Annotated in this window: 50 protein-coding genes and 1 pseudogene (2 of these 51 cut by a window edge); 23 read left to right on the top strand and 28 right to left on the bottom strand. The window is 43.4% G+C overall.

What is annotated here, in order from left to right; all coding sequences use genetic code 11:
* The 5 genes from SJY28_RS09630 to SJY28_RS09610 all read right to left on the bottom strand — a co-directional run.
* A protein-coding gene (locus tag SJY28_RS09630) for a biotin-dependent carboxyltransferase family protein (protein ID WP_379544274.1) crosses the window boundary here: on the bottom strand, positions 1-107 show its 5' portion. Its footprint begins 817 nt before the window's first position; only the first 107 of its 924 coding nucleotides appear in the window; the start codon lies at positions 105-107; its stop codon lies off the left edge, out of view.
* A 52-nt stretch (positions 108-159) separates the two neighbouring features.
* A complete protein-coding gene (gene pxpB / locus SJY28_RS09625) occupies positions 160-813 on the bottom strand; it encodes a 5-oxoprolinase subunit PxpB (protein WP_379544273.1) in 654 nt (217 codons plus the stop codon).
* Positions 814-1017: 204 nt separating this feature from the next.
* On the bottom strand, positions 1018-2364 hold the full coding sequence (gene accC / locus SJY28_RS09620; RefSeq protein WP_379544272.1) for an acetyl-CoA carboxylase biotin carboxylase subunit: 1347 nt from the start codon (positions 2362-2364) through the stop codon (positions 1018-1020).
* A gap of 79 nt (positions 2365-2443) precedes the next feature.
* Complete coding sequence (accB, locus tag SJY28_RS09615; protein ID WP_201566487.1) at positions 2444-2956, bottom strand: acetyl-CoA carboxylase biotin carboxyl carrier protein; 513 nt, start codon at positions 2954-2956, stop codon at positions 2444-2446.
* Between the two features lie 182 nt (positions 2957-3138).
* Positions 3139-3930 carry a putative hydro-lyase gene (locus tag SJY28_RS09610; RefSeq protein WP_379544271.1) on the bottom strand — a complete coding sequence of 264 codons (792 nt, stop codon included), beginning with the start codon at positions 3928-3930 and terminating at the stop codon, positions 3139-3141.
* Positions 3931-4153: 223 nt separating this feature from the next.
* Between SJY28_RS09610 and SJY28_RS09605 the strand changes: the two genes are divergently transcribed.
* Positions 4154-4927 carry an IclR family transcriptional regulator gene (locus SJY28_RS09605; protein ID WP_379544270.1) on the top strand — a complete coding sequence of 258 codons (774 nt, stop codon included), beginning with the start codon at positions 4154-4156 and terminating at the stop codon, positions 4925-4927.
* Positions 4928-5024: 97 nt separating this feature from the next.
* Here SJY28_RS09605 and SJY28_RS09600 read toward each other — a convergent pair whose 3' ends face one another.
* Entirely contained in the window at positions 5025-5936 is a 912-nt protein-coding gene (locus SJY28_RS09600; RefSeq protein ID WP_379544269.1) for a LysR family transcriptional regulator, read from the bottom strand.
* A 464-nt stretch (positions 5937-6400) separates the two neighbouring features.
* Here SJY28_RS09600 and SJY28_RS09595 point away from each other — a divergent pair, with 464 nt between their 5' ends.
* The 5 genes from SJY28_RS09595 (at position 6401) to SJY28_RS09575 (ending at position 11115) form a co-directional block, all read left to right on the top strand.
* A complete protein-coding gene (locus tag SJY28_RS09595) occupies positions 6401-7078 on the top strand; it encodes a glutathione S-transferase family protein (protein ID WP_379544268.1) in 678 nt (225 codons plus the stop codon).
* Between the two features lie 127 nt (positions 7079-7205).
* The gene (locus SJY28_RS09590; protein ID WP_379544267.1) at positions 7206-8333 is read left to right on the top strand and encodes a zinc-binding dehydrogenase; all 1128 of its coding nucleotides are present in this window, start codon (positions 7206-7208) and stop codon (positions 8331-8333) included.
* Between the two features lie 331 nt (positions 8334-8664).
* Complete coding sequence (locus SJY28_RS09585) at positions 8665-9165, top strand: META domain-containing protein (RefSeq protein ID WP_379544266.1); 501 nt, start codon at positions 8665-8667, stop codon at positions 9163-9165.
* Between the two features lie 173 nt (positions 9166-9338).
* Complete coding sequence (locus tag SJY28_RS09580; RefSeq protein ID WP_379544265.1) at positions 9339-10016, top strand: DUF4377 domain-containing protein; 678 nt, start codon at positions 9339-9341, stop codon at positions 10014-10016.
* A gap of 178 nt (positions 10017-10194) precedes the next feature.
* Positions 10195-11115 (top strand): homocysteine S-methyltransferase family protein, encoded by a 921-nt coding sequence (locus SJY28_RS09575; RefSeq protein WP_379544264.1) that lies wholly within the window; start codon positions 10195-10197, stop codon positions 11113-11115.
* A 225-nt stretch (positions 11116-11340) separates the two neighbouring features.
* Here the strand turns inward: SJY28_RS09575 and SJY28_RS09570 are convergent, their stop codons facing one another.
* Complete coding sequence (locus SJY28_RS09570; RefSeq protein WP_341610643.1) at positions 11341-12219, bottom strand: DMT family transporter; 879 nt, start codon at positions 12217-12219, stop codon at positions 11341-11343.
* Between the two features lie 112 nt (positions 12220-12331).
* Positions 12332-13048 carry an SDR family oxidoreductase gene (locus SJY28_RS09565; RefSeq protein ID WP_379544263.1) on the bottom strand — a complete coding sequence of 239 codons (717 nt, stop codon included), beginning with the start codon at positions 13046-13048 and terminating at the stop codon, positions 12332-12334.
* A 112-nt stretch (positions 13049-13160) separates the two neighbouring features.
* Here SJY28_RS09565 and SJY28_RS09560 point away from each other — a divergent pair, with 112 nt between their 5' ends.
* The 5 genes from SJY28_RS09560 to SJY28_RS09540 all read left to right on the top strand — a co-directional run bounded on the left by SJY28_RS09560 (position 13161) and on the right by SJY28_RS09540 (position 19866).
* Entirely contained in the window at positions 13161-14036 is an 876-nt protein-coding gene (locus SJY28_RS09560; RefSeq protein WP_379544262.1) for a LysR substrate-binding domain-containing protein, read from the top strand.
* A 480-nt stretch (positions 14037-14516) separates the two neighbouring features.
* On the top strand, positions 14517-16028 hold the full coding sequence (locus SJY28_RS09555; RefSeq protein ID WP_379544261.1) for a glycosyltransferase family 2 protein: 1512 nt from the start codon (positions 14517-14519) through the stop codon (positions 16026-16028).
* A 190-nt stretch (positions 16029-16218) separates the two neighbouring features.
* Entirely contained in the window at positions 16219-17523 is a 1305-nt protein-coding gene (locus SJY28_RS09550) for a glycosyltransferase (RefSeq protein ID WP_379544260.1), read from the top strand.
* Positions 17523-18824 (top strand): hypothetical protein, encoded by a 1302-nt coding sequence (locus SJY28_RS09545; protein ID WP_379544259.1) that lies wholly within the window; start codon positions 17523-17525, stop codon positions 18822-18824. The genes SJY28_RS09550 and SJY28_RS09545 overlap by 1 nt, the downstream gene beginning before the upstream one ends.
* A 46-nt stretch (positions 18825-18870) precedes the next feature.
* A complete protein-coding gene (locus SJY28_RS09540; protein WP_379544258.1) occupies positions 18871-19866 on the top strand; it encodes a glycosyltransferase family 2 protein in 996 nt (331 codons plus the stop codon).
* A 37-nt stretch (positions 19867-19903) separates the two neighbouring features.
* Here SJY28_RS09540 and SJY28_RS09535 read toward each other — a convergent pair whose 3' ends face one another.
* The 7 genes from SJY28_RS09535 to SJY28_RS09505 form a co-directional block, all read right to left on the bottom strand.
* Complete coding sequence (locus tag SJY28_RS09535; protein ID WP_379544257.1) at positions 19904-20731, bottom strand: hypothetical protein; 828 nt, start codon at positions 20729-20731, stop codon at positions 19904-19906.
* A 135-nt stretch (positions 20732-20866) separates the two neighbouring features.
* Positions 20867-21901, bottom strand: coding sequence for a hypothetical protein (locus SJY28_RS09530; RefSeq protein WP_379544256.1), 1035 nt, complete (start codon positions 21899-21901; stop codon positions 20867-20869).
* Between the two features lie 164 nt (positions 21902-22065).
* Positions 22066-22545, bottom strand: a complete 480-nt coding sequence (locus SJY28_RS09525) for an acyl-CoA thioesterase (protein WP_379544255.1) — start codon at positions 22543-22545, stop codon at positions 22066-22068.
* A 167-nt stretch (positions 22546-22712) separates the two neighbouring features.
* Positions 22713-24401: a fatty acid--CoA ligase gene (locus SJY28_RS09520; protein WP_379544254.1), complete on the bottom strand. Its 1689-nt coding sequence runs from the start codon at positions 24399-24401 to the stop codon at positions 22713-22715.
* A 169-nt stretch (positions 24402-24570) separates the two neighbouring features.
* Entirely contained in the window at positions 24571-25773 is a 1203-nt protein-coding gene (locus SJY28_RS09515) for a 3-oxoadipyl-CoA thiolase (protein WP_379544253.1), read from the bottom strand.
* Positions 25774-25845: 72 nt separating this feature from the next.
* Positions 25846-27411 carry a 3-hydroxyacyl-CoA dehydrogenase gene (locus SJY28_RS09510; protein ID WP_379544252.1) on the bottom strand — a complete coding sequence of 522 codons (1566 nt, stop codon included), beginning with the start codon at positions 27409-27411 and terminating at the stop codon, positions 25846-25848.
* 147 nt (positions 27412-27558) lie between these two features.
* Positions 27559-28335, bottom strand: coding sequence for an enoyl-CoA hydratase (locus SJY28_RS09505; RefSeq protein ID WP_379544251.1), 777 nt, complete (start codon positions 28333-28335; stop codon positions 27559-27561).
* A 329-nt stretch (positions 28336-28664) separates the two neighbouring features.
* On the opposite strand from SJY28_RS09505, the gene SJY28_RS09500 reads away from it, so the two are divergent.
* The 4 genes from SJY28_RS09500 (at position 28665) to SJY28_RS09485 (ending at position 33507) form a co-directional block, all read left to right on the top strand.
* Positions 28665-29819, top strand: a complete 1155-nt coding sequence (locus SJY28_RS09500; RefSeq protein ID WP_101204502.1) for an acyl-CoA dehydrogenase family protein — start codon at positions 28665-28667, stop codon at positions 29817-29819.
* Positions 29820-29980: 161 nt separating this feature from the next.
* A complete protein-coding gene (locus tag SJY28_RS09495) occupies positions 29981-31213 on the top strand; it encodes an MFS transporter (protein ID WP_220455972.1) in 1233 nt (410 codons plus the stop codon).
* Positions 31214-31433: 220 nt separating this feature from the next.
* Positions 31434-32279, top strand: coding sequence for an IclR family transcriptional regulator (locus SJY28_RS09490; protein ID WP_379544250.1), 846 nt, complete (start codon positions 31434-31436; stop codon positions 32277-32279).
* A 133-nt stretch (positions 32280-32412) separates the two neighbouring features.
* Positions 32413-33507 carry an NADH:flavin oxidoreductase/NADH oxidase gene (locus SJY28_RS09485; RefSeq protein ID WP_379544249.1) on the top strand — a complete coding sequence of 365 codons (1095 nt, stop codon included), beginning with the start codon at positions 32413-32415 and terminating at the stop codon, positions 33505-33507.
* Positions 33508-33713: 206 nt separating this feature from the next.
* On the opposite strand, the gene SJY28_RS09480 is transcribed toward SJY28_RS09485, so the two are convergent.
* Complete coding sequence (locus SJY28_RS09480) at positions 33714-34193, bottom strand: hypothetical protein (protein ID WP_379544248.1); 480 nt, start codon at positions 34191-34193, stop codon at positions 33714-33716.
* 180 nt (positions 34194-34373) lie between these two features.
* On the opposite strand from SJY28_RS09480, the gene SJY28_RS09475 reads away from it, so the two are divergent.
* Positions 34374-34967: a DUF6037 family protein gene (locus SJY28_RS09475; RefSeq protein WP_379544247.1), complete on the top strand. Its 594-nt coding sequence runs from the start codon at positions 34374-34376 to the stop codon at positions 34965-34967.
* A 293-nt stretch (positions 34968-35260) separates the two neighbouring features.
* Here the strand turns inward: SJY28_RS09475 and SJY28_RS09470 are convergent, their stop codons facing one another.
* Complete coding sequence (locus SJY28_RS09470; protein WP_379544972.1) at positions 35261-35539, bottom strand: OsmC family protein; 279 nt, start codon at positions 35537-35539, stop codon at positions 35261-35263.
* A 163-nt stretch (positions 35540-35702) separates the two neighbouring features.
* Here SJY28_RS09470 and SJY28_RS09465 point away from each other — a divergent pair.
* A pseudogene (locus tag SJY28_RS09465) lies at positions 35703-35864 on the top strand (C4-dicarboxylate ABC transporter substrate-binding protein); the annotation flags it as partial.
* Between the two features lie 538 nt (positions 35865-36402).
* The gene (locus tag SJY28_RS09460; protein ID WP_379544246.1) at positions 36403-36702 is read left to right on the top strand and encodes a hypothetical protein; all 300 of its coding nucleotides are present in this window, start codon (positions 36403-36405) and stop codon (positions 36700-36702) included.
* Between the two features lie 47 nt (positions 36703-36749).
* Here the strand turns inward: SJY28_RS09460 and SJY28_RS09455 are convergent, their stop codons facing one another.
* Both SJY28_RS09455 and SJY28_RS09450 read right to left on the bottom strand, forming a co-directional pair.
* Positions 36750-37397 (bottom strand): glutathione S-transferase, encoded by a 648-nt coding sequence (locus tag SJY28_RS09455; protein WP_379544245.1) that lies wholly within the window; start codon positions 37395-37397, stop codon positions 36750-36752.
* A 103-nt stretch (positions 37398-37500) separates the two neighbouring features.
* Complete coding sequence (locus SJY28_RS09450) at positions 37501-38949, bottom strand: phosphatase PAP2 family protein (protein WP_379544970.1); 1449 nt, start codon at positions 38947-38949, stop codon at positions 37501-37503.
* Between the two features lie 352 nt (positions 38950-39301).
* On the opposite strand from SJY28_RS09450, the gene SJY28_RS09445 reads away from it, so the two are divergent.
* Positions 39302-40318: a bile acid:sodium symporter family protein gene (locus SJY28_RS09445; RefSeq protein WP_201566509.1), complete on the top strand. Its 1017-nt coding sequence runs from the start codon at positions 39302-39304 to the stop codon at positions 40316-40318.
* A 279-nt stretch (positions 40319-40597) separates the two neighbouring features.
* Here SJY28_RS09445 and SJY28_RS09440 read toward each other — a convergent pair whose 3' ends face one another.
* From SJY28_RS09440 to SJY28_RS09425, 4 genes are read right to left on the bottom strand one after another with little or no spacing between them, the layout of a single operon-like run.
* On the bottom strand, positions 40598-41401 hold the full coding sequence (locus SJY28_RS09440; RefSeq protein WP_296210416.1) for an SDR family oxidoreductase: 804 nt from the start codon (positions 41399-41401) through the stop codon (positions 40598-40600).
* A gap of 17 nt (positions 41402-41418) precedes the next feature.
* Positions 41419-42381, bottom strand: coding sequence for an SDR family oxidoreductase (locus SJY28_RS09435; protein ID WP_379544244.1), 963 nt, complete (start codon positions 42379-42381; stop codon positions 41419-41421).
* Positions 42374-43261 carry a bile acid:sodium symporter family protein gene (locus tag SJY28_RS09430; RefSeq protein WP_379544243.1) on the bottom strand — a complete coding sequence of 296 codons (888 nt, stop codon included), beginning with the start codon at positions 43259-43261 and terminating at the stop codon, positions 42374-42376. Before SJY28_RS09430 ends, SJY28_RS09435 begins: the two co-directional genes overlap by 8 nt.
* Complete coding sequence (locus SJY28_RS09425; protein WP_379544242.1) at positions 43258-44574, bottom strand: flavin-containing monooxygenase; 1317 nt, start codon at positions 44572-44574, stop codon at positions 43258-43260. Before SJY28_RS09425 ends, SJY28_RS09430 begins: the two co-directional genes overlap by 4 nt.
* A gap of 396 nt (positions 44575-44970) precedes the next feature.
* Here SJY28_RS09425 and SJY28_RS09420 point away from each other — a divergent pair, with 396 nt between their 5' ends.
* Positions 44971-47289, top strand: a complete 2319-nt coding sequence (locus tag SJY28_RS09420; RefSeq protein WP_379544241.1) for a TonB-dependent receptor — start codon at positions 44971-44973, stop codon at positions 47287-47289.
* Between the two features lie 86 nt (positions 47290-47375).
* A complete protein-coding gene (locus SJY28_RS09415) occupies positions 47376-49139 on the top strand; it encodes a multidrug ABC transporter permease/ATP-binding protein (RefSeq protein WP_379544240.1) in 1764 nt (587 codons plus the stop codon).
* A 169-nt stretch (positions 49140-49308) separates the two neighbouring features.
* On the opposite strand, the gene SJY28_RS09410 is transcribed toward SJY28_RS09415, so the two are convergent.
* Entirely contained in the window at positions 49309-50814 is a 1506-nt protein-coding gene (locus tag SJY28_RS09410; protein ID WP_379544239.1) for a PepSY-associated TM helix domain-containing protein, read from the bottom strand.
* A 433-nt stretch (positions 50815-51247) separates the two neighbouring features.
* On the opposite strand from SJY28_RS09410, the gene SJY28_RS09405 reads away from it, so the two are divergent.
* Both SJY28_RS09405 and SJY28_RS09400 read left to right on the top strand, forming a co-directional pair.
* Positions 51248-53428, top strand: a complete 2181-nt coding sequence (locus SJY28_RS09405; RefSeq protein ID WP_379544238.1) for a TonB-dependent siderophore receptor — start codon at positions 51248-51250, stop codon at positions 53426-53428.
* Between the two features lie 66 nt (positions 53429-53494).
* On the top strand, positions 53495-54241 hold the full coding sequence (locus tag SJY28_RS09400; protein ID WP_379544237.1) for a siderophore-interacting protein: 747 nt from the start codon (positions 53495-53497) through the stop codon (positions 54239-54241).
* A 68-nt stretch (positions 54242-54309) separates the two neighbouring features.
* On the opposite strand, the gene SJY28_RS09395 is transcribed toward SJY28_RS09400, so the two are convergent.
* The 4 genes from SJY28_RS09395 to hppD all read right to left on the bottom strand — a co-directional run.
* The gene (locus SJY28_RS09395) at positions 54310-55719 is read right to left on the bottom strand and encodes a Na+/H+ antiporter NhaC family protein (protein WP_379544236.1); all 1410 of its coding nucleotides are present in this window, start codon (positions 55717-55719) and stop codon (positions 54310-54312) included.
* An 83-nt stretch (positions 55720-55802) separates the two neighbouring features.
* The gene (locus SJY28_RS09390) at positions 55803-56144 is read right to left on the bottom strand and encodes a 4a-hydroxytetrahydrobiopterin dehydratase (protein WP_379544235.1); all 342 of its coding nucleotides are present in this window, start codon (positions 56142-56144) and stop codon (positions 55803-55805) included.
* A 149-nt stretch (positions 56145-56293) separates the two neighbouring features.
* Positions 56294-57241, bottom strand: coding sequence for a phenylalanine 4-monooxygenase (gene phhA / locus SJY28_RS09385; protein WP_379544234.1), 948 nt, complete (start codon positions 57239-57241; stop codon positions 56294-56296).
* 131 nt (positions 57242-57372) lie between these two features.
* Positions 57373-57671, bottom strand: partial view of a 4-hydroxyphenylpyruvate dioxygenase gene (gene hppD / locus SJY28_RS09380; protein WP_057759888.1) — the 3' portion only. Its footprint extends 802 nt past the window's final position; only the last 299 of its 1101 coding nucleotides appear in the window; the start codon falls outside the window, past its right edge — the gene reads right to left on this strand; the stop codon is at positions 57373-57375.

Here is a 57671-nt window from a genome sequence, read left to right as displayed (position 1 = left end):
AGCGCCCAGCTGTCCATCACGCCATTTCTACCCACACCCATACTGCGGTAACCCAGTCGTCCTGAATCTTGAATACTAGCAAGGGCACTTGCAGTTAAAATTTTCATTGATACCACCTGTTTATTTGTCTTTTTGATTCATGCATCTTTTATTTATCGCTTATTGATGAATATCAATCGCTTTAAATGTCAAAGTATCGCCTGCGTTAAGCAACGTCGGAGAGGTTTTGGTTAAATCAAATAAAGCAGTATCCGTCTGGCCGAGTAACTGCCAACCGCCTGGAGACTCAAAAGGATAAACCCCTGTCTGCTCGCCGCCTATACCCACTGAGCCTGCGGGTACTTGAGTTCTAGGGATAGCGTGTCTTGGGAAATACAGCGACTCAGACAAGCCGCCAAGATAAGGAAATCCTGGCTGAAAACCGATAAAGTAAACGGTATAAGTGGCTTTAGTATGTAGCTCGACAACGGCTTCAACTGAGAGATTTAGCTCATTCGCCATGGCCGCTAGATCGGGGCCATATTTTCCACCGTAATGCACTGGTATCTCGACGTGCTTGCCATGGATGGTTTTTGAAGGGATATCATTGAGCAGATCTGACAGCCTATTTTTAAAGGTAGTAAGCTCAGCCCAAGTTAATGGCACGATGAATACACTGAGCGTATTCATACCAATCACCACTTCGATGACTTCTGGCATTTTCTGGATACTGTCTGATAAAGCCCAGCATTTTTGTTGTTTTTCTAAGGTGATCGGTTTAGGGAAAAACAACGCGAGATTGGTTTCACTGCATAGTTGCCATTGTAGTTCCATTAGCACGCACTCCATTACTTTGTATTCGCTATAGTCAAATCCCCTATAAATTTGATACGGTATCAGGCTCGCTTAGTCTACGACTTGTAGTACTTTCACTCGCCTTCCTTGTATCCAAATTATATTGAATCAACTACATTTTGATTCTGACGCTTCTGACGCTAATGTCAGATTTGGTTTTCATTTTTGCAGGCAAGACTTGACTTATATATTGTCTTGTATCCACTGTTCCAGATAATGAATGCTCATTTGACCTTCACAAAACACCTCATCTTCAAAGAGACGTTGATGCAGACCAATATTGGTATCAATACCGGTGATTTGCACTTCTGATAATGCCGCACGCATTTTTTCTATCGCTTTTTCTCTTGAACGATCTTGTACACATATCTTGGCAATCAAACTGTCATAAGATGGCGGCACGGTGTAGTTCGATTCAGCATGACTATCCACTCTGATACCAAATCCTGCCGGCATGTGGCAGTAGTCTATGCGTCCAGCATTTGGTAGAAATGTCTGCGCGTTTTCGGCATTGATACGGCACTCAAAAGCGTGTCCGGTAATGGCGATATCACTTTGCTTGTATGCTAGCGTGAGCCCTGCAGCTACTCTGATTTGCTCTTGCACAATATCCACGCCCGTCACCATCTCAGTGATGGTGTGCTCAACTTGCACACGAGTATTCATCTCGATAAAGAAGAATTCGCCGTTTTCATATAGAAACTCAAACGTGCCTGCGCCTCTATACTGCATTTGCTCGCAAGCTGTGACACAGGCTTGACCGATTTTCTGGCGCTGCTCTTCAGTAATACCAGGTGCTGGCGCTTCTTCAATGACTTTTTGATGACGACGCTGCATAGAGCAATCACGCTCGCCTAAATAAATCGCATTACCGTGAGTATCAGACATGACTTGCACTTCGATATGACGCGGTGCTTGTAGGTATTTTTCAAGATAGACAATGGAACTACCAAAATTGGCTTTGGCTTCAGTTTGTGTCATAGAGATAGCGGATAGTAAGTCGGCTTCTTTTTCGACCACACGCATCCCACGACCGCCGCCGCCGCTTGCCGCCTTGATAATGACTGGATAACCGACCTCATTGGCAATCTTGATAACTTGCTCTGAATCAGCAGGCAATGCGCCATTCGATCCAGGTACACAAGGCACGCCAGCCATCGTCATTTGTTTTTTGGCTTCAACTTTGTCGCCCATGTTTCTGATATTGTCAGCCGTTGGACCAATAAACGTGAGACCTGAACCTTCAATCAAGGCCGCAAAATCAGCGTTTTCAGACAAAAAGCCATAGCCTGGATGGATAGCTTGTGCGTTGGTAAGCTTTGCAGCGGACACGATCGCTCGTTGGTTAAGATAACTGTGTGTGGCATTGGCAGGCCCGATGCATACTGCTTCATCGGCTAGGCGCACGGGTAACGAGTCTTTGTCTGATTCAGAATGGGCAATGACGGACTTAATACCTAGCTGTTTGCAAGCTCGGATAATACGTAGCGCAATCTCGCCACGATTGGCAATTAAGATTTTTGTGAACATGTTTATTCCCTTAAAAATATAGTGTCAAATACAGTGTTTGTGCAGCGTCTATACAATATTGAGTAGCTATTGAGTGGCTTTAACTGTTTGGCTCTATAACAAATAAGGGCTGGGCATACTCTACGACATCACCTTCATCAACCAAAATCTCTTTAAGCGTACACGCAGTTTCTGCTTTGACCTCATACATCATTTTCATGGCTTCAATGATGCATAGTGTCTGCCCTACTTCTACCTTATCTCCTACCTGAAAAAACACTTCTGCTGTCGGCTCAGAGCGAAGATAAAACGTACCTAGCATAGGCGCTATCACTTGGGATTTCTCCACCTCTGTAGTCACAGTTTCATCACTACGATCACTGTCTACATTGGTATTATTATCCGTACTATTTTGAGTAGTTTCGATTTGAGGCTCTGAATGAGACGCCCTTGGGTTGCGAGTATTAGCGATATGATTGCCGCTACTTTGGTTGTCGTCAGACTGGCAAACGATAGAAATACGTGCATCACCATCAGTGACTTCTAAAGATTTTATATCGGCGCATTCTGCAAGTTTGATCAGTTTTTCAAGATCCGTGAAATTGATATTCATATGATTGGCTATTCCGTTAGAGTGAAAGTGAACAATTATTTTTTATAAAAAATTCGTACCTAGTGATGTATGTAAAGTGTGATTGTTGAACGATATGTGACAATTTATTGATTGGCTTATTGAAATAATAGTTTGAAATTAATTATCTCTATGCGTATTAAAAGTGCTGTTGTCATCAGAAATTATAGAACTGCCAAGTCTTCATCTCTTGGGTCGCAGATAAACATATGTCCTGGTGAATGCGTTATCATCAGCTCTGGCTTACTAGTCATAGCGATACTTTGCGGCGTCACACCGCAAGCCCAAAATACAGGGACTTCGCCTTCTTTTATGATGGATGCATCACCAAAATCAGGCGCATGAATGTCGGTTATACCGATGACACTAGGGTCTCCGATATGAATAGGCGCGCCGTGGACTTGCGGAAATCGAGAGGTGGCTTGGACGGCTCTGGTGATTAATGGATAAGGTATTGGCCGCATGCTAACCACCATTTTCCCATGAAACTGTCCTGCAGGCTCAGTCTCTATGTTTGTGATATACATTGGCACATTGTGATTGTCTTCGATATGTCTGATAGGAATAGACGCATTTAGCATGGCAGACTCAAAGGAAAAACTGCATCCTAAAAGAAAGCAGACCAAATCCTCTCTCCAGTAGTCTTTTAGATCTGACACTTCAGCCACTAATTCGCCAAATTTGTATATCCGATACTTTGGGACATCAGATCTCAAGTCTGCGCCTTTTGCCATGAGACGTGGCTCTGAGCTACCGACATCTGTTACATCTAAAATAGGACAAGACTTTGGGTTTCTTTGTGCAAACAATAAAAAATCATAGGCCAAATTTTTGGGCACTATGACTAGGTTTGCTTGTATATGACCTTTACACATGCCGGAAGTCGGCTTGTTAAGTTCATTTTTACTGATTAACGCTCTGACCTCTGTCGGCGTCATATTTGCTAAATCTAACATTATTACAACCTCTTACGCTTTATTATTTTTAGCAGATAAAAGTTTATGATTTGTTTTATATTGGTATGGCTATTTATAACTTTATTTCATATACCGAGAACTATGATTATCGTTATGTAACTTATCAGAACAACTTCGATATGACAAGATATGAATACAGAAATATGTGATGAATATGATGAGTGATCTTCTTGAACGCACAGTTAAGGATGCAAATTGAACTATGAATAATGTCAAAAAAAAGGGCTCAAGCGTCGAGCGAGTTTTGCAAATCGTAGAAGTATTGGCCAAATCTGCTAAGCCTATGGGCGTTATTGATTTAGCAGAAACATTGGACATCCCTGTACCTAGTATGTACCGATTGTTAAATCAGCTACAACCGCTTCAATTTGTCCAATTAGATTTGCATGGAAAAGTAACCTGCGGAAAAAGAACGCATGACCTAGCTTTAGACCTGTGGAAAAACAGTCCTTTTAAAGCGGAAAGGTTGGCGATATTACAACAGCTTTCTGCCAAAATTGGTGAGTCGGTAGGGATTGCGGTGCTGCAAGACTTAGAAGTGGTGTATATCGATCGTGTGATATCTGACTGGCCTGTCCAAATACAGTTACCTACCGGAACCAATATACCTATCTGGGCCTGTGCCAGTGGTAAATTATTGTTGACGCAGTTGGCAGATAATAAGTGCGAGCGTATTGTAGAAAAACTATCGATACAGGCGCTCACGACCCATACTCAGACTGACAAAAAACAACTCATGACGTCCATTGCTGAAGTACGTAAGACACAGATAGGGACAGATAATGAAGAGTTTATTCCTGGTATGGTCGCCTGTGCCGTCCCGATTCCGAATGGTGAACAGCCCGCATTTGCTACGGTATTTACTCATAGTCCTACTGTCAGAAAATCTTTGGATGAGCTACTGAGCTATGTGCCTGTCATGCAAGAAGCTGCCAATGAGCTATCTGTTATTTTCAATCAGGAATATAATGAGTAGCATGTCATAACATGCTATAACGTTTGCATGTCAAGCCTCTTAGGTGTTGATACGAATATGAATGTATTGAGGTTGTAGATAGCACACTTCCATTACATCAACGCTCACTTGCTACTTTTATCCTCTCAACCAAGAAATCGACGGCGGCTTTTACCTTAGGCACTAGATAGCGCTGCTTTTGATACAGCAGATATACGGCCATATCAGCGTGCTGCGTGATTGCTAATGGATGCTCAAATTTAATCTCTTGCAATGCGCCTGACTCAAGATATGAGGATAGTGCCCAGCGAGTGGACATCAAAACCCCTTCACCATTACAAGCCTTTTTGGCAAGCCATGGTCCATTGTTTGAGATCGCAACTGCTGGCCCTGAGACATCATGCCACTGATCATCTACATGGCATAACCAAGGCGTTGGCCCATTTGGCGCTTTAAAATACAGGCCTTTATGTTCCTTTAATTCCATCACATGATTAGGTGCACCATGCATCTCTAAATAACTGGGCGACGCAACCGGAATAAACCCATTGTCCATGAGCCTAATGGCAAGCACTCGCTCATTTGGTGCATAACCACCGCGAATCGCAATATCGACATCGTCACGTCCCAATGCGGATAATTCATCACTGAGACTGACATCTAGCACAATCTCTGGATACAACTCACCAAACTCATCCAACAGTGGTAGCAGTATTTTTTCACCAAAACCCACCATAGAGCTGATGCGTAAGCGCCCCATTGGTGTCGTTTGATAACTGCGTACTGTTTCTTTGCTTTGCTCGAGCTGATCCAATACTTGCTGCATATCGTCATAATAGACCTGCCCTACTTCGGTCAATTTAACAATTCGGGTCGAGCGCTTTAACAGTGTTGCGCCCAAACTCTTTTCTAAATCAGATACTCGTCTCGATAGTGAGGATGGCGGCACTTTGAATGCATTTGCGGCCTTAGTAAAACTGCCCGTTTCTACGACTTTGCTAAAATACTTGATGGCACGTAATTGATCCAACTGATTTCTCCATTTAGATGAATATTTGAGCATTTTCGCTTTATTATTGTCTTAAAAGCAATAGTGATTCACGTTATTCCTTATATATAACCACATTAAAACCAGTAATAATGTGATTAACTTAGGGCGTGCTTGATATTCGACCATGGCACTGACAGAGACTATTTTTTAGACAGTTCGACGTTAAAAATAGTAAGTTTAGTCATTCTAAGCGTCTATGTTTTAACAATGAAGTGGCAAAAAATAGTCCTGTCTCCTTCTGTTTATATTGGAGCTGATGCTAAAACTGCCCCATACTGTGTTGTAAATCTAGCTAAGGCACGAGCATTACCATCGTTTTACGCCTTGTCTGGAACCGTTTTAGCAATCAGCAGTGCCTATTTGTGAATATCAAACACGCCCTAAACGTTGCAATGAAAACACGATTAAAAATAACTTTTACGTCAACAATGGAAGAATGACTTATGATTACTTTGCACGGCTTTGCTGCAAGCAACTATTACAACATCGTAAAACACGCTCTTTTATATAAGGGCATTCCGTTCCAAGAGGACCTTTTATACGCTGGTAGTGATGATCTACTGACTGTCAGTCCAGTGGGTAAAGTACCTGCAATCACCATGCCTGACGGTTTTAATCTGTCGGAATCTAACGTGATTTGTGACTTTTTGGAAGAAACCTATCCTGAAAAGCCGCTATATCCTACCGATGCAGCAGAACGCGCGACTGTACGTCAGATTATGAAAATAGCAGAGCTTTACTTTGAGCTACCAAGTCGTCGTCTGATTCCATACGTATTTTCTGGTACTCAAGCACCTAACGCAATCAAAGATGAAGTACGTCAAGTATTGGGCCGCGGTATTATTGCGATGAATCGCTTATGTAAATTTTCTCCTTGGATTGCAGGCGAGCAATTCACCATGGCCGACATCTATGTGCATCACGTCAACACCATTGTAAACGCTTTTGGATCTACTCAGCTTGAGTGGGATGTACTGGCAGAAATGGACGGCATGAAAGAATGGAACAAAACTATGAGTGAAACCGAGATTGCAAAAAGCGTTCAGGCAGACAGTCAAGCAAACATGCCTGAATTTATGCAACACGTTAAAGCTCAAATCCAAGCCGCAAACGCTAAATAACATATGACAGTGTGGCCACTAAAAATGAGCCACATTAAGAAAATTACTAAAGCTCAATAACCTAAAGCACGGCCAATACCGTAGAGGAATTGGTCTAAAAATCCAACTATTTGCAGGAACAAACCTTATGACCGATAAAAATAAACAACTGACCTCAACCATCAGTGATGACAACAAATTAACCCTGGCTTTACAAGAAATTGATATGCCGCAACCCGGTGCTGACGAAGTTGTCGTTCGCATGGAAGCCATGCCATTGAACCCTTCTGACTTTGGTGTGATGTTCAGCGCCGCTGATATGTCAACCGCTGTACAATCAGGCACTGATGACAGCCCGATCATTACTGCTGACGTGCCAGCTAAATTCATGCCATCACTCAAAACGCGGGTAAATAAAGACACGCCTGTCGGTAACGAAGGCGCTGGTACAGTCGTCGCAGCAGGCTCATCAGAAGCCGCACAAGCACTCATGGGCAAAATGGTTGCGGTAATTGGTGGCGGTACATATCGTCAATACCACTGTGTCAATGTAAGGAGCTGCATAGAAATGAAAGACGGCACGACAGCTACCGAGGCCGCATCGTCTTTTGTAAACCCGCTCACCTCACTGGCAATGGTCGAAACCATGCGCGCTGAAGGTCACAAAGCCATCGTACATGCAGCAGCTGCTTCTAGCCTTGGTCAAATGCTAAACCGTATCTGTATGGCAGACGGTGTTGATTTGGTGAATATCGTCCGTAAAGACTCGCAAGAAAAGCTATTGCGCGATATGGGCGCAAAATATGTGGTGAACTCAAGCAGCGAGACGTTCCTTGCCGATTTGACCGCCGCGATTACTGAAACAGGCGCTACGATTTCGTTTGACCCTATCGGTGGCGGTAAGCTCACCAGCGATATTCTAAACTGTATGGAGGCAGCTATTACTCGTGACGTAGAAGAATACAGCGTCTATGGCTCAAATACCTTTAAACAAGCTTATATTTATGGTGCCTTAGACCGTGGTCCGATCACCTTAAACCGTAACTTTGGTTTTGCGTGGGGTGTGAATGGTTTCTTATTGTTCAATGCACTTGGTAAGCTTGGTAGTGAAACGGTTCAGTCCATGCGCAAACGCGTGGCAGAAGAAATCACCACTACCTTTGCGAGCAGCTATACGCATGAAGTGACCCTAGAAGAAGCGCTACAATTAAAATCAATCGCCGCTTATGGCAAACAGGCGACTGGAGAGAAGTACTTGATCAAGCCTCAAGCTTAATAATGTCTAGAAAGCTGTTATAACTTAAGATATAGCAACTTCCTCATAGACTGATTTTTGATAAAAAAAGCAGATACTAATAACGGTATCTGCTTTTTTTGTACTTAATTATTACTGAATGATGTAAGTAAAAGGCGGTAACTTAGCCTTTTTAAATACTGACTCTGTGAACATTGTCTTTTCGAGTATCGCCTTTTTGAAGACTCCTTATTTGAAAATCAAAGCGTCCTTGTAGTTATATGACTTCTTTATGATAATTAAAATCCAGACACGCTAACTTTTAAATAAAAATATTAGACATTTTAAACTATCTACTTTTTGAGAGATGACTATGAAAAATATAATGAAAATAATGGTGGCCTCCACGCTTGTTATGAGTGCACTTGCTACTGGCTGCCAAACAACGACTAGTGTTACCAAACCAACCGTACAGCCAATCACAGTAGAGACGTTAGAGGCGAACAATTGGCGCCTTATAGATGCCAAGCTTAATAATGGAGACTTGGTTGAAGCGTTATTTTTTGATCCATCAAGACCATTAACGCTGGACTTTATGACTGTTGAAGGCCGCAATATGGTAAGCCTTATGAATACCTGCAACAATATGAGCGCAGGATACAGTGTGACGAATGGCGAGGTAGAACTGAGCGCAATCAGAAGCACTAGAATGGCCTGCCCTGAATATTTAGCAAAGTTTGATAGTGCTGCTGCCACAACAGTACAAGGCAAATACAGCTTTGGTAAAAATAGCGATAACAACCCTGTGCTAGTCATTAAGAATGACAATCAAACGGCTCACTTCAAAGCCGTTCCTAAAACAAAAACACCTTAAGGACTGTTACATAGCTCTATCTCAAAATTATGAAAAATGCCTCACTATAAATTAGCGAGGCATTATTTATATCAACAAATTGCTAGCCTCAGCATCAGTAATAAAAATTGCTTTAAGCTATTTCATAGAGCACTGAAAACAAGTATCTAAATCAACCATAATAAGGATATGTCATGTCGTTTATTAAATTTTGCACTTTGGCACTCATTGCCACATCCTCTCTAACTGCGTGTAGCAGTCATAGCCAAGCTAACTCGAATGATAAAACGAGTGCTAGCCAGTTTGAAAACCGTAACTCATTCATAAGCACCCTAAAACCAAACAGCGCTGAAGCGATAATCGGTCAAGTAACAGGCATTACTTCACAAGACAGAAATCAGCAAAAAGTCACTATCGTAGCCCAAGATGGAAAGTCCTATACCGCATCTATTAACAATACCAATTTTGGTCAGCAGAATGCTTATCAAATGCAAAAATTGGCGATAGGTGACTATATAGAAGTTAAAGGTGACGTAGAATTAACAGGCGATCAATCAAAGCCAGATGGTGAGCATCAGCTAACTGTACATGCCATGCCATATGTATTACGCAAAATCATTGTCGCTGACCATCAAGTAGACTGCGTAGGCGTTGCGCCACAATCCTGCCTTTTAACAAAGCCAGCTGACCAAGTAGGCAGTCAAACAGATTGGCAGTATAGATACAGTGGTATAGAGGGTTTTGATTATGAGCCGGATTATGAATATACCTTGCTTATAAAAAATACAGCCGTTGCTAGACCACCTGCCGATGCATCGTCAGTGCAGAGCAAACTGATACAAGTCATTGAAAAGAAAAGAACCCAGCCTTAGTAATAAAGATATACCTCCTCTAAACAGACAAGCAACCACACGATTAATTGTTAACATTATTCAACCTGTGGTTGCATCTGACGTTTATTACGCCTAGTATTTCGCTCCTTTAAATAATTCTATTTTTAATAATAGCACCTCTACAGGTTTGTTTACTCACAATAAAGAAGGATTCGTTATGCCAATAAATACAACCACAATTATTGATGGTGGCATGGGACGAGAATTGGCGAAGCGCGGTGCACCGTTTCGTCAACCTGAATGGTCAGCACTGGCAATGATAGAAGCGCCAGAGATCGTTCGTGATGTACACCGTGCTTATATTAAGAGCGGCGCGGCAGTCATCACGACCAACAGTTACGCGCTAGTACCTTTTCATATCGGTGAGGAACGTTTTGCGGCGCAAGCACAAGATTTGGCAGCAGCATCAGGTGAAATGGCACGTGCAGCAGTGACACTAGAAGGCGCAGCAACCAAAGTAGCAGGCTCTATCCCGCCACTGTTTGGCTCCTACCGTGCAGACTTGTTTGATGCTGACCACGTAGAGGATATCGCTACCCCACTGATCAAAGGTTTAAACCCGTATGTAGACTTTTGGCTCGCTGAGACTCAGAGTCTAATCACTGAGTCTATCGCTGTTCGTGAGCTACTTAGTACGCTAGATACGGACAATAAACCGCTATGGGTAGCTTTTACCTTAGAAGACAGTATGGATATCGATGTGCCACGTCTGCGTTCAGGAGAAGCCGTCGAGGAAGCCGTAGCAACGATGGCTGCTCTCGATGTCGAGGCAATACTCTTTAACTGCTGCCAACCTGATGTCATCGAACAAGCACTAGATGTCGCGCAAACTGTACTGCAGGCAAAACAAGCGCAGCATATCAAACTTGGCGCTTATGCCAATGCCTTCCCGCCGCAACCAAAAAATGCCGCAGCAAATGATACGCTTAATGAAGTGCGTGATGATTTGACCCCGCCTGCCTATTTGCTCTGGGCACAAAAGTGGCAAGCACAAGGTGCTTCATTAATCGGCGGCTGCTGCGGTATTGGTCCTGAGCATATTCAGGAATTAAGCCAACATTTCACTGCTACTGCTTAAATATAGGCTGATCTGAATATAGAAAAATGTAAGATAATTAGAATATTGAGTTAATCATGCCGACGACCATCGACTGTTATTTGATGGTTGGCATGTTTCTGGTCATGGAGCTAGGGCTGTAAGCGTATCGAAAATTCTAGTAGCAGCTACAGGCTTGAATGAAATTATCGACTAGCTTGTTATAAGTACGCGTATTGTATTCTTAACAGTCTACCCTCTTTCCCGCTACCCTGAAGTCTGTCTACCCGTTTGTATCAGTAGGACCCCACTTAAAATCAGTACCAACGCTATAATTTCTAAGCTGGTGATGTCCTCGCCAATTAACGCGCCAATGATTACAGCAACGACTGGAGCAATATAAGTAGCACCAGCAGCCCGCACTGAACCTAACGTCTCAATAATAAAATAATAAATCAAAAAAGCAGCGCCAGTACCCAAAGCACCCAGACCAAGTATCGTTCCCCACATTGCCCTAGTATCTGTCGTCAGCTGGGTTATACCATCAAAATCAATGAGTACGGAAAGCGTTATGACGGCTAACCCCACTTGCCAAGTGGCTAACGCTAGTGGTGGCAATCTCAGAGGAGACAGATAGCGCCGCGCATACACAAAAGATGCACCCACACTCAAAGATCCTGCCAACATCCATAAAACGCCAACGAGTGAGACACCAGTAGCGCCTTGCCATGGTCGCGCACTTAATGCGATACCAGCAAATCCTAGCGCAAGTCCAATCGCCATTTGCTTGGTCGGACGCTCTTCAGGTAAGAACAGCGCCGCGCCTAAAAAGGTAAATATAGGGATTGAGCCACTTAATAGACCTGCAATGCTACTGGGCAATAGCGCCGTACCTGCGACAAATCCATAATAGTAAAAAGACGTTGCAAGCACTGACATCACTATAAAGTGTGGCAAATGCTGTAGCTGCGCCCGAGTAATTACTTTGCTGTGCCAGGCAACGGCAACCAATGGTAAGAACCCAAATAGCAGGCGTAAAAATACGGTTTGTGAGGGACTGATTAGAGCCGTCGCCCATTTCATAAAAATGAAATTCGACCCCCAGATGACACCAAGTAGCACCAGTGCAGCATATGCTCGAAACATAACATTGGCCTTAATAAATAGATGAGCTGCTTTTTTCAAGCAGCTAGCGTCGACAGTGTTTTATTGCTTGTATTAACAGTCTTGTATCAATAGGCTTGTATTGATTGACCCGTTACACAGAGCGAATGACGCCACCATCAACCCGTATATTTTGACCAGTGATATATCCAGCAGCTTCGGATAATAAAAAAGCAATCGTTGAGGCGATCTCTTCAGAGGTGCCATAACGTCCCATCGGCACACTTTCACGGCGCTCATCGACTTCAGGCAAGCTATCAATCCAGCCGGGTAAGACATTGTTAATGCGTATACCTTTTGCCGCATAATCGTCAGAGAATATCTTGGTAAAAGCGCCAAGGCTGGCACGAAAAGCCGTTGACGTAGGAAAAAGCGCAGTCGGCTGCGTTACCCAAGAGGTAGATATATTGACGATAGCACCGCTACCCTGTGAGACCATGATGGGCGTGACCAAACGAATTGCGCGTACCACACTAAGAAAATAAACCTTTAGCCCTTTATGCCAATCCTCATCAGTGATGTCCAAGATCGGTGCGCGCGGGCCGTGACCAGCAGAGTTTACAAGCGCATCAATACGTCCCCACTGTTGCATCGCCGAATCAACCAAACGTTGTACATCTTCATTAATAAGGTTGGAGCCAGTAACACCAATGCCGCCGAGCTCCTTTGCCAATGCTTCACCTTTGCCAGAGGAAGATAAAATAGCGACATGATAACCATCTGCTGCAAGTTTGCGAGCAGCAGCAGCACCCATGCCTGATCCACCTGCGGTGATAAGCGCTACTTTTCTTGTCGTTGTCGTGTTATTCATCTGCCTTTCTCCATTAGTTATCGTTTTATCTATCATAACCAATAAAATCAAATTCCTAACATCATAATAAAAGATGCTAGACTGTAGAAAATCTACAGTCTAGGAAAACAAAGTGCCAAACAATCATCGTACGTTGCCACCGCTCAATGCCTTACGCGCATTTGAGGCTGCAGGGCGTCATCTTAATTTTCGGGCGGCGGCTGATGAGCTGTTTGTGACACAAGGCGCGGTCGCTCAGCAGGTAAGAATGCTAGAGGAGCATATCGGCTTTCCTTTGTTTCAAAGACTACCAAGAGGCGTGGCGCTCACAAGCCAAGGTTCTGTTTACTTTGCAGAAGTTACGCGCGCTTTTAAGATTTTGGATAAAGCAACAGCTCAGCTACTCAGAGAACCTAAGACTGTCACTATCAGCGTGACACCGACTTTTGCCACTAAGCTATTATTGCCGCGCTTATCTGCTTTGACTGCTGCGGTCCCTGATGTCGAGTTGCGTACTGTAGCGACCGAGTCCGTTGCAGATTTTGACCGTGATCAGGTAGATATCGCGGTACGCCTGACACGCCCACCATTCCCTGCGGCATTTGATACTCAGCTACTGTTTAAACAAACGCTTGTAGCCGTGGCCAGCCCTCACTTAATGGCCAATAGAGAACTGCCCATGTCACTTGAAGTGCTACAAGAGATGCCATTGCTCCATGACTCACATCATCATTGGCCACGATTTTTTGGTACCACAGATAAGCTAGCTGGCGCTGTATTTAATCAAACCGCTTTGGCTTTAGATGCAGCGCTAGCGGGTCAAGGTGTTGCGATTGCTTGTCAGGCTTTTGTACAAGCGGATTTGAATGCAGGAAGATTGGTTCAGGTAAGTGAGTCAACGCTAACAGTCGATCTAGATTATTATCTCGTTCGCAAAAAGAGTTCGTCATCAACACCGACTGTCGACGCTGTCTGGAACTGGTGTATCACTCATTTAGCACTGGCTTGATTTAGTCAGGGATAGCTAAGCATTAAGCTAAACGTCAATATAAATAATCTAATCTCAAACTTATTAACGTAATTAGCTTCTGAGGCTAACTACGATTTTAGTCGTGCTTTTCTATCCCACTACAGCCGTTCTTCAGCATAACGATGCAGACCTTCCTACTTTCTTATCCTCATCTTTTTTCCTCGTTTTATCTTTTTACTAACTACCCTAACTCAGAAGTAAAGTACAGCTACCTATCCCCTTCTCAATCAAAAAACGCCCTATTTTTACGCGATTAAAATACTAAGTTTTTATGTCACATTACGTACAACTTACACAGTTAATTTATCACAAACAATTATCGGCTAAATCATTACTTAATTTTGTATTAGTATGCATTGGTATTCATTAAATGACTGAGGATACAAGTACTTACATTACCTATAAGCATACTCTTCTTTATATAAATTTTAACTTGTTGTATATGCCTAAGGACCAGACATGACTGCTAACACACAAGAAGCTTTGACTAGCGCAGCACTCAGTTTTCAATTGATGACGCGAGCTGAGCCTCCAGAGTTGGTTATTGCCACAATAAAGTCGTTATTAGCAGTAAAAGAAGCACGCGATGAGATATTGATTATCGATAATAATAATAAAGAGACGTCGTTATATGAGCCGTTGGCAGCATTTTGCCAGAGCTTAAACGCTGAGCTGAATGTCCATTTTTATCACATCGATCGTGTCGAAGGATTCAAAGCGGGCGCTTTGAACTTGGCACTTGGGTTAATGAGTCCAGACTGTAGTCACATTGTGGTGGTCGATAGTGATTACCAAGCATTACCACATGCGAGAGCCTCTATTATGCAGGCTATCGCCCAATATCCTGAGCATACCCTACTGCAATTTCCACAGTTTTATCGTAATGAAGGACAGCTGGATGCCCATAGTGAGTTGAACCACTATTTTAATCATCATCTGTATCGCTCTTTTAATCGCAATCGCGCCTTATCAACGGGTACTTACGCTGTCATTCGACGATCGGATCTTTTGAGCATAGGAGGCTGGTCAGGCGCTTCTATCACTGAAGATGCTCAGATGGGCGTGCTTATGCATCGACAAGGTTTTCGCAGTCAGTTTGTGCCAGAAGTCATTGCCACGGGTTTACTGCCTAACACACTAGATGACCTAATATGTCAACGTCGACGTTGGATTTACGGCAATATGCAAGTGCTCACGGATTACCTGTCAGTTCCGTACAACTCTCCAGTTCAGTATGTCTCGCAATCTAAAAGTATGAGTGAACGTCTAGCCTATATACGCGCTCATCTATCTCAATTAAGTGCTTGGGTAAACTTCACAGGGTTCTTTATTCTTTTGCATATCTGCTCATTACTGGTAACGGTTGATATGCTTTCAATAAATAAAGCTGACGTGTCAATGCTTGCACCTTTATATCTGGTTTATGCAGGCTACATATTTTTTATCCTTAGACGGTTGTGGGCTTACTGCCGTGATCAATCGCCTCTCAATCAACAAGTAGATGACAGCCATCAGCCACGTTTTAGCAGAAAAATACGTGCATGGTTGATGCATTTGAACTTTTGGGAAATTGGTGCCTTGTCATGGCTTCCGGTGCTGTGGGGACGAGAGAAACCTTTTGTCTGTACGCCGAAACAGAACTATATCCAAAGTCGTCAGTCATTACTCCTTAAGAATATAGCAGCGTTACCAAAACTGCTATTGGTGCTAAATATCATTACAGTCCTAGTTGTAGCGCCATTTTCACCGCTCTACTCACCAGTACTATTTATCTGTGCAGTGGCAGTCTGTATTCTAAAACTAAGCGCAGCCAAGGTCGCAATGAATAATTTCTCTGATGCTCGGGCAGATATGCCAAGTATGAGTAAGGTTCTTAAGCAGACTTTAAAAGTAGCCCATGAAAAGAAGACGACTATCACGACATCTTATGCGACGTCTTTATTTAAAGATAAAAAAACCATCGATTCGTAAAAGTCAGTACTTATAAAAAGAATACTTATAAAGATAGCGATTCATAAAAACTTGCGATTTATATAAGCCAGTTTTGAACCAAGGTCATTCTATTGTCTTTAATCGTTTCTATACTAGGCTCCCTATACACCACTCTACTAACCATAACGCTCATAGCCATGATGCTTATAACTATAAAGGTCTTAAAAACATGATTAGGTCTTCGAATTCACCGCTACGTATTGCCATTATTGCGCATTCACTGTATCCCATTGCCCAGCCTTACGCGGGTGGTCTAGAAATGATTACCCAATTGATTTGTGATGAGCTAGTGACGCAAGGTCATGAGGTATTGCTTTACGCTCATAAAGATAGCGAGACGAAAGCAACGTTGGTGCCATTATTGACTCGTCATGAGTTTAATAAGATGGTCTATGATAATGAGCATGAAACGGTCGCCATGGGCCGTGAAGAGATGTATCAATATCTCACTTATCAGATAGCCTTACGAGATATTATCGAACGTGATGAGCGCGGTGAGATTGATATCGTACATAACCACAGTCTGCATCATATTCCGATGATGACAGGCCAAGCGTTTGGCGAAAGGTTTTTTACCACTTTTCATACGCCTATTTTTCCACAGTTACGTTTAGCGATTTTAACACTGCGCGCTGGTACAACCACTCAATTTACAGCAATTAGTAAGCACCAACAGCAGTTATTCGCTGAGTTTGTCCCTTCACAAGTGGTGTATAACGGCATCGATGTCGAATCCTTTATTGCCAATACAGAATCGCTTGGCAATACTGATGGTAGCGATGACGAAATATATTTTTGGTATGGGCGTATCTGCCCTGAGAAAGGCACTCATTTAGCCATGCGGTACTGTATGGAAGCTGGGAAGAAACTTATCATTGCAGGACCTAAAAGCAACGAAGATTACTTCAATCAAAAAATAGCCCCTTTATTATTTAAAGACAGTAAGAATGGCGATGACAAACTATTCAGTTACGTAGGTCATGTCACCAAGGACGAGATTAATAGTTATTTGTGCCAAGCAACTGCCATGCTATTTACCAGTACTTGGGACGAGCCATACGGATTGACCTTAGCTGAGAGTCTGGCATGTGGCACACCAGTCATTGGTTTCGATGCTGGAGCCAGTGCAGAAATTATTACTCCAGAGACAGGAGTCATCGTACCTAAGAAAGACAAAGCCGCCTTTATCAATGGTTTTGCTACGATTAAAAACATATCACGCCAAGCCTGCCGTGACCGTGCTTTGCAGTTTTGTTCAGTGTCAGCCATGGTAGACGGCTATCTGGCACTGTACCGAGCAGCGTTAAAAAATAGAACTGCGTTAATAGAAGACAATTCAGAAAGTTATATCAACAATATCAACAGCTATGAGCTCTCTGATTTAACAAAAGACTCCCTGCAGTTTTTCAATCAGGCCATTCAAGCACCAGTTGAAACTGATAATGATCTTGTTAGCTTTTCTGAGGGATCGTAATGATGCGTATTGGATATTATGCTCATCATCACGGCTCAGGACATTGCCGACAGGCAGACAAACTGGCTGCATTGCTACCTAATGATGCAAGAGCGCAATTAACGGTATTTACGAGCTTAGATATAAATAGCTATCGTTTTACCGCTATTGATGAACAACAAACCATACGTTTGAATGCAGAAGATGAACGACCCGACGACATATTAGCAGGTCGTGCAGGACAGTACTGGCAACCAGCCAGCCTACACTACTCGCCCGTAGGCAATAGTGACATTCAAAAACGCAGTCACCAAATACTAGACACTATTTTTCAACGTAAGATTGATTTGATGATTATCGATGTCAGCGTCGAGGTGGCGATGCTCTGTCGTGCGGCAAGTATTCCTTACCTTTACGTTAGGCTTCCAGGTATTCGCGATGATGCACCACATTTGGGTGCTTTTGCTGGTGCGCTTGCCTTATTAGCTCCTTATCCTAAAGCGTTAGAGTCTACCCAAACATCTGAGTGGATCTGTAATAAAACGCTCTATCTTGACTTTATTTACTCTCAAAAATCTGAGTCATACACTTATGAGAGCTTTATAAATATTTTGGCAAAATTGAGCGTAGGTGGCGAAATTTCTGCGCCTAAATCTACCCGCCTACCATCTAACAAGGCTCAATTAACAGACAAGTCCGGAGCTACAACACCTATTATCACCGTCATTAAAGGCTATGGTGGACACAAAGCGATTGACGAAAAATTACCAGAGTTGCGCTCACTACTACCAAATGCATTAATCATCTCTCTCGGGCCTATAGACGATGACAAACGGTGTTATGTCGATATCTCAACTGAGGTAGATGACGTCACACCATTTATTTGCCATAGCGATTATCTGATGATGGCCTGTGGCCTAAACGCTGTCGCGCAAGCGTATCATTACGATGCGCCGCTCATAGTAGTGCCTGATGACAGGCCACATAATGAACAAGCCGTCATGGCTGAAGCGTTAGTCGCTCAAAACAAAGCGCTAAATTGGCAGCAGTTTAAAACCTTAATGAGCGTCAATAATGGTCAATCTGAATCTATTGCCCAAACAATTCATGGCCGAAGCAAACCATACCCTACTACCTCGGTTGATAGCATTGAAGAAAATAACAGTGAGGAAAATAGCATTGAGGAAATCAACGCAGTTACGCCAACAGCTGCTCAAGCGTTCATGCATAGCACCACTGCTTACCCTACTACCAAGCGTTGGTTTGAAAACTGGTTACTCCCTCGACTCAACTTAACATCTGAATCAACAATTAAAAACTGACTGATCAAAAATAACAAGCAACTTGATAGCGAGGTAAAGATAAGCAATGACCATTCAGCCAACGAGTAATGCTAGTACGACTTCTGATACTGTACCGATGACCGTCATTACGACTTGCTATGGTCGTAATCGTCATCTCTACAACCTGCTCAGCAGTCTAGAAAATAGTAGTGTGAAGCCAGCCGAAGTCATTATCGTCAACGACGACGCCGATCCCAATCGGTTAGCTGAATTCTCATCAAATATCGTGAAGTTACCAACTACGGTCAAATCAGCTGTAAATGATGGTGGTGATACTACAACTACAGAGTTTGATATCGGACATAATCGCAATCTTGGAGCGTTGCAGGCAACTCACGATATGCTGATTTTTTTGGATGTTGATTGTATCGTAGCGCCTACGTTTATTGAGCAAATGTATGAGAAGCTTTTGCAATATCCTAATGCGCTTTTGATGGGTCAACCGCGTTATCTAACGCGACCTTTATCAGTAGAAGAAAATGCACAATTAAAAATTAATCATCTGCCTTTCTCTGTTTTAGACGAGCTGTCTGCCTATAACCCTTATCGTTATAATTTTGATGAAGCTGACTCATATCCTACTGCAACAGAGCAAACAGCTATCAAACAGACTGATGACTATGGTGCATTCTGGAGTCTATGCTTCGCTATCAAGCGACAGACTTTTGATAAAATTGGCGGTTTTGACACCCAATATACAGGTTATGGTGCAGAGGATACCGATTTTGCTTTTACAGCACGCCGATTAGATATCGATTTTTACCTTACTGCTGATATCGCTTATCATCAGCAGCACAGTGTCTACCGGCCACCTCTTAATCATTTGGACAGTATCATTGTCAATGCCAATCGCTTCTATCAAAAATGGCACTGTTGGCCCATGGCAGGATGGCTGTCCCAATTTTCCGATATGGAACTGATTGATTGGACCGAAGAACAGTCATCACTGATAGTCGTACGACGAGAGCCTAATGACAAAGAGGTAGAGCTTTCTCATTGTCCAGATGCTCCTTATGTTTAACTATTTCTAGCTAATGAAAACTTAGTTAATCAATATCCTAGTACCGATGAATAGTCACTCCTGTAGGTGGTCGATTCATTTCCTGACGCTCAAAATTCCAGTTATGTCCATGCCAAAAGTGAGCAGTTTTATCATTGTCATTGAAGCCGATCATTACTATCTCTAACGGTAGTTTCGTGTTTTGAATATGGTGTAAGTATGCTCGAGCTGCCAGCATCAGCCGATACAATAAAAAACCGGATGAGGGTGCTGACGAATGAATATCGGTGAAGTATGGATAGTCAGCAACGACTTCATGACGCTCTGATAGCACACTGTGATAGGTAGGGCTTGATAATAGTTTTTGCATGTTCGAAGGAATATCTAAGATGCGCTGAGTAGTGATAGGATCATCATTGGGGCTTGGATCATCAGCTAATATTGGAAACTGATAAGGCTGGTTGCTCGTTAATATCCCTAGCGGGGCGGTCTCTGACATTTGCTCCATCACTGATATATGATTGCTTCTAGGTGGTAGGCCAAAATGCAGCTTACTATCACCAATCTGCCGAAAAAACAGCAATTTAGGTAATAAACTAGCTAACTGATGGCTGGCAAAAAAATCAGCGTGAATAAAGTGATTAAATAACACCAAAACATCATTGGGCTGTAACAACATCTCAAACTGCGTCGTAGTCACAGCAGGATTATTTGCAATCAGAATGACTCGTTTAGATTGCTCTAGTGCAGTCTGTATAACGACTGGTAGCGTTAAGAAAGCAGACTTCGCTGTGCTTATATTATCAAATGTATATTTGCTATTCTCTGACAGCGCGATACTCTGTTTAAGTGTTGGTTTTTCTGTATTAGACTCTATATTAGACATGGCAACCTTAGTTAATGTAAATTTTTGATTGCTACTTTAGCATTATTAGCGATTTTTATAGACAAAGCTTTACCTCTATTGTGCACGGATAAAGCCTTATCTTAATAATAATCTACTACTTTCTACTTATTTAATTTAAAAATCATATTTTGCCATTATCTCAATTTGCTGACCTGCTGGCATCCATGGGAATGTCGTTACGTCCTGATTTCTCCACTCAATACCTAAATCTAAATCTGGTAAATACTCATAGATAAGGTTTGCGCTTTTTACATTAGCAGAAGTATCTGCCGCATCGTCTACATTTACCTCACCATAACGCAAGTTGCCACGCAGCGTTTGGGTAAATTGATGCTTATATCCTACGCTATAGCCAGTTTGCGAGATAAGCTTCCCATCCTCGGCATCACAGTCTACGCCGCCATTCATAACTAGCGGCCCGCCAACACAGATGGCAGAATAAGCACCCATGCCTTTACCACTGTATATACTGGCATGGAGTGAATCTTTACCCAATGTCAGCTTGCCAGCTAAAGAAACACCGATACCCACATCTGAACCATCTCCGTTCTCAGCATCACGAGCCGTGACAGCCACGTTATAGTCAAAGTTAGATATCTTATCTTTGTAGCTTACCACCATATCAGGCAGGCTCGCATTATCATAAACAGGGTCTTGCGCCGTAAAACGTAGCCCCTTATAAGTATAGTGCAACGTCAAATCTGGACGAATATAAGAACCACCACCAGAGGCTGTGCCCAAACCAGTACCCCAGAAGTCAAGCTGCTCCGTAGACAGAGGCGCCACTGCCAAAAACTGACCGTTCCAAGTCTTACCCACTGTCAAATCATCAACCTGAACATAAGCATGACGCAAGCGTAGATTTGAGCCACCCTTGGCGTAATCACCATAAAAATCACCTTCGACAAACCCCGTGAGTTTTTTATCATCTACCGACTTGGTCGTCTTAACATTGATACGAGACTGGCGTAAATTACCCTTAAATTCCGACTCGCCTTCATCAGGAGAGTTAAAAGCACCTTCTGCTTTGATGTAACCACCGATACTCAAAGTCGTGTCGCCTGTTGTCACAAGATCGATTGCTTGTGCAGATACGCATGTTACAACCGTAGCAAAACCTACAGCTAACCTTTTTATATAAAGCATCATTCATCTATTCCCTGTTTTATGTTGATATCCTTATCAATCCAATTGCTACTACATTTTCTTTAATCCATAAAAATAAATAATCCCTTTATATGAAAATTAACTTCTTCTTAATAAGTACTTCCTAATTAAAAACCCCAATCATAATTTGACCGATATATTGGGTGTTACGCTTTTTGATTAATATTCTCTAACACAGCAATCGCTTCTTTTTGCGACTCATCGATCGGCTTTTTTTGCCCACTCAATTTATCGAGATATACCAACACCGACTCACCGATTGCAACGACTATTTTCTGCACTGTACTGTAATAGGTATATTCATGAATCAGACTTGAATTACCGATTTTTTTCACCTTGACGCCAATCCATAACTCATCAGGATAAGCAACCGATTTGAGGTATCGACATGACGAGGCTGCCATCACCGAAGACGTCTGTTCGTTAAATAAACCAAGCCGCCTGTTGTAGTAGATACGAGCGTTTTGAGCATATTCGTAATAAACCACATTATTGACATGACCAAAGGAGTCCATATCACCCCATTCCACTTGCTGAGGATAAATAACGGTAAAGTCATGCAATGGGTGATTATCATCGCTTGTGACAATCTCTTGTATTTCTGGGAACGTAGGCGCAGCTTCCATAGTTTCTCTCTTTTTATTAGACAGGTTTTGTTATAGAGATGATGAGTGTGACTCAGGGTGCTCGTGACTCACACACCTCCCCTATCCCTAGCATTCAGTCAAACACTAGGGTTTATGCAAGTTTTCACTTTTGTCAGAGTCGATTTGATGGTGACCGGATTGTTTGATTAGATGAGATTTTCTGAGTACATCGAACGCATGCGTTTTTTATCGAGTTTACCGACGCTGGTTTTTGGCATGTCTGATAGAAATCTCACTTCACTTGGCACACCGTATTTTGGCAGATGACCTCTCTCTACTGCTTGATGACCCAATGCCAAAATATCTTCCATTTTTGTGTCGATATGGTCTGGTTTTAGCACGATCAATGCCAAAGGACGCTCACCCCAACGCTCATCTGGCACACCAATCACCGCGATATCAGCCACACTCGGATGAAAGGACAAAATGGTTTCGACCTCAAGCGAGGATACCCATTCGCCGCCAGATTTAATGACATCTTTGAGCCTATCTGTGATGCTTAGCGTACCATCAGAGGTCATGCAGGCGATATCTTGAGTATGCATCCAGCCGCCTTTCCATAACTCATTACCTGCGTCAGGATTTTTAAAATAACTTTGGGTCAACCAAGGCGCGCGTATCACAAGCTCGCCTGTCGATTTGCCATCCATGGGTTGTGGTTTGCCGTTTTCATCCCAAATTTCCATCGAAACTAGCATAATGGGTGAACCTGACAGACAACGATAGTTAAGGTTATCCTCTAGCGTCATCGACTCTGTTTTGTCATCAAATACTGCTCGAGACAGTACAGGGCAAGACTCTGACATACCAAATCCTGACATAAATTCGATACCGCACTCGATAGCTGCTTTGGCTAAGCCCTCATTGAGCTTTGAGCCACCTAGTAACAGTTTAAGATCTTCAAATTTTCGACCGCGCTCTGCCATTTCTTTGAGAAGCATCTGCAATATTGCTGGGACACCATGTGATAGCGTGACTTTGTGCTCCTCAATCAAATCGACTAATTTTGGTGCCAGATATCTCCCGGGATATACTTGCTTGAGCCCTATCATGGTTGCGCCATACGGCCAGCACCACGCATGTACATGGAACAAAGGCGTCATCGGCATATAGACATCGTTGTAGCGCGCGCCTTGACCTTCAGCATTGAGCGCTGATGCCAGTGTGCTTGCCATCGTCTGTAGTACGATCTGACGATGAGTAAAGAAAACCCCTTTCGGATCACCTGTCGTGCCACTGGTGTAGAACGTAGTAGCGATGGTATTTTCATCAAAGTCTGGGAAGTCAAACTCATCACTAGCGGCGGTCAACAGTGCCTCATATTCGCCATCGACATAGTCTGGCAGCTCAGCTTTCTCACCACCCACTTTGTCACCTTCTGCATCATCAGCCCACATTACATGCTCAATAGAAGGCGCATCGTCACGATAGTCTTTAATCATCGGCGCAAATTCAGCATTCAACAATAAGGCTTTTGGCGCAGCATGGTTGACGGTATATAGCACTTTTTCTTCAGACAGACGCACATTAACGGTTTGCAAAATCATTCCCGACATTGGTACTGCAAAGTATGCCTCAAGATAACGATGACTGTCCCAGTCCATGACCGCGACCACGTCACCTGCCTGCAAGCCCATATTTTTTAATACATTGGCCAAGCGATTAATACGTTTAAAAAACTCAGCATAGGTATAAGTGACTTTGTCCGCATAGCTGATGGTTTGGTTGGTAGAGGCGATTTTGGCGCGGTTTAGTAGCTGTTTGATAATTAACGGAAACCCATACGCTTCTTCGGCTTGATGGTAGTTATCGTGTTCGTTGAGTATGGTTGTCATGGTATCTTCCTTGATAATAAATTGTCCTTGATATAGTCAATCCTCTGTAAAAAAGTGACAGCGTTAACCTCACTTGAAGTATCACAGTTACATCTGCGCTCGGTTGCCTTGCATCTCTTCTAAATTGAATCAACTATAATCAGTAATGGGGCTAGCGTGCTTTTGAGTCTCAAACGCGTTCTATCACCATAGCAAGCCCTTGCCCAATACCAATACACAAGCTAACCACGGCATATTTGCCACCTGTGCGCTGTAGCTCTCGAGCGGTACTCAAGGCAATTCTGGCACCTGATGCGCCAAGCGGATGGCCGACAGCGATGGCGCCACCATTGGGATTGACACGCTTATCATCAAAGTCAATATCTAACCCTTTTAGGCAGCCAAGAACTTGAGAAGCAAAAGCTTCATTAATCTCAATAATAGACATGTCATCAATGGTCAGATCCGCACGCTTTAGTGCTAGCTTAATTGCTTCAACAGGACCCACGCCCATGATATTGGGTTCAACACCCATTGCACCTGATGATAGGATCTTGGCAATCGGTTTAAAGCCTAGCTTTTTTTCTGCTTGCTTTGAGCCAATGATGAGCGCGGCAGCACCATCGTTGATGCCAGAGGCATTACCTGCGGTGACGATTCCATCTTTATTTAACGGTTTGAGCTTTTGTAGTGCTTCAATATTAGAGCTGGCACGAGGATGCTCATCTTCCGTGACTATTTTTGCAGGCAATTTCTTACCTTGGGGTACGGTGATAGGTGTTATCTCATCGTCAAAAAACCCTGCTTGCTTGGCAGCTTGGTACTTAGCTTGTGATGCGGCTGCAAACTTATCGGCTTCCTCGCGCGTAATACCATACTTCTGCGCAACATTATCGCCCGTCTGCGGCATGGTATCACTGCCGAACTGCTCAATGATTTTTGGGTTGGGGAAACGGCTACCAATGGTCGTATCAAATACTTTGAAGTCACGGCTAAAAGGCTGTTCTGTCTTGGCAAATACAAACGGTGCACGCGTCATCGACTCGACCCCACCCGCTAAAATAATATCCCCTTCATTGCACGTAATACTGCGTGCAGCATCGACCACAGTAGACAGACCTGACGCACATAGACGGTTGACTGTCTGACCTGGCGTGGTGACATCCAGTCCTGCTAACAAAGCCGCGTTACGTGCGATATTGCGAGAGTCCTCACCCGCTTGGTTGGCACTGCCTAGCAACACTTCATCAAAGATATCAGCAGATAGCTGGTGCTTTTCGACCAACGCTTTCATCACGGTGGCGACCAAATCATCAGCACGTACGGTTGCTAATGCGCCAACATATCGACCAAAAGGACTTCTTAATCCATCATAAATATAGGCATCTAACATAACGTTTCCTTGTCGTATTTCTAACTCTGAATAATAAATTTATGGTTTAGCAATATTGCTGTGTCGTCAATATTAGTAAGTGTTTTGCTGAGTAAACAATGACATGTCAAGCTTGGCTCGGCGTTGCAGCCAAGGGCTTGGGCGATAGCGCGGATCGCCTGTCAGTCCGTAGATGCGCTCTAAAATAAGCAATATACGCGAGGCCCCAAGATGGTCGCCCCAAGAGATAGGACCATATGGATAACCTAGCCCAAGCTTGACGGCATTATCGATGTCTTCAGGTGAAGCAATCCCTTGCATAGCAATGTCACAACCAAGGTTAATCACCATAGCGACCACACGTTGTGCCACAAAGCCCACGCTTTCGGCAATCAGCGTGGCACCGACTATAGGCTGTGTGGTTGCTTCACTGTCATCCAAGCCCTTACTGAATAACGCATAAGCTTGGGCGACAAATGTTTCCTGCGTGAGGAGACTTGGCATCAAAGTACGATACTTTGCTAGTCCAGTGAGCATATCAATAGCAACGGCTTGCTTAGGATTAACTTGATAACGAATTGCAGCATTGGTCGTATCTTCGCCATAGGGTGCTAGCAGCACCAAACTATCAGGGTTTGGCTTATCGTTGTCATCAATAGTGATACCCTGAGACTTTAGGTAATCAACCAGCTGATTTTTGTCTTCTGCCAGATCAGCGCCAACCCAAACTGAGGTAATAACGGCATCAGATATGAGTGCTTCGGACGACTGATCTTGAGTGGTGGCCGTTGACAACTTCTGACCGTTTTCATAATGATAAAACCCTTCACCAACCTTACGACCAAGCTTTTTACCTACTAGCATTTGACGGGTCAGTGGATGCGGGCGATAACGCGCTTCGTGATAGAACTGATTGTAAATCGACTCCATCACGGGGTGCGATACATCGATACCAGTGAGGTCTAATAGCTCAAACGGCCCCATGCGAAATCCTGCGCCTTCACGCAAAATTCGGTCAATACTCTCAAACGTTGTTACCCCTTCACCTAGTATTTTTAACGCTTCTGTGCCGTACGCTCTACCGCCATGATTGACGATAAAACCCGGTGTGTCTTTTGCTACCACACCTAGATGACCCATACGTTTGGCCAAATCGGAGAGAACGTCAATCACTGATTGCTGAGTAGACAGACCTGGAATGACCTCTACAATTTTCATTAAAGGGACTGGATTAAAGAAGTGAAATCCTGCCACGCGCTCTGGATGATCACAGTCAGCAGCAATTGCGGTCACTGATAAGGAGGAGGTATTGGTCGCCAAAATAGTATCGGTAGTGACCACACCTTCTAACTGGGCAAAAAGCTGTTTTTTGATGTCTAAATTTTCGATAATGGCTTCAACCACTATCTCAGCAGTCGCAATTTGGCTAAGCTCTTGTAGTACGGTCAAATTACTTAAAATATCCTGTAGTTGCTCATCGGTAAACTTGCCTTTAGCAGTTAGTTTTTCTAGAGTACTTTGCAAGGATTGTCGTCCTTGTTCAGCAGCGCCTGATTTGGCGTCATATAAAAGTACTTGGATACCAGCTTGAGCAGCAATTTGAGCAATGCCCATGCCCATAATACCAGTGCCGATAATGGCAATTGTGTTCACAGTCATAATAACTCTCTACATAGTTTGCTATGAAATTTCGGTTCAAAGGTGATAACTTGCTTCAAAAGCGATCACAATGTGGCTTTGAATTAACGTGCTTATGAATTAACGTGCTTATGAATTCACATGCTGATGAATTAACGCAGCTATGGATTAATGCCCTTTGTACTCTGCAGGACGCTTTTCCAAGAAGGCTTTAGCGCCTTCCTTTTGGTCGTGAGTATTGAACAAAATCTGGAAAGCCTTACGCTCTAGAGCCAACGCACCTTCTAAAGGCATATCAACACCCAAATTTGCCACTTCTTTGATTTGCGCTAAGGCAATGGGAGAGTAATGTGATAGCTGCTCAGCAATCTCAATGGCGCGTGTGATAGTAGCCTCATCTTCAACGACTTCAGATACCAGCCCCATTGTGTCCGCCTCATCAGCGCTGATCATATCGCCCGTTAGTACCATCTTCATGGCCTTATGTTTGCCAATCGCGCGAAACAAACGCTGCGTTCCGCCCGCACCTGGCATGAGTCCTATCTTGATTTCGGGTTGACCAAATTTGGCAGACTTGCCTGCGATGATGATGTCAGCATGCATGGCCAACTCACAGCCACCGCCCAGAGCATAACCATTGACGGCAGCAATAATGGGCTTTCGGCAGTTAGTAATGGCATCCCAATAGCGTTCACTATGACGCAGGTACATATCCACTGTACTTGTAGTCAAAAAATCATTGATATCTGCACCAGCGGCAAACACCTTGTCACCACCAGTAAGGACGATCGCTTTGGTTTGTGGGTCATCATTTAGTTGAATGAACAAATCTGCCATTTGCTGACGTAGCTCGCTGTTTAGTGCATTTCGCACTTTGGGGCGATTAAGTCTAACGACACTCACGCCCTCTCCTTTTTTCTCACAAATAATGAGCGGCTCTTCCATGATCGACTCCTTAAACATCATTCTTGCATAAAGTATAAACACCCTAACAAAGCATTTATTTTGAATATTAAATATCGCTATGCGGTATTTAATATCAATATATACTGTTTATTTTGGTTTGTGAAGCATAAAAATTTGATAAATTAGAATAAATTTAAAATAAAAAGCTATATTCAATTATATAAATACCGCAATGCGGTTTTTTAAACCAAAACTATTGTAATTTAATAATTCATCGATTATGCTGTTTATCCAAGGACGTCACATTATTTATTACAGTCACAGAGCCGATATTGATATCAGGCATCAATCAAACAAGGAAGATTCATATGATTAGAGATAAAGAGACCCTCGACCACATCACCCAGACTATTCGTAACTTCGTTAACGATCAACTTATCCCTATGGAACATTGGGTTGCCGAAAATGACCGTCTTCCAGAAGAGATCATTGAGCAAATGCGAGAATTAGGGCTTTTTGGACTGACCATACCTGAAGAGTACGGCGGACTTGGGGTCACTATGGAAGAAGAAGTCACGCTGGCATTTGAGTTAGGACGCACCTCCCCTGCATTTCGCTCATTAATAGGGACAAATAATGGTATTGGCTCATCTGGCCTAGTGATTGATGGCACTGAAGCACAAAAGCAAAAATATCTACCTCGGTTGGCCAGTGGTGAAATCATCGGTTCGTTCTGTTTGACCGAGCCGGAGTCAGGCTCAGATGCCGCCTCATTGAAAACGACCGCTATTAAGGATGGTGATACTTATATCATCAATGGCACCAAGCGTTATATCACCAATGCCCCGCAGGCTGGCGTATTCACTGTCATGGCACGCACCGATCCACAAAACAAACGCTCTGGCGGTATTTCAGCATTTATTGTTGAAAGCGACACGCCTGGTATTACTTTGGGCAAAATTGACAAAAAAATGGGCCAAAAAGGCGCACATACCTGTGATGTGATCTTTGATAATTGCGTCGTACCAGCAGATGCGCTCATCGGCGGTGTTGAGGGTGTTGGCTTTAAAACGGCCATGAAAGTTCTTGATAAAGGACGCTTGCATATTGCGGCAGCCAGTACTGGAGCCGCCACGCGCATGCTGAACGATGCGCTCAATTATGCTGTCGAGCGTAAGCAATTTGGTCAACCGATTGCTAGCTTTCAGCTGATTCAAGGCATGCTCGCTGACTCAAAAGCAGAAATCTATGCTGCTAAATCCATGGTATTAGACGCTGCACGTCTGCGTGACGAAGGCAAAGACGTCGTTACCGAATCCTCATGCGCCAAAATGTTTGCCACCGAGATGTGTGGCCGTGTTGCTGATAGAGCGGTACAGATCCATGGCGGTGCCGGTTATATCGCAGACTACGGTATTGAGCGTTTTTATCGTGATGTACGTCTATATCGTTTGTATGAAGGTACCACACAAATTCAGCAAGTCATTATTGCCCGCAATATGATTAAAGAGGCCAGCGAGTAATCCCTACCACTTTTTCATCCACCAAAATGCACGGCGGTATTTGCTAGGATGCTGATACCGTTCCCCTCTATTTTTACCACTACGCATTAAATTAGTTTTTCATTCTCACAACGTTAAGGATATAAATTGTGAAAAGTGTCGCTATAACTGCAGATCCAAGTATGAGCTCCACCCAAAAACAACCTTGGAAACTGGCCTTTGTTTTTTGTTTTTTAGTTTTACTATGTGATGGGGCTGATATAGGTATTCTTGCCTTTACCTTATCCAGCCTAAAACTAGAGTTTGCACTGACCAATGTACAAGCTGGCGCTCTAGGCAGTTGGTCGTTATTTGGGATGGCAATCGGTGGGTTTTTTGGTGGTTGGGCTTGCGATCGCTTTGGCCGAGTACGTGTCATCGTTCTTGCGACTGGCATGTTCTCTATATTGTCTGGTTTTAGTGGATTGGTGCAGAGCTATGAGCAGTTTGTCACGCTACGGGTTATTGCCTGCTTGGGGCTTGGTAGTCTTTATATCGCTACCAATACGCTTATGTCAGAGATGGTACCTACCAAGCATCGAACCACTGTACTTGCTGCATTAATGACTGGATTTACTTTAGGCTCATTGGTTATCACCAGTGTATCCGCTTGGATCATCCCTAGCTATGGTTGGCGTACACTATATCTACTGACGTTTTTGCCAATACTTTTGGCAGTATCTATGTACTTTTTAGTCCCCGAACCCCAGTCTTGGAAAGACGCTCGAGCACTAAAACTGAGCGGCGCACTAGATACTCTCAAAAAAGCAGAGAACCCATACAAAGCGATAATGGAAAATCCGAAACACCGTATCATGTTTATCCTATGGTCAATGAGTTCAGGACTTTTGTTATTCGGCTATTTTGGTGTCAGTAACTGGCTACCTTCTTATCTAGAAACTGAATTGGGTATCAAGTTCAAAGAAATGGCACTGTATATGGCGGGAACGTACCTGACTATGATGTTTGCCAAAGTCGTGGCTGGATTCATGGCTGATAAAATCGGACGTAAGATAGTATTTGCCTTTGGTACGATGGGCACCGCATTGTTTATTCCTATTCTAGTATATATGCATACTCCAGAAAATATCGGTTGGCTAATGATCACCTTTGGTTTCTTATATGGTATCCCCTATGCCATTAATGCCACCTATCTAACCGAAAGTTTCCCTACTGCTATCCGAGGTACTGCGATCGGTGGTGCATTTAATATTGGACGGCTTGGCTCTGTGATTGCTCCTGTTGCCATTGGTTATATGGCCATGCATAACTCTATTGGCGCAGGTTTATTACTTATGGCAGGGGCATATTTCTTATGTGGTCTTATCCCTACTTTGTTCATTAAAGAAAAGCAGTACGATCCACAACAAGCCTAACCATACCTCTTATAACGTATAACGCTACCGTTCATACCGCATAGCGAAACAATAGTTTCTCATTATGCTATGCTGAGAATGTGAAAGTAAATTGATATAATATAATCAAAGAGACAGTGGGTAACTGTGGGCTGATATTAGCTCACAGAATGCTATGAATAATAAAGTTTTGTGATTTTATAACGCTTGTATGAATTTGATTGGGGATAATAGACGACATATGACTAATGATACCCTTGCCGATGAAGACGCTAACAACGAGATGCATATTGAATTGTTAGAACCCATTGCAGAGATGAGAGATAAAAACGACAGACAGTTTGTCACAGCGTTGGCTCGAGGGTTAGAGCTGCTGCGTTGTTTTACCCCACAGCGGCCTTATCTAGGCAACCAAGACCTAAGTCAGCTGACAGGACTTCCTAAAGGAACCATCACTCGTCTGACCTATACATTGGTCAAATTGGGATATTTAAAACAATCGACCAATAGCAGTAAGTACCAGCTCTCGACAGGGGTACTAAGCTTTGGTTATACCATGATGACCAATATCTCTATCAATAACCTTGCGACTCCTTATATGGAAGAGCTGGCAGACTATGCCAATAGTGCCGTTGCCATGGCTACTCGTGATCGACTGATGATGGTGTATCTAAACGTTGTGCAAGGCCAAGGGACCACGACCATGCAACGCAATGTCGGCTCTTATCTACCTATTCATTTAAGTTCGATGGGGAGAGCTTGCTTGGCGAGTATGCCACCTGCTGAGCAAGAGTTTATCCTTAATGCAATTCGTAATAAGTATAAAGATGATTGGCTAAAGATTAGACGAGGATTAGATAAAGCCTTTCAAGACTATGAAGACTACGGTTATTGTTTTTCAATTAGTGAATGGCAAAAGGATGTCAATGCGGTAGCCATTGCGCTGATGCACCCGACAGAAGGCTTGCTCACTTTTAACTGCGGCGCACCAAGCTTTATCCTTAGTCGCACCAAATTAGAAGAAGATATTGCCCCTCGCCTACTACATATGAAAAATATGATTGAGAGTAATCTGTATATTAGCTAGCATCACTTAAATGTGCCCCATGAAAATAACGATTCATCCCTATCATATATTCAAGCGATAGTTATATAAATCATTCATATCGCTTTGGCATTTTATTTTCAGTGCCTTTAGCCGTGTTTTTTAAGGATTCACCATGAGCCAGCTTTTTTCGCCTTTGAAACTTGGGCAACTCACATTAGATAACCGTATTATCATCGCCCCTATGTGCCAGTACTCTGCCAACGATGGCGCGGCAAGCGATTGGCATACGATTCATTTGGGCCAAATGAGTTTGAGCGGTGCAGGGCTACTTATTTTAGAAGCGACGGCAGTCAATCCACAAGGTCGTATCAGCTATGCTGATTTGGGATTATGGGATGACAGGACACAAGCGGCACTGGATAAAACGCTAACAGCAATCAGACAGTACAGCCCTATGCCGATAGGCGTCCAACTGGCCCATGCTGGACGTAAAGCGTCAACCGAAAAACCATGGGACGGCGGCGGTTCGATTGCCCCTGATAAGGTAAATGGCTGGCAAACGGTAGCACCGTCGGCGCTCGCGTATGACGAAAATTCCACTGTCCCCACGGCAATGGATCAAAATGACATTGATGCGCTCATAAGCGATTTTGTCCATGCGGCAAAACGCGCAGATGCGCTGGGCCTTGACTTAATTGAGCTGCATGGGGCGCACGGTTATCTATTGCATCAGTTCTTATCGCCCCTGTCTAACGAGCGTGATGATCAATACGGCGGCAGCCTTGAGAACAGAATGCGCTTGTTACTTGAGGTGTTTACCGCGGTGCGCGCTGCGTTTTCAAGCAACAAGCCCGTGGGCGTGCGGGTGTCTGCGACCGATTGGGTTGAAGGCGGCTGGGATCTTGCGCAAACGATCGAGCTGGCGAAAGCCTTAGAGGCGCTGGGCTGTGATTATATCCATGTGAGCACCGCAGGACTGAGCCCAAAGCAGCAAATCCCTGTAGCAGCGAGCTATCAAGTACCTTTTGCCGCCGCGATAAAAGAAGCGGTAGACATACCCGTCATTGCGGTGGGCTTAATCACCGAGGCCGAGCAGGCAGAGAGCATCATTACCGAGCAGCAAGCGGACGCGGTTGCCTTGGCACGCGGTATCCTCTATGACCCGCACTGGCCGTGGCACGCGGCAGCCGAGCTTGGCGCAACCGTAAAAGCGCCCAAACAGTACCTGCGCTCAAGCCCGCATGGCAAGCCGTCTCCGATAGAGTAAGGGTATAGATAGCAAGGCTCAATTGGTTATGACCGATTGAGCTTTGGTATGATAAGTATTTTTAGCTTAGAAGGGGTTAAAACGTTAGGTTATGCTGTTTTATATAACTGAAAGGGAGGTCAAGATTCATACTGTTTAAGTGTTGAGAGTCAGTGTAGTGCGTGAAGCGGACGGTGGTACGGCGCTTGTTAAAAAGATTATGAGTTTTACAGACCACCAGAGCGAATAGACCGTAATGATGCTATCTTTGCAGAAACCAAGCTATCTTCAAAACGATAAGACTCACCAACTTTATGAATAAAACCTTTTTCCCAGTCTAGTAATAAGGTTTCCAACCTCTCGCTATGGGAGGTTAGCTGAATTAAAATAAATTTAACGTCTTTAGGTATTTGTGACCATGCATCATCACGGCTTTTGTATTCAATTTCATTGCTGTCGTGATAGTTGACATTATTACCTGCACCATCATCTTTGCACCAAACACTATAAATATTTAATTTTTCGAGAGCTTTACCTATTAGCTCAATTTCTCTTTGATTTAATAAAGTGTTTCTTTGAAAGTTTTTGACTGTATTAGCTATATCATTTGCTTTAAATACAGCAAAAGCTGAAGTCATAGCTGCAATTGCAGAAATAACTGGTGCTATTGATTTTAAAACTTCTATCACGATACAATTTTCATTCATATGAAATCCCAAATTAAAGACTGAGGTTTTGAAGTAAAGCTAACGTCCCAATAAGCGGTGAGTAATAGTTGGCTATACTGTGTAGCGAAGCGAAACGTAGCCAACTATTACGAATCCGACTTGATTGCATTGTTATAAGTCTTTATTTTAAAAAAACTAACTATAATAAGGTAATATATTATGCGCATGACTTCATTACAAGCATTGCACCGGAGTATGATTAACCTTGATGTTGATATTCAACAGTTTCAAGTTACTCTAGGTGCTGCTGAATTTGATTGCCTTTTTTCAACTCGAGAGTCCCCTTTTGTCCTTGCTTTGACCTCTAGAGGATTAAACCCTCATTTTTTTAAATTTGAAGTGACTCAAGGATATTGGATTAGAGAATATTTTGGTGACATGTATGGTGATTTATTAGAAGTACTTAGGAATGGAGGTGCTGGAAATGAACCACTCAAGCCAGGGCCGTTCCTTGAACAATTAAACAATCAATTACCTACGACTGCTCATGCTGAAAGAGTTTCATCGACAGCTGAAATTATAAGACTGAGAGCCGATATTACAGAGGATAGAGATAAGCCTTATTTTGACACTTGGATATATTGGAAAGACAAAAAATATAAAGATGTACCATCAACTGATAATCAGGCTAAAACTTTAGCTCTTATTGGGCCCGAAGCTTTAAAGTACAGCAAAGAAATGAAAGCATCTACTAAATGGAGTGCTACAGATTTAAACAGAAACTGGACTACGCAGAAACGTAGTGACTTATAACAGCTTCCTCATAGCATTACTTGTGTTGCACTGACTTTTACTAACGAGAGCTACAATGTGCCGGTTATCGCTCGCTGCCGACTATCGACTGAGTGCCATGAACAGACGGTGAGAATTTTATACTCTTGTTAGAAGGCTAGTTTCATCCTAGGACAGTTAATCATTTGGCGAAAATACAAAGAATAACTAGCTATAAAGAAAAAACAACTGTTTTTTATCCTTGTTTAACAATTTGTTGGGTTACGATTTCCGTCACTACCTCAGTTTTCACCGAATTCGCGATAAAGCATAACTCATGTGTCTGATGATGCATTTTTTTCCAGCTGCTCTATGGTCGGTTGTTTATCACCTGAGAATGTAACCTGCGGTTTTAGGATTACTGTCATCATTGAGACTTTACCGTCGCTGTCTTTTTCCATAGTGCCTACCGCATTGTCTATATATGAATCAATCACATATTTTCTTTTTGCGGCAATAGATAAAAAGAATAGCATATGACAGCTTGGAAGAGAGGCAACAAAAGCTTCTTCGGGCTCTACATCCTCCTCAAAAGAACAACGTAAGGAGAAAATGAGGCTTGCACGACAACACCACCATTAAATATCCATTCGTGCCCTCAGCTATATTTATTATCAATATAGCTTTCTTGACTGTCTCGAACCCAGTTGATTTTGGCAAAATACTCTGACATCTGAAATTCCTGCTAAAAGTAGCCTAAAATTTTAGTGTTTATGCGACACTATGATAGACATTCCCGATCCATTAAATGACCCACAATGGAAAGGCCCATTAGAAGCGGGTACTAAAAAATACCTAAACGATTTCGCAGCATTAGGTCTAGACCCTCAAGCTGTCTATGAAAAAGCCAAAGAAGCTAGTGCGGCTTGTAAGGTTTAAACAACATTACTCATTTACTAATCATTTAGGAGAGTAAATCGTGAAAGCCGCTATGAAATGGGGAGCACTGTTTGCTTTAGCCAATGATCTGGATGAATATTGAGTTGATAACAGTCTAGTTCATTGAAAAATGACTAAACTTTCTTAATCACCAATGCATTTAATATACCTACTAAAAAAGGGGCGACTTATCTTAAGTCGCCCCTTTTTATGTCTCATCACTTTTAGTCGTTTAGACCCTTTCGAGTCCACGCAAAAACTACCATGCCTCTCATTTTATAGCTGTGACTTCAGATGAAGTTGAGTAAGTATCATCTCTAAAGTGTTGCTAGCCTACCGACCCTTAGCAAAAAGCTCCTAAGATTGTATTAATGGTTCAGTATCTGCTAGAAAAAGTCACCTTTCTTTAACTTTCATAAAAGTACGTAACGCTGTAACTCGCTATTATCTACTTATTCAATAGAGCGACGTTCAATTCAGATATCTTTAACCATTCAATAAACACGCTTACTTATAATCAGCCTAAAAGGACCTTACTATGAAAAACTTCAACATGAAAAAAATCGCTATCAGCTCACTATTGGCCGTATCTACTTGCTTTGCTATGATCGGTCCAGCAAATGCTGCCCAACAAGTTGTCGTGGTCAAAGACAAACATCAGACAAAACAAGCAGTCGTCGTTAAAGCAAAGCCCAAAGCGAAACAAGTGGTCATGGTTAAAGCAAAACCTAAGGCCAAGCAAGTTGTCGTAGCGAAAGCAAAACCTACAGCCAAAAAAGTAATCGTCGTTAAAGACAAACATCCAGCACAAAAAGTGGTCGTTGTGAAATCAAGATAGATCAAACAAGACCGATACCGTATACAGCTTATGTAAAACCCGCTATATTAAGCAGGGAACACCACTACCTCATCGCCTTCCTGCCATGGCTGAAACTTAGTCATGGCTTGTACAAATAATGGGTGTTCCAACCAATGTTGTAGCCACAGCTGTAATTTCGGGTAAGGCAAACTATAAAAAATATCACGATCTACATGGGCAAACTGGCGAACAAACGGCATGATACCAATATCAGCAACCGTCACGCTATTGCCTAGTAGATAGGTATTCTTAGTCAATAACGCTTCTAAATCCTGCAGAAAAATTTCACCTTTTTGTCGATATTCTATTTGAGTCATCTCAGGGTGAAGATCGGCATATTTGTAGCGATCGAGCCACTGCTTAAACTCATTGTCGTTTTGTGCTATCAAAGCATTGGCCTGAGATAAAACGCTTTCATCCAGCAGTCCTTGCGAATCTTTTTGCTTAAGCGCCCACATCATGATCTCTGCACTCTCTTCAATGACGGATCCATCTGAAAGCTGTAATACAGGAACTGTGCCTTTTGGACTAATCGCTAGCATCTGATCTGGCTTATTCTTTAGCGTGATTTCCCGTAGCTCTACTGGCAACTCGGCGAATATTAGTCCGAGACGAGCGCGCATAGCATAAGGACAGCGACGAAAAGAGTACAAGCGAGGCAACGAGGTGTTCATAGATTCCTCCATAGTTGAATAGGAATTAAGCAATAGGTAAATAATAGGTAAAAAGCAAACAAAGAAGAATTAGCAGACGCAAACCTACTGACATTAGTAGTTATTAAGGCGCTGTTGAATAGGTGACAGACTTATAATTGGCCATAACTCCTACCAAAGACTGTGGCAGATAAGCATCTTTAAGGTGCGCGTGCGGATAATGCAGCTCAATCCACGATTGATAGTTATAGACAGTTAGCGTACCACAATATAATAAATATAAAACCTGCACGCCAATACTACGCGACAATCCCATCACGCAATGGAAATTGATAAGTGTGATGAAGCTATCCTTTATCTGATTATCTTCTACCTGATTACCCTCTACCCAACTCTCATTATTAGCGGTTATCGCTTGTGTCTCTGCTGATTGTATCAACGCTTCAATTTGTTGAAATAGATCAATGTAGTCTTGGAGCAATACATCATTTAATGGCTGCAAATCCAACAAAGGCAAATACAAACAATGAACTGTCGTATTCATAATGCCGTTAGCGGCTATTTCAAGATTATGGGCATGGCTAGATATCTCAGCAGCCAAATCAACAACAATAATTTGATAGCGAACTGCAGGCCGATTGCTTTCTGGCGAACTCGGCAATTCTAATGAGCTGGAGCCAAATAACCAATACGTTAAATAACTACTTAGATCCGTCTGCATCAAGCGAGCTGAAGCAACAACTTTGACCTTGTCATTAATAGCATACGGCGTGAGTGGATACTTTTGACTTTTGGAGAAAACTTTAAAATACCACTGCCCTAAAAGTGACATGCCATTGTAAATAATAATGATTGGCGCAAACTTCATCCAAGTATATACCGTGAGTCGACCGCTACTGGATTTTTGAAACCAGCGTGTATCCCGCATTTGCTTGACCTGTTGATAGGCACAAGCCAACATCGTAAAACTAATCAGCCAATATGCAGCAATGATGATAGCTAAAGTTTCTATAGACTCAGACGCTATCATACTCATATTAGCAAAGTAAAACCCTGCTATCGCTATCAATAAGAATCCTATTACTCCTAGTGTCAGATGCTTGATTACCAGTGCATTACGGATTCGATTTGAGAGTATCAGCACCGTAACTGCCAACACTGCCCCGCCGAACATATCTAACAAATGATGCTGATACGTCAACACTGTCGACAGGGCAATCAATGTACATATGCCAGTCAGCAATAATCGATAAAGCATTAAAACCCATCTCTTTTTAGACGCTAAAACATCCCATAACGACAAACCAAGCAACATGGCATAACTGACATGCAGTGATGGCAGCTGATTGAATGGCTTGTCCACTAACTGCAAAAACTGGTAACCAAACTGCGTCCAATCATCAGGTATCGATCGATTGAATGAGAAACGAGCGGGATAGAAATAGAAAATCAAACAGGCAAAAATGGTCGCTAAGATTAGGCGATAGCTCAATAAAGATAATTGTGTAGACGTCCGCACTAAAAAAAAGCTAATAACAAATAAAACCAACGACCAGCTATAAGGAACAATCATAGCTGGAATGAAAGGAACAAATTTATCAAACGGTGTGGCGAGGTTATAAATTTGCGATGGGTAGAGTGTATATAAAGATATGCTATAAACAGTCGTCAAGTTATAAAGCAAATAAAATACCGATAACGCAAGACCTAGGTGTTTGAATCGATTTAAATTTGATGGAGTTTGCAACGCCTAGTACCTCGTTTGACTGTTGGATAAAAATTTCAAAAAACTTTGGCAATATAATCATAGTTAAAGTTGTCATAATAGCAACTTATTGTTGGCTAAAAACTGCCTAAACCCATTGGAAATACAGTGGTTTTGAACTTATACTTGACTATTTTCCGGACTTAGAAGGATTTGAGAAATGCAGTTTTTGAGGATGATAAGTCAGCAGTTAAGTCGATTTACGGCATTGGTTATTATTTTAGCGGCCGCAGTGACATTTATAGAGCCTGCGACTTTTTCTTGGGTGACAGGTGATACCCAAGTCATCGTTCTGGGTGTCATTATGCTCGCAATGGGTATGACACTAGGTAAAGAAGACTATAAGGTGTTGGCCCAGCGCCCGCTTGATATTTTTATCGGTTCAATTATCCAATATACCATTATGCCGATATTAGCGATTAGCGTGGCTAGATTGTTTGATTTATCGCCTGGGCTGACACTGGGTCTAGTATTGGTTGGTACTTGTCCTGGTGGTGTGTCTTCAAACATTATGAGCTACCTTGCCAAAGGTGATGTAGCGTTTTCAGTAGGTATGACCACCGTATCGACCATCATTGCACCGTTAGTGACGCCACTTTGGCTCAATTATTTGGTTGGTCAGTCTGTAGAAATGGATGGCTGGGGTATGTTCCGCTTTATGCTATTGGTGACATTGTTGCCAGTCGCTATCGGCTCTATGTTAAACATACTATTTCAAAACAAACACTGGTTTAATGATGTACGTGCAGTGATGCCAGGCGTAGCTGTATTAGCTTTTGCCGCTATCGTCGGTGGCGTTGCCGCTGTATTTGGTGATCAGTTCTTGCAGTCAGGGCTAGTTGTTATCTTGGCCATTGCGGTACACAATATCGTCGGCTATATATTGGGCTATTACTCAGGAGCCTTATTTGGTATGAGCAAACCCAAAAAACGCACCATATCTATCGAGGTTGGTGTACAAAATGCAGGGTTGGCCACGGGCTTAAGTACGAAGTTTTTCCCTGGCAATGCAGAGTCCGCCATCGCTGCCGCCGTCGCTTGTATTTGGCACTCTGTTTCTGGCTCTATATTGGCCAATATCTTCGCTTGGTGGGATAAGCGTCAGGAAGCGAAAAATCCTACCGTCATCGAGACTGAAGAGACCTTAGAGCTTGGTAAGCCAATCAGAAATCATTAGTACTAATAAAGATAATACTGAGCTAGGTGACATTGAACTAGGTGATATTGAACTAGCTAATAAAGTTAAAACGCTATGAGTTAAAACGCTATGAGTTAAAACACTATGCTAGATTATTATTTCTAGCATAGTGTTTTCTAATAAAGTACCTTCTAATACAGAGTCTTTTAACATAGTGTTTTTTAATATAGCGCTCTCTAGCATAGTATTTTTAGCATAGCACTGTCGACAATTTGAATAAACCGCTAGCCTCTCTTCTAGGTTCTCACCTAACGTAGTCTACCGTAACTCATTTCCAAAACGTTTACGCACCTGACGCAAGTATAAAGCTGGCGCAATACGCCACAGTAAACTGCCAAAGCGTGAGATAGGGTCCGGCAATATCCAACGTTTGCGCCGCTGCAAACCTTGATTGATCTGTTCGGCCATCCACTCAGCACTACGCATATTACCGATCATTGACCGTGGATGCTTTGCGATACTGCCATCACGGCCGAGCGCATGGTTCTCGATAGGTGTATCAAGAAAGCTGGGATAGACCATAAGGATATGTATACCTTCAGATTCTAGTTCCAAGCGCAATACTTCAAAGAACTGTGTCAGCGCACCTTTTGCCGCACAATACGCTGCTCGTCCAGGAACTGGCATCCAGCCAGCCATTGAGCCGATACATATAATTTGACCTTTGGACTCTCTTAGCATCGGTAGCGCAGCCATAGTCAGCTCCACTGCCCCCTGCCAATCTACCGCCATTACTTTGCGAAACACCGCAGGATCAGTCTGATGTGCTGGTGATCGATGGGTAATCCCAGCATTGTTCACCAATAGATCAAGACGGCCAAAGCGCTCGCTAACTTGCTCAATAAGCGCAGCAATATCATTAACTTGAGTGATATCAGTGACGACTGTCATGACTCTAGCAGAGTCCTCTAACTCACGAGCGCGGGCGATCAGCGCTTGCTCATCTATATCAGCGAGTACTAAGTGATGTCCAGCAGCATACCAGTGCTGTGCCATTGCCCAACCAAGTCCTGATGCAGCACCAGTGATTAAAGTAATATTTATTGATGACATTGGTGGCATTGATGATTTTCTCCCTATCAAGGTTTACGCAATCCATTGCATTCGATGAAGTACTCGAAGGTTTCGGCAGACGTTTTTTCTAAACAATAACCAAACTCTTCTTTGAGTCGCCTGTTACTCAGTACTGGGCGATAACGCAAAAAATTAACCTGTTCTGGTCCTGTTGGCTTACCGGCCCACTTTGCCACCTGTAAGCCAGCTTTAACCAAACCCACTGGCAGGGTCAATAGCGGTTTATTAAGTCGGTTTGCGATATCCCTCATCGTCAGTGCGCCATCGCCTGCCATGTTGTAGATGCCAGATTTACCCTCGCGAATACCTATTTCCATCACGCCGATCACGTCTTGATCCCAAATAAACACAAAGGGCGACTCACTGCCTTTGAGCGCAAGCACACGTGGTGCCATAAACAGACTGGTAATTTGATTGCGCGTATCAGCGCCTAGTACGGTGCCAGGTCGAAAGATCAGCTGCTGTAATTGTGGATGCTGCTCGCGAAAATCTGCAAGCATTTCCTCGACCTGCCTTTTGTGATCCGAGTAAGCAAACTCAGGGTTACCACGTAGGGCATCTTGCTCATCAATCCATTCAGGATTGTCAGCATGATAGCCGTAGGCAGCACCCGAGCTGGTGAGCGTTATATGTGCGACACCTACTTTGATGCAGCAATCAAGTACGTTGCGCGTGCCATTGACATCGATATCATAGTCACGAGCACGATCTTTTGACGCTTGTAAGATAGAAGCGAGATGCACGACATGGGTGATGCCCTCTTCTTTTAGTAACGTAGCCAAACCCTCATCGCGCACATCTAATACGTGAATTGGAAAGTCTAAATCATCGCGCTTGCGAATATCTGTGCCGACGACATGGTAATGATCAGCCAGACGATTGCCCAGTTGATGGCCGATGTAACCTGCGGCACCAGTGATTAATATCCGTTTATTCACTATACTTTTATTCATTACGCTTTTATTCATAGGGTATCCGTGCCCAAATTTGTGAAAGTGTCAGTCCTGACACCAAATGCCATACGCCCCAGAATGCCGTGATCAGCATCATGCCGCCTGCCTCTGGGAAAAAAGTAAATAAAATAACCAGCCCTAGCCCTGAGTTTTGTATTCCTACTTCTAAAGTCACCGCGCGACGATCAGCGACTGGCAACTTGAGCATCAGCCCCATGCCATAACCTAAAGAAAGCGCCAATAAATTATGACCAACGACCAACCAAAAAAAGCTATGGAAACGCTCTAAAAATAGCGCGAAATTGCTAGAAAAAGCGATTGCCACAAAAGCCATCAGCACGAGTAGGGAGAAAATACGTAATGGCTTTTGGATACGTACGACCAGATCAGGTAAGCGTCGCCCTGTTACCATCCCTAGCACTAAAGGTAACGCTAACACTAATAGAACCAGTATCAGAATACTACTAGGCTCAATCGTTATCTTTGTCAGATACTCACGCGTGTGTGGGTTAAGCCAACCGTAAAAGGCAAAATTGACTGGTGTTAATATAGCCGCAGCGAGACTTGATACCGCAGTCATACTGACTGACACCGCAACATTACCGCGTGCCAGCCAAGTCATAATGTTAGAAAAACTACCACCTGGGCAAGACGCGACCAAAATCATTCCTAGCGCCAACTCAGGATCAATATTCAACGCCCACGTAAACAGACACGTGGCTAGCGGCAATAGAAAGAATTGAGCGAACAGACCTGCTATCGGCGCAATGGGAGACAAAACGATACGCTTAAAATCTTCGAGACGTAAGCTCAATGACACGCCGAACATCATCAGCGCCAAGATGAGATTGAGCAGAATCAAGCTCCGTGGCTCAAACGCCACTGCCGCTATCATACCTCTGATGCCAATACAGGCTGTTCTGTTTTGAGCTCAGCGATATGCTTGGACAGCGTCTCTAGGTATTCATCTTTATTCACGTAATATGCCATACGCGCAAGCTTAATATAATCATAGCCACCATCGAGCGTTTTGCCTGCTCGCTTACGTTTCACTTTATTGAACTGTTTAACGGCTGCTGTATTTTGCTGACGCTGCTGAATATATAGTGCAACGAGCCGCGCTTGTTGATTTCGACCCTCCCAGCCTAACCCTGCTGCCTCAACCATACCCATCATAAATAAATTATCATGCTCAGGATGAAAGACATTCATATAAAGCTGCGGAGCATCATGATTGGCAGGCCAATTGAGCTGCTTTCGGTCAATAAATGGATAATCAAGCAAGTATCCGGTAGCCATTAAAATCAAATCATAATCCTGACTTTCACCATCACTAAAAGTCACCGTATGACCATCGATGCGTCGAATATCACGGCGCGCCTTAATATCGCCATGACCCAAATGATGTAATACTAATGAATTGACCACAGGGTGTGATTCGTACATGCGATAGTTTGGGTTTGGCAGTCCATAATCAGAAGGTTTACCGATGACCATACGAATCATCGCCGCATCCATACGCTGCTTGACTGGGCGCGGTAACTTTAGTTTTCCGCCTAGTGTGTCAATTGGCTGACCCTTGATAAATTTGGGCAGAAAGTAATAGCCGCGGCGCAGACTGATATCTACTGATTTGGCATGATGCACCGCATCAACTGCAATATCAGCGCCCGAGTTACCACAGCCAACGATCAACACACGTTTGTCATTAAACACTGACGGGCTACGATATTCAGAGGAATGCATCAACGTGCCGGCAAACGTACCCGGCAAACTTGGGATATTGGGGGTGTGCAAAGTACCATTTGCCATGAGCACACCATCAAACAGTCGCGATTGCTTTTGGCCATTGCACTCACTGACTAAGCGCCAGCCGTCGCCTTCAGGCACCATGCTGACCACGCGCGTGGAGAATTCATAATGTGATTTTAGATTGAACGTATCTGAAAAATCGCGGAAGTACTGACGGAGCTGGGTATGATGAGGATACGCCGCAACTGAGTCACTCATAGGAAACTCTTTGAACTCCGTCATACGCTTGGACGAAATCAAATGGGCACTTTCATACATGGTACTGTGCGGATTGTCGATATCCCATAGCCCTCCTACATCTGTATGTAGCTCAAAGCCGATAAAAGGAATATTGAGTTTTTGTAAATTTCGGGCTGCAGCGAGACCCATTGGACCTGCTCCAATTACTGCGTACATAAGCGCCACCTTAAAAATCCATTTCAATTATATAAATCAGTCAATTCCGTTTGACTGCACCTCTGGTGGGCGATACCAGCGTACTCCTTGCCCCTGATAAAACAATAGCATACATTGATACATGAACTGGCTCAAATGAATAAATTGTCCATACAGACTACTTATAATAGGTAAACCCATCCTCTGCTTTATACTTCTTTTTTGCTCTCTCTATACAGCCCACCCTACTCCCAAATATAAGACTATAGTCCTATTTATAAAGGATGCTATTAGCACCTTATCAAGCAACAGCCGTACTTTACCAAACCTAGTATATTTAAAATTGACTCAGTAATTCATTGTAATAGAAATGATTATCATTATAATAACGATTTAAATTACATGCTGGAAATATTCATGCAACTGTCTCGCTTATCTGCTGCTTTGTTCCGTCTTAATTCTCTGAATGTGTCTAGCTATTCTCTACGATTAGCGTCCATACCCTCACGTTTGCTATCAACGAAATCGCTACCTCTAAAAACACTATGTTCAGTCATCATCCTAACCACAAGTCACTCGGCATGGGCGCTAGTAGATGATGCAGATGCTCAAACCACCCCTAATGTGGTACTTGATACTATCGTCGTGACCAGTAGTGCTGATGCGTCAGCAGATGGATTACCTAGCGCGTATGAAGGTGGACAGGTAGCAACAGGTAGCCGCGTTGGACTCTTGGGCAACCAAGACATCATGGATACGCCGTTCTCTACCACCTCATATACCAATGAATATATCACCAATCAACAAGCACATAGTGTGGGTGACCTACTCAAAAAAGATTCTACTGTACGTGTGGCTAGAGGTTTCGGTAATTTTCAAGAAGCGTATTTTATGCGTGGGTTTGTGACCACCTCAGACGATACGATGTTCAATGGTCTATACGGCATACTACCTAGACAATATATCGCAACTGAATTGTTCGAGCGCGTCGAGGTCCAGCGCGGTGCCTCAGCGATGCTAAATGGCGCGGCACCGAGTGGTGGTAACGCAGGCGGTACGATTAACTTATTGCCCAAACGAGCGGACAATGAGCCGCTACGTCAGCTAACGGTTGGCTATGGTCAAGGCGACCAAGGTAAGGTCGCAGTAGATGTCAGTGATCGCTTTGGTAACGATGATGCTATTGGTGTTCGTTTTAATGCTGCTTATCAAGATGGTGACAGCGCTATCGATGATGAATCGTCGACCTTGGGTTTGGCTGCCCTTGGTTTGGACTATAGAGGAGATCAATATCGTCTATCAGCAGATTTAGGCTGGCAAGATAATAAACTATCAGAGACTCGTCCTAGTGTGACGCTTGCTGGTGTCTCTCATGTACCAAAAGCACCAGACGGCTCAAAAAACTGGGCGCAGCCTTGGAGTTATTCAAACGAGGAGGATGTCTTTGGTACGATTCGCGGAGAATATGATTTTAATGAGAGCATTACTGGTTATGGTGCCTACGGTATCAGACATGGTGACGAAGACAACTCGTTAGCCAACCTCACAGTATCTGACGCAGATGGCACTGGCTCAACCTACCGCTTTGATAATGTGCGAGAAGATAAAGTACAAAGTGCTGAGCTTGGTCTGCGTGGTCAATGGCAAACAGGTAAGATTGATCACAACTGGGTACTAGCCGCCGATCTTTATGATCAAGAAGAAAAAGGCGCTTACGCTTTTGACTTTGGTAACCAACTCGCGACCAATTTGTACAGCCCGACAGATTATGACAATGCGTGGTCAGATACCGCTTTCTTTGGCGGAAGTTTTGATGATCCTAAGCGAACGAGTGAAACTCAATTACAGAGTTTTGCGTTTGCAGACACGTTCTCACTGTTTGATGACAAACTAAAAACTACGGTAGGCGTACGTCATCAGAATATCAAAACGACCAGCTACGACTACAATACCCAAGCCAAAACAGCTAGCTATGACGAAAGCGCATGGACACCAAGCGTCGGTATCGTTTATCAGCCAACGATGGACTGGTCTGTATATGGCAACTATATTGAAAGTCTTGCCAAAGGTGCCGCTGCACCATTAGTTGATAATTCTGGCAATGCCATAACCAATGCAGGACAAAACCTAGACCCTTATGTAAGCAAACAAACTGAGCTGGGTGTGAAATATGACAATGGCGTAATCGGTAGTAGTTTTGCCATATTCCATACTGATGAGCCACGAGCCTATATCGATGACAATAGTACCTTTACCGCGACTGGCGAGAACCGCCATCAAGGTGCTGAACTGACTGTCTTTGGTAGCCCAAGTGAAAACATGCGACTTAATGCGGGTGTTACTTACTTAAGTGCTAAGCAAAAAGATACTGGCGATAGTGCATTGGATGGCAACAGCGTTATTGGCCTGCCTACTTTACAGAGTAACGTCAACCTAGAGTATGATTTGGCTGCCGTTGAAGGACTGACATTAACGGGCGATATTATCCACACAGGTGCGCGTTATGCTGATGCCGCCAATACCTTAAAAGTTGATGGCTATACTACCCTAGATTTAGGTGCTCGCTATCGCACTATGCTGGCAGGACAAGACGTTACTCTAAAAGGTATGGTGACCAATGTCACAGGTGAAGACTACTGGCAATCTGTAGGTGGATTACCAGGCTATGGCTATCTAAATGCGGGTGAACCAACGGCCTTAAAAGTATCGGCAACGTTCGATTTTAAGCTTTATTAGTAGGCTTTATTAGGTTTTATAAAAGGGATTAGGCGCGGCCTACTCCCTTTTCTGCTATCAAAAATTTATTTTATTACTGAGTTACTATGTCTTCTCATACCACAGCGTCTTCTCGTACGACTGCTTCTTTATATCATATGATTTGGGCGAATTATCGTCTGCCTTTTCTCAAAGTCATTTTGCTAAATTTGGTCAATGCCGCTGTCAGTGTCGGTATTATTGCCTATATCAATCATACCTTTATTAGTCAGCCAGTATTTGACACTTTATCTTGGCTCAGCTTGGGGCAGTTTTCACTGCTGGTACTATTGCTGCTGGTGACGACGTTTTTGTCACAATATGCCTTAACGCGATTGGGGCACCGATTTGTCTATGAGCTTAGAACCAAACTGGTCAAACAAATCATCGATACCACCGTTCCTCAAATAGATCATTTGGGTAGTGCACGCTTGCTTGCCAGCTTGTCTTCAGATATTCAATCAATTACCGTTGCTTTTGTCCGTATGCCAGAGCTGGTACAAGGTATTATTTTATCTGTTGGCGTTGGGCTATATCTGGGCTGGTTATCGTTGCCATTATTATTCATTGTCATGTTTTGGATTGTGATGACGATTTGGATCAGTACCATATTGGTCAAGCATGTCTATACGCATTTGACCGAGTTGAGAGAGATTAATGACGCTTTATATCAGGACTATCAGTCGATAATAGAAGGTCGAAAAGAGCTAGCTCTTAATCAACACCGAGCAGAAAAACTGTATACAGATGATTTTTTGGCTCATGCTAAATCGTATGAAAAGACCGTAACCAAATCTGATACTTTTCATTTATCAGCGGTGAACTGGTCCAATATTATGATGTTCGCATCGATTGGTATCGTGTTTGCAGTGGCCAATTATCTTGACATACCGATGGGAGTTGCTACTACTTTTTCTTTGACGATTTTGTTTATGCAGTCGCCGCTTCTACATGCGGTTGGCGCTTACCCAACATTACAGACCGCTCAAGTTGCGCTAGAAAAGATACAGTCTTTAGAATTGGCCGAGCATCAGCCGAGCTTTGCGACAGATACTGTTGCACAGGACTGGAAATCTATAACTTTGAATAATATCAATTATCGCTATGTAGGCAGTAGTAGTCATGCACCAGACACAGCAGTTAATGATAATACTCAAAATAGCGATAACAGTGCTAACAATCAAAACCCTGCCAATAACATCTTAAAGTCCGTCAATTTAACCTTGCAACGAGGTGACGTGGTTTTCTTAATCGGTGCGAATGGTAGCGGTAAATCAACTCTTGCCAAAATCATTACTGGTATCTTTACTCCTACTACAGGGACAGTACAAGTCGATGGACATAGCGTCGACTCAGAGAACAATGCCGATTTTAGACAGCTGTTTTCTGCGATTTTTAGCGACCAGCATCTATTTAAGCAACTGATTGGAATTCAAGGCAATGAGCCTGATGCGGCCCTAGTGTCTGACTGGCTGCATAAGCTCAATCTACAAGAAAAAGTTAGCGTATCTGACCATAAACTCTCTACAGATAAGCTGTCGCAAGGTCAGAGAAAACGCTTGGCTATGCTAATCGCCGTCGCCGAACAAAAGGACATATTACTGCTCGATGAGTGGGCAGCCGACCAAGACCCTGCCTTTCGCCGCGTATTTTACCAAACGCTCATCCCTGAGCTAAAAGCCATGGGTAAGACACTGTTTATTATTAGTCATGATGATGGTTATTTTGAGCATGCTGATCGATTATTACTGATGAAAGAAGGCCGTCTCATTGAGCTAAATGCTGAAGAGCGACAGCGTGCTAGCAAAGATGCCATTGCTATGCTCAAGTAAGCAATGCTTTAACTACTAGCATGAACCGATTTATTTCAAGCCCATAAAACGTTTGATCAACTTTAAGCTAAATAGCAGTTAATCTGAGTATTTTTTAAGCAAAAAAAGGAGCGCCTTACTGTAAGGCGCTCTTTTACTATATAAGGAACAACGATATCTTACCGTTCGCTTATTTTAACCATTTCTGTAAAAACCCAACTCGAGAAATCACCAAGAAGTCTAATAGCGCGATAGCTACAATCGTGATAATAGCAGTCGGGAATATGATAGCCACAACTAATAAAGGAATAGCAAGCGGCCACCAGACGGAAACATTTAAGCCGCGAGCTGGTGGGTTTAATCCTACGTTATTACTCGCCTGACGAGGGCGACGCTGCCACCACATGATATAGCCACTGACACAAATAGCGATTACTGCTAGGCAAAACAGCACATTAGCCAGTACGCTCCACCATCCGAGCGTGCCCATATGCAGCGCGATACCAGCCGCCATGAACTTACCAAACGCATTATAGTCGTCAAAATGAATATCAGCTAAGACATTACCCGAATAACGGTCAATATGTACCGTACGATCTGCTGTCGGACTTTTCATATCATAGCTCATTGAATCTTGGCTAATGGTCCAGACGCCTGTACTACCTTGTGGTAGGTTCAATTGATAACGCCCTTCAAAGCCGATTTCACGAGCGTAACGATCCACTGTATCAATCATAATTGGGATATTGGCGGCAATACCATCTTTACCCATGGTCGTGCCTGATACTGGCATTGGCGTCAGCTCAAGTACCCAAGGAACTTCTTTGGTGTCGCTTGAGTTTAGAGCACTGCCATGCGTGGGTGCTTCAGTATGCGCTTCAGACGGTGCCGCACCATGTACATGCGGCGCTGGTGTAGACGCTTGCATAGCAGCATGTTGACTGTGGTCAATCGATACCGGAACAGGCGCAACGCCCCACTTACCCGCAGGAAACTGGCTCCATGCTTGCACCACTCTTTCGCCCCATACACCTGCCCATGCCATACCTGATATACAGAAAAACAGTAGCAGCACAGATATCCAACTGCCCAATGTCGCATGAATCGTACGGATAAAAGAGCGTTTTTTCTTATTGGTTACCCTCTCGTTAGGTATCAACATCGCTTTGACTGATTTACGTTTCTGCCACCACAGATACCAACCAGACAAAATCATCAAAATAGTCAATGATGCCGCCGTTTCTAACAAATAATCACCGACTTTACCAATCAGCAAATCACTGTGAATATCATTGAACGTACTATAAAGACCGCTACTAGTAGGCACACTTTGAACAATATCGGCCGTATAAGGGTTGACTGCCACCATATTGCTTTGGTCGTCTGATTTTATCTGAAATAAAGCCACCGTATCGGTATCACGAGGGGCGATATATTTAACCAGTGTGCTATCAGGCAAGGTGCTCAGCGCGTTCTTTGCTTGAGTAGAGACAGGTGATTGAACCGTAGACTCTGGCACGACAACCGTTAAGCGGTCGTTGTCACGTCCTACTGAGTTGGACATAAACAGCATACCGAGCGCCGTTATCGCCAAGACAACTAAAAAGGGAGCAACAAAGATACCTGCATAAAAATGCCAACGCCACACTGTGAAATAGCGCTGGTTATTGGTGGATTGGTTGGAGGGTGTGTCCATAAATGTGACCTTAAACAATCTTTGGTTGCTCAATGAACAACGTAAACCTATCGATAATCATGGTATATCTGCTTACAAGACCAATCTTAAAAGGTCTCGTAAAGATCTAGCATGACGCCGTACAGTGACGTCGACAGAGCAATGCAAAAATTCTACTGTAAATAATTGTATTCAGAATGCTGCTGCATAATACGAGAAAAGTCTGACAAAAACCATCGTTTAAAATACATCGTTCAAAACAGTAAGTCTGCATGGCTCTATTCGCAATACTCTGTCTTCAGCCTCTTATTAATAGTGCAAATACTTCTCAAAACTGTCTCGTTGTAATTTTTTAATGATAATAATTATCATTAGTGTTATTATTAGCGTCGTTGTAAATTTGCTTTAACTGTTATCAATAATATCTAATCATTTTAGTCCAAGAGGAAATCTGATGCGGTCTCATCTAACCACTAACGTCATTCGCAAAAAATATCTCACCACAGCAGTACAAATTGGCCTGATTATGGGTATGAGTCACGCCGCTTACGCTGTAGAGACGACAAACAATACTGAAAACGATGAGGCTGCTACACCATCAGCCACCTTAGATGCTATTACCGTCTACTCAGATGGCTATCGTAGTACTGGCACCAAAACTGCATTGGACCCAAACGACGCACCAATGAGCTATACCAGAATCGATCAAGACCTGTTGCAAAAGCGTCAGGCAGATAGCGTCAATGCTGCATTACGTTATGAGCCAGGCGTAAGCTCTGAGAGCCGCGGTACGGTATCTGTCTTTGATGAGTACAATATCCGTGGGTTTAAAACCTACTCAAACTTTTATGACGGACTAAGACTGCCCTATGATGGCGCTTGGAATCTGATGCCACAAGTCGATGTCTATGCGACTGAAGCGGTAGAGGTCGTGAAAGGTCCTGCTTCATCCCTCTATGGCTATGCAGCACCCGGTGGTATGGTGAACCAAATAGCCAAAGCTCCTAAAAGCATTCAAGAGAACGAAGTGCAGCTGCGACTTGGCAATCAGAACCTAAAAGAAGTGGCCGTCGATAGTACAGGCCCAATCACAGACACTTTAGATTATCGATTTGTTGCGCTGAAACGCCAAAAAGATGGACAAATGCAAACTACAGAAGAAGAGCGATTGCTGATTAATCCGTCGCTTGAATGGCAGGCAACTGATGATGTTTCTGTACTTGCCAATCTGTTTTATCAAGATGATCCAGAGATGGTACCTTCTACCCCATTGCCTGCTGTCGGCACCGTCTATAAGGCAAGCTATGGCAAGCTTGACAGTGATGCCTATGCAGGCGATAAATGGAATAAATTTAGTAAAGAAGTATTTATGCCAAGCGTCACCGTAAACTGGGATATCAATGACCAGTTAACTTTTAAACATATCATGCGCTATACCGATGCCGAGGCGCAGCAACGCAATATGTATAACAGTGAAGGGTTTGTAGAGGGCAGTGACACGATTCTCAATCGCGTGGCTTATACCACGGATGAGAGCATGAATAACTGGACCACAGACAACCAGCTCGCCTATACATTCGATACGGCCAATACTTCACATAATCTACTGTTCGGTGTTGAGTATCAAGAGACAAATAGCAGCGCGACTTACTATGATGCTGGGGCAGATGGCACGCCAAATCTTGATTTATCTAATCCAGATTATTCACAAATCAATGCTGACACTCTGCCATTAGATGCTTATCGTCAAGAGGAAGATATCGAACAAAGCCAGCTTGGTTTTTATGTACAAGATGAAATGAAATGGAAAGACTGGACTGTAGTGGCAGGCTTACGTCACGATAATTTTGACAGTATCACTGAGCAAACCAAAGCCACTGAAGGCGTCATCTATAGCGACAAAACAATTGACAATGATGCCTCAGAAACCAGTGGTCGTTTCGCTGCGATTTATGACTTTGGTAATGGCTTCTCCCCTTATGCCAGCTACTCGCAGTCGTTCCAGCCTGTGGTCGGTAGTAACTTTATTACCAATGAACCATTTAAGCCAACCACTGCCGATCAAGTAGAAGCTGGGGTGAAGTACTTGTCAAAAGATCGTGCCACTCAAGGAACGCTTGCCGTATTTGATATCACACAAAAAAACGTCGTAGTAGCGGATGAAATCAACTACAGAAGCCAAACGCAAACTGGTGAAATTGAATCAAAAGGCTTTGAGATATCAGGCAGTCGTATGCTCAATGACTGGGTAGATCTCGCGGCAAGCTACAGCTACACCGATGCTGAGATCACAGAAGATGAGTTCAACCCTGATGTAGTCGGTAATACCCCTGCCCAAACTGCCAAACACAAAGCCACGCTATGGGCAGACTACTATGCTACGGACAAACTCACTCTAAATGCTGGCATTCGCTACGAAGACGGCATGCAGATTGACAAGCAAAACTCTGATGACTTACCAAGTGTGACGCTGGTAGATGTCGGCGGCAGCTATCAGATAAACCCTATGCTGGCTGTGGGTGCTAGTATCAACAATCTATTTGATAAGACCTATGTTGGTGCTTGTTACGATATCAATAACTGCTGGATGGGACCTGAACGTCAAATGTCAGTCAGCCTAAAAGCCAATTTTTAATCAAATTTACAAGCAGCGGGTTGGTGCTATTAGTAAGCTAACCCGTTTTTAGAAGGAAAGCACAATATGGCAAAACCTACTCCAAGAGTACTAGAAGTTATTGGCACTAGATACATTACGCCAAATATGTGCCGTGTCACGCTTGGCGGTGCTGGCATGGTTGATTTCCCTATCGATCAAGAAAGTGCTTATATCAAACTGATATTCCCTCAAGATGCAGGTAGCCGCCCACTGATGCGTACTTATACGGTGAGCGTGCAACGTGATGATGAAATAGATGTTGATTTTGCTTTACATGAGACGGAAGGACCTGCATCGGCATGGGCACGAAATGCGCAAGTCGGCGATCAAATTTTAATAGGTGGTCCAGGGCCAAAGAAACTCATTAACAATGAAGCAGATTGGTTTTTATTAGTCGGCGATATGACCGCGCTACCAGCGATTACGGTCAACCTAGCCCAGTTGCCTATTGATGCTCATGGTTACGCAGTACTTGAAGTGACGACTGAGGCAGATCGTCAGACGCTCAAAAAACCAGAGAACGTTGAGATACATTGGGTGATTAATGCCCATCCAAATGCAGACGATAGCCCTTTACTGAGCTGTGTTAAATCATTGAACTGGCTTGATGGTCAACCTGCTGTTTGGGCTGCGTGTGAGTTCCATAGTATGCGTGCACTGCGCCAGTACTTTAAAGTTGAGTGCGCAATACCAAAGACGCATTTATATGTTTCTAGCTACTGGAAAGTCGATAACACAGAGGATCAGCATAAAATCGTCAAAAGTCAGGATGCGCAAACGGAAGAGCAATAAATATCTACTTTCAAATCAAAAAAGGAGGGGCTAAGATTAGCCCCTCCTTTTTTATAGCCTACTATTTATCACAATTCAGCGGTCTTCATATTACCTTCTTTCACTTTACTAATCGTCAGCCCCGTAAACCCAAATAGCAGTGTCAATAGCAATGACAAGTAACAGAAGAACGCATAAGGTAGATAGTCTAATACCGGTACCCCTAGCGCCTGACTGATAAACACCCCGCACACGCTCCAAGGCACTAATGGATTAATCACCGTTCCCGCATCCTCAATCGTCCGCGACAAATTCTTAGGATGTAGGTGTAGACGCTCAAACGTCGAGCGAAATGCCGTACCTGATAGTAGAATACTCAAGTACTGCTCACCAATCAGCACGTTAATGCTTAGTGCCGACATCGCTGCCGCAAAGATAGCTCTTCCTGAAGTCGTGAGTGTATCCTTAATACCAGATAGCAGTGCTGGCAAAATCCCTAGTGCCGTTAATAACCCACCTAAGCTTAATGCCAGTATCACAATCGCCTGAGTAAAGAACATACTCTGTACACCGCCACGTGACAGCATACCACCTACCTCACCCAACTCTAATGACTCAGCAGGGGCATAGCCTGCAAACAGATAACCACCCAATTGACCAAAGCTTGGTGAACTATGGATATAAGTAATAATCAGTGCCACTGCTATAGTACAGATAATCGTATAGATCGCATTGACCCGAAACAGTGCTAACCCAACCAATACCACAAACGGCAATACCGAGTACCCATGCACCAGACCACTGTCTATCAGCTGACCTTGCAATATAGTCACTTGACTCAGATCAGCACTAGTCGTTTGTCCTGAGAACATCCAAAACAAGATCACCGTGAGTATCCACGCAGGGACTGTCGTATACATCATATTGCGAATGTGCTCAAACAGATCGATACCAACGACAGAGGAAGCAATAGTACAGGTATCAGATAATGGCGACATCTTATCACCAAAGAACGCCCCTGATACCACTGCCCCTGCTGCTATCGCCACATTGGCATCAAAGGCATTACTCATACCAATAAAGGCAACACCCAATGTCGCAGCAGTCGTCAAACTACTACCCAAGGCAATACCGATAATGGAGGTTAGGACAAAGGCGGAGATATAATAATACTCAGGTGAGATAAGCTGAAAGCCTACATACATCAGTGTGGGAATCGCTCCTGACATCATCAGAGCCGCAACCATCAGTCCAATAAAGAAGAACAAATAGATGGCACCAATACCGCGCATGACACCTGAGGCCATTTGCGCTTGCATGTCATCAAAGCTGAGACCTTTGTACATACCGATAGCCAGTAGCACACAGATGGCGAGGATAAGAGACAGATGAGGCACCCAGCCAAAGCCGATCATGGTGATACCCATGATACCGATGACGATGGCGGATATAATAAAAGCGAGCTTGGCACTGATTAATGTGAGGGGTTTTGGTGGCATGACACATCCTTAAAATGCCAGTAAATACTGGCACTAAATTGGGTTTGATTTTAATTTTAGTGACTTGCTAGTGAAGCAATCTATTACTTATCGATTAAGTCATCGGTCTTAGCTGCCATAACAAAATCATTGCGATGCAAACCCTTGATGCTATGCGACCACCAAGTGACCGTAGCCTTACCCCACTCTACCAATATACCCGGATGATGTCCTTCTGCTTCAGCGATGTCTGCCAGTTGATTGGCAAATGCCATTGCTGAGACGAAGTTTTTAAATTTATACTGACGCTGCAATTGCTGAATACCATCCACCTCAATTAGTGACCAATCAGGAATTTGCGGTAAGAGTTCTTTTGCTTCAGCCTCATCAACTTTCGGTGCGCCAATGCGGCAAGCTTCGCAGCTGTTTTGTGATAGTGCTGTCATAATAAAATCCTTTTATAGTGGCTATTTTCGATGTCTGTTTTGATAGCTATTTTCTAATACTTGTACATTGATGTTGATATAGCTGTATTGCTATCTCAATACTTCGTACTGAAGCGATGGTTTTCATGTTTAATTTTGAATTAACGTTTTTAACGGGTTTTTTCTGGATAGGTCGGCTCAAATAGTCCAAGCGACATAGCTTTTTTGACCGCACCCATGATGTCACTATTGACGATATCAAATAAGGTATCTAATTCATCGATGACATAGTAGATCGGCTGTATCTGATCAATACGATAAGGCGTCCGCAACACATCGAGCAAATCAAACGCTCGGTGCTCAGGTTGCGGTTTAGGCTGATGCTGTGTTGTATATTGAAGGTTTGATTGCTCTTGTGCTGTATGATCAAGTGCATAAACCGTTTCAGAAGGCGAGCTCAATATACCGCCGCCATAGATTCTACGATTTTCTACGCGACTGCCGACCAATCCAAACTCAATGGTAAACCAATATAGTCGTGCTAAAAACCAGCGCTCTTCTTTCGTTGCGCTAAGGCCAAGCTTACCATATGTTTCATTAAAGGCTGCAAACGCAGGATGGGTCAATAGCGGGCAATGCCCAACGATTTCATGAAAAATATCAGGCTCTTCAATATAATCCATATCATCGAATCGACGAATAAACGTCGCCACGGGAAAGGACTTATTGGCCAGTAATTTAAAGAATTTACCAAAGCTGATTAATGCAGGCACAGCGGCGGTCTGCCAACCTGTGGTCGCTTGTAATACCTCATCGATATCATGTAACTGCGGGATATGCGTCGTCGGTAAGTTCAACTTAGTCAAACCCTCTAAATATGCAGTACATGCACGATTGGGCGTTTGTTCCGCTTGACGTGCCAGCAGCGCTCGCCACATCGCATGCTCATCATCACTATAGTGAATACGACCATGGTTATCGGGCTGGTGTGAGATATAGGGCTGTTTTTTATTTGTTGCGTTAGAATGACTGGACGCATTGTCGCTTTGCTTATTAGTCGCAACGCTATTGGTACCGATGGCAGTATTAAGAGAATCTATCTGTGATAGGCGTTCCATGCCTGTATTCCTTTTATCGCAATGAGAGCATTACCTTTGCAATATGCTTTTAGGTAATGCACTTATTAAGGACAACACAAACTCCCTTTGTCTTGTCCATTGATTAAATGTGGTCTAAGCGTTAGGTAGCTTTATAGCGTTTCAGTCTCTGGCTGACCGACTGTGCCGCGACGTACTTGGTCGCGCTCTATCGACTCAAACAACGCTTTAAAGTTACCTTCACCAAAGCCATCGGCATAATCGCCTTTACGCTGAATAAACTCAAAGAAAACTGGGCTACCCAAAATAGTTTCAGAGAAAATCTGTAGTAGCAGACGCGGTGCACCGCCTTCTGTTGTGCCGTCTAACAAGATACCGCGCGTTTGCAAGTCAGCAACATTTTCACCATGGTTTGGCAAACGCTCGCTCAGCATTTCATAGTAAGCAGCAT

It is taken from the genome of Psychrobacter sp. R86515, from assembly GCF_042466315.1.
Lineage (GTDB): Bacteria > Pseudomonadota > Gammaproteobacteria > Pseudomonadales > Moraxellaceae > Psychrobacter.
The sequence above is the reverse complement of the archived record's forward strand: the minus strand, read 5'-3'. Positions and strand labels throughout refer to the sequence as shown.

Excerpts from the sequence above, each read along its gene's own strand:
- pxpB (WP_379544273.1), bottom strand. The coding sequence starts at position 813 with ATGGAACTACAATGGCAACTATGCAGTGAAACCAATCTCGCGTTGTTT.
- accC (WP_379544272.1), bottom strand. The coding sequence starts at position 2,364 with ATGTTCACAAAAATCTTAATTGCCAATCGTGGCGAGATTGCGCTACGT.
- accB (WP_201566487.1), bottom strand. The coding sequence starts at position 2,956 with ATGAATATCAATTTCACGGATCTTGAAAAACTGATCAAACTTGCAGAA.
- SJY28_RS09610 (WP_379544271.1), bottom strand. The coding sequence starts at position 3,930 with ATGTTAGATTTAGCAAATATGACGCCGACAGAGGTCAGAGCGTTAATC.
- SJY28_RS09605 (WP_379544270.1), top strand. The coding sequence starts at position 4,154 with ATGAATAATGTCAAAAAAAAGGGCTCAAGCGTCGAGCGAGTTTTGCAA.
- SJY28_RS09595 (WP_379544268.1), top strand. The coding sequence starts at position 6,401 with ATGATTACTTTGCACGGCTTTGCTGCAAGCAACTATTACAACATCGTA.
- SJY28_RS09590 (WP_379544267.1), top strand. The coding sequence starts at position 7,206 with ATGACCGATAAAAATAAACAACTGACCTCAACCATCAGTGATGACAAC.
- SJY28_RS09585 (WP_379544266.1), top strand. The coding sequence starts at position 8,665 with ATGAAAAATATAATGAAAATAATGGTGGCCTCCACGCTTGTTATGAGT.
- SJY28_RS09580 (WP_379544265.1), top strand. The coding sequence starts at position 9,339 with ATGTCGTTTATTAAATTTTGCACTTTGGCACTCATTGCCACATCCTCT.
- SJY28_RS09575 (WP_379544264.1), top strand. The coding sequence starts at position 10,195 with ATGCCAATAAATACAACCACAATTATTGATGGTGGCATGGGACGAGAA.
- SJY28_RS09570 (WP_341610643.1), bottom strand. The coding sequence starts at position 12,219 with ATGTTTCGAGCATATGCTGCACTGGTGCTACTTGGTGTCATCTGGGGG.
- SJY28_RS09565 (WP_379544263.1), bottom strand. The coding sequence starts at position 13,048 with ATGAATAACACGACAACGACAAGAAAAGTAGCGCTTATCACCGCAGGT.
- SJY28_RS09555 (WP_379544261.1), top strand. The coding sequence starts at position 14,517 with ATGACTGCTAACACACAAGAAGCTTTGACTAGCGCAGCACTCAGTTTT.
- SJY28_RS09550 (WP_379544260.1), top strand. The coding sequence starts at position 16,219 with ATGATTAGGTCTTCGAATTCACCGCTACGTATTGCCATTATTGCGCAT.
- SJY28_RS09545 (WP_379544259.1), top strand. The coding sequence starts at position 17,523 with ATGATGCGTATTGGATATTATGCTCATCATCACGGCTCAGGACATTGC.
- SJY28_RS09540 (WP_379544258.1), top strand. The coding sequence starts at position 18,871 with ATGACCATTCAGCCAACGAGTAATGCTAGTACGACTTCTGATACTGTA.
- SJY28_RS09535 (WP_379544257.1), bottom strand. The coding sequence starts at position 20,731 with ATGTCTAATATAGAGTCTAATACAGAAAAACCAACACTTAAACAGAGT.
- SJY28_RS09530 (WP_379544256.1), bottom strand. The coding sequence starts at position 21,901 with ATGATGCTTTATATAAAAAGGTTAGCTGTAGGTTTTGCTACGGTTGTA.
- SJY28_RS09525 (WP_379544255.1), bottom strand. The coding sequence starts at position 22,545 with ATGGAAGCTGCGCCTACGTTCCCAGAAATACAAGAGATTGTCACAAGC.
- SJY28_RS09520 (WP_379544254.1), bottom strand. The coding sequence starts at position 24,401 with ATGACAACCATACTCAACGAACACGATAACTACCATCAAGCCGAAGAA.
- SJY28_RS09515 (WP_379544253.1), bottom strand. The coding sequence starts at position 25,773 with ATGTTAGATGCCTATATTTATGATGGATTAAGAAGTCCTTTTGGTCGA.
- SJY28_RS09510 (WP_379544252.1), bottom strand. The coding sequence starts at position 27,411 with ATGACTGTGAACACAATTGCCATTATCGGCACTGGTATTATGGGCATG.
- SJY28_RS09505 (WP_379544251.1), bottom strand. The coding sequence starts at position 28,335 with ATGGAAGAGCCGCTCATTATTTGTGAGAAAAAAGGAGAGGGCGTGAGT.
- SJY28_RS09500 (WP_101204502.1), top strand. The coding sequence starts at position 28,665 with ATGATTAGAGATAAAGAGACCCTCGACCACATCACCCAGACTATTCGT.
- SJY28_RS09495 (WP_220455972.1), top strand. The coding sequence starts at position 29,981 with ATGAGCTCCACCCAAAAACAACCTTGGAAACTGGCCTTTGTTTTTTGT.
- SJY28_RS09490 (WP_379544250.1), top strand. The coding sequence starts at position 31,434 with ATGACTAATGATACCCTTGCCGATGAAGACGCTAACAACGAGATGCAT.
- SJY28_RS09485 (WP_379544249.1), top strand. The coding sequence starts at position 32,413 with ATGAGCCAGCTTTTTTCGCCTTTGAAACTTGGGCAACTCACATTAGAT.
- SJY28_RS09480 (WP_379544248.1), bottom strand. The coding sequence starts at position 34,193 with ATGAATGAAAATTGTATCGTGATAGAAGTTTTAAAATCAATAGCACCA.
- SJY28_RS09475 (WP_379544247.1), top strand. The coding sequence starts at position 34,374 with ATGCGCATGACTTCATTACAAGCATTGCACCGGAGTATGATTAACCTT.
- SJY28_RS09460 (WP_379544246.1), top strand. The coding sequence starts at position 36,403 with ATGAAAAACTTCAACATGAAAAAAATCGCTATCAGCTCACTATTGGCC.
- SJY28_RS09455 (WP_379544245.1), bottom strand. The coding sequence starts at position 37,397 with ATGAACACCTCGTTGCCTCGCTTGTACTCTTTTCGTCGCTGTCCTTAT.
- SJY28_RS09450 (WP_379544970.1), bottom strand. The coding sequence starts at position 38,949 with ATGATTGTTCCTTATAGCTGGTCGTTGGTTTTATTTGTTATTAGCTTT.
- SJY28_RS09445 (WP_201566509.1), top strand. The coding sequence starts at position 39,302 with ATGCAGTTTTTGAGGATGATAAGTCAGCAGTTAAGTCGATTTACGGCA.
- SJY28_RS09440 (WP_296210416.1), bottom strand. The coding sequence starts at position 41,401 with ATGCCACCAATGTCATCAATAAATATTACTTTAATCACTGGTGCTGCA.
- SJY28_RS09435 (WP_379544244.1), bottom strand. The coding sequence starts at position 42,381 with ATGAATAAAAGCGTAATGAATAAAAGTATAGTGAATAAACGGATATTA.
- SJY28_RS09430 (WP_379544243.1), bottom strand. The coding sequence starts at position 43,261 with ATGATAGCGGCAGTGGCGTTTGAGCCACGGAGCTTGATTCTGCTCAAT.
- SJY28_RS09425 (WP_379544242.1), bottom strand. The coding sequence starts at position 44,574 with ATGTACGCAGTAATTGGAGCAGGTCCAATGGGTCTCGCTGCAGCCCGA.
- SJY28_RS09420 (WP_379544241.1), top strand. The coding sequence starts at position 44,971 with ATGCAACTGTCTCGCTTATCTGCTGCTTTGTTCCGTCTTAATTCTCTG.
- SJY28_RS09415 (WP_379544240.1), top strand. The coding sequence starts at position 47,376 with ATGTCTTCTCATACCACAGCGTCTTCTCGTACGACTGCTTCTTTATAT.
- SJY28_RS09410 (WP_379544239.1), bottom strand. The coding sequence starts at position 50,814 with ATGGACACACCCTCCAACCAATCCACCAATAACCAGCGCTATTTCACA.
- SJY28_RS09405 (WP_379544238.1), top strand. The coding sequence starts at position 51,248 with ATGCGGTCTCATCTAACCACTAACGTCATTCGCAAAAAATATCTCACC.
- SJY28_RS09400 (WP_379544237.1), top strand. The coding sequence starts at position 53,495 with ATGGCAAAACCTACTCCAAGAGTACTAGAAGTTATTGGCACTAGATAC.
- SJY28_RS09395 (WP_379544236.1), bottom strand. The coding sequence starts at position 55,719 with ATGCCACCAAAACCCCTCACATTAATCAGTGCCAAGCTCGCTTTTATT.
- SJY28_RS09390 (WP_379544235.1), bottom strand. The coding sequence starts at position 56,144 with ATGACAGCACTATCACAAAACAGCTGCGAAGCTTGCCGCATTGGCGCA.
- phhA (WP_379544234.1), bottom strand. The coding sequence starts at position 57,241 with ATGGAACGCCTATCACAGATAGATTCTCTTAATACTGCCATCGGTACC.